Annotated in this window: 75 protein-coding genes, 2 tRNA genes, 1 other RNA gene and 1 pseudogene (1 of these 79 running past the window's edge); 50 read left to right on the top strand and 29 right to left on the bottom strand. The window is 68.5% G+C overall.

The annotated features are described in order from the left end of the window. From AC3E6M_RS07860 to AC3E6M_RS07795, 14 genes are all read right to left on the bottom strand, one after another. A protein-coding gene (locus AC3E6M_RS07860; protein ID WP_490529553.1) for a hypothetical protein crosses the window boundary here: on the bottom strand, nucleotides 1–26 show its 5' portion. The gene continues 361 nt to the left of window position 1, outside the view; only the first 26 of its 387 coding nucleotides appear in the window; the start codon lies at nucleotides 24–26; its stop codon lies off the left edge, out of view. After that, entirely contained in the window at nucleotides 23–706 is a 684-nt protein-coding gene (locus AC3E6M_RS07855) for a hypothetical protein (RefSeq protein WP_490529551.1), read from the bottom strand. The genes AC3E6M_RS07860 and AC3E6M_RS07855 overlap by 4 nt, the downstream gene beginning before the upstream one ends. 25 nt (nucleotides 707–731) lie before the next feature. Continuing rightward, a complete protein-coding gene (locus AC3E6M_RS07850) occupies nucleotides 732–974 on the bottom strand; it encodes a hypothetical protein (RefSeq protein WP_490529549.1) in 243 nt (80 codons plus the stop codon). Next, entirely contained in the window at nucleotides 971–1,363 is a 393-nt protein-coding gene (locus AC3E6M_RS07845; protein ID WP_490529548.1) for a hypothetical protein, read from the bottom strand. Before AC3E6M_RS07845 ends, AC3E6M_RS07850 begins: the two co-directional genes overlap by 4 nt. Further along, the gene (locus tag AC3E6M_RS07840) at nucleotides 1,360–1,599 is read right to left on the bottom strand and encodes a hypothetical protein (protein WP_490529547.1); all 240 of its coding nucleotides are present in this window, start codon (nucleotides 1,597–1,599) and stop codon (nucleotides 1,360–1,362) included. Before AC3E6M_RS07840 ends, AC3E6M_RS07845 begins: the two co-directional genes overlap by 4 nt. A 253-nt stretch (nucleotides 1,600–1,852) precedes the next feature. Next, entirely contained in the window at nucleotides 1,853–2,266 is a 414-nt protein-coding gene (locus AC3E6M_RS07835) for a hypothetical protein (protein ID WP_490529546.1), read from the bottom strand. Beyond that, the gene (locus AC3E6M_RS07830) at nucleotides 2,263–2,652 is read right to left on the bottom strand and encodes a hypothetical protein (protein WP_490529545.1); all 390 of its coding nucleotides are present in this window, start codon (nucleotides 2,650–2,652) and stop codon (nucleotides 2,263–2,265) included. Before AC3E6M_RS07830 ends, AC3E6M_RS07835 begins: the two co-directional genes overlap by 4 nt. Further along, complete coding sequence (locus AC3E6M_RS07825) at nucleotides 2,649–3,449, bottom strand: hypothetical protein (protein WP_490529544.1); 801 nt, start codon at nucleotides 3,447–3,449, stop codon at nucleotides 2,649–2,651. Before AC3E6M_RS07825 ends, AC3E6M_RS07830 begins: the two co-directional genes overlap by 4 nt. Then, a complete protein-coding gene (locus tag AC3E6M_RS07820) occupies nucleotides 3,446–3,691 on the bottom strand; it encodes a hypothetical protein (RefSeq protein WP_490529543.1) in 246 nt (81 codons plus the stop codon). Before AC3E6M_RS07820 ends, AC3E6M_RS07825 begins: the two co-directional genes overlap by 4 nt. A 415-nt stretch (nucleotides 3,692–4,106) precedes the next feature. Next, a complete protein-coding gene (locus AC3E6M_RS07815) occupies nucleotides 4,107–4,241 on the bottom strand; it encodes a hypothetical protein (protein WP_269454554.1) in 135 nt (44 codons plus the stop codon). A gap of 332 nt (nucleotides 4,242–4,573) precedes the next feature. After that, nucleotides 4,574–4,975, bottom strand: a complete 402-nt coding sequence (locus AC3E6M_RS07810) for a hypothetical protein (protein ID WP_490529542.1) — start codon at nucleotides 4,973–4,975, stop codon at nucleotides 4,574–4,576. 302 nt (nucleotides 4,976–5,277) lie between these two features. Further along, nucleotides 5,278–5,490, bottom strand: a complete 213-nt coding sequence (locus tag AC3E6M_RS07805; protein WP_490529541.1) for a hypothetical protein — start codon at nucleotides 5,488–5,490, stop codon at nucleotides 5,278–5,280. A 5-nt stretch (nucleotides 5,491–5,495) separates the two neighbouring features. Beyond that, nucleotides 5,496–5,939, bottom strand: a complete 444-nt coding sequence (locus AC3E6M_RS07800; RefSeq protein WP_490529540.1) for a hypothetical protein — start codon at nucleotides 5,937–5,939, stop codon at nucleotides 5,496–5,498. A gap of 271 nt (nucleotides 5,940–6,210) precedes the next feature. After that, nucleotides 6,211–6,450: a helix-turn-helix domain-containing protein gene (locus tag AC3E6M_RS07795; protein ID WP_490529539.1), complete on the bottom strand. Its 240-nt coding sequence runs from the start codon at nucleotides 6,448–6,450 to the stop codon at nucleotides 6,211–6,213. A gap of 219 nt (nucleotides 6,451–6,669) precedes the next feature. On the opposite strand from AC3E6M_RS07795, the gene AC3E6M_RS07790 reads away from it, so the two are divergent. The 24 genes from AC3E6M_RS07790 (at nucleotide 6,670) to AC3E6M_RS07675 (ending at nucleotide 16,327) form a co-directional block, all read left to right on the top strand. Further along, on the top strand, nucleotides 6,670–6,927 hold the full coding sequence (locus tag AC3E6M_RS07790; protein WP_490529538.1) for a DUF2510 domain-containing protein: 258 nt from the start codon (nucleotides 6,670–6,672) through the stop codon (nucleotides 6,925–6,927). A gap of 643 nt (nucleotides 6,928–7,570) precedes the next feature. Beyond that, nucleotides 7,571–7,777 carry an HNH endonuclease gene (locus AC3E6M_RS07785; protein WP_490529537.1) on the top strand — a complete coding sequence of 69 codons (207 nt, stop codon included), beginning with the start codon at nucleotides 7,571–7,573 and terminating at the stop codon, nucleotides 7,775–7,777. 125 nt (nucleotides 7,778–7,902) lie between these two features. Then, complete coding sequence (locus AC3E6M_RS07780) at nucleotides 7,903–8,085, top strand: hypothetical protein (protein ID WP_490529536.1); 183 nt, start codon at nucleotides 7,903–7,905, stop codon at nucleotides 8,083–8,085. After that, nucleotides 8,082–8,996: a DUF2637 domain-containing protein gene (locus AC3E6M_RS07775; protein WP_490529535.1), complete on the top strand. Its 915-nt coding sequence runs from the start codon at nucleotides 8,082–8,084 to the stop codon at nucleotides 8,994–8,996. The genes AC3E6M_RS07780 and AC3E6M_RS07775 overlap by 4 nt, the downstream gene beginning before the upstream one ends. Then, nucleotides 8,993–9,283, top strand: coding sequence for a hypothetical protein (locus AC3E6M_RS07770; protein WP_490529534.1), 291 nt, complete (start codon nucleotides 8,993–8,995; stop codon nucleotides 9,281–9,283). Before AC3E6M_RS07775 ends, AC3E6M_RS07770 begins: the two co-directional genes overlap by 4 nt. Next, nucleotides 9,280–9,519, top strand: a complete 240-nt coding sequence (locus tag AC3E6M_RS07765) for a hypothetical protein (RefSeq protein ID WP_490529533.1) — start codon at nucleotides 9,280–9,282, stop codon at nucleotides 9,517–9,519. The genes AC3E6M_RS07770 and AC3E6M_RS07765 overlap by 4 nt, the downstream gene beginning before the upstream one ends. A gap of 11 nt (nucleotides 9,520–9,530) precedes the next feature. After that, nucleotides 9,531–9,962, top strand: a complete 432-nt coding sequence (locus AC3E6M_RS07760) for a beta-sandwich lipoprotein (protein ID WP_490529532.1) — start codon at nucleotides 9,531–9,533, stop codon at nucleotides 9,960–9,962. Further along, nucleotides 9,959–10,582 (top strand): hypothetical protein, encoded by a 624-nt coding sequence (locus tag AC3E6M_RS07755; RefSeq protein WP_490529530.1) that lies wholly within the window; start codon nucleotides 9,959–9,961, stop codon nucleotides 10,580–10,582. The genes AC3E6M_RS07760 and AC3E6M_RS07755 overlap by 4 nt, the downstream gene beginning before the upstream one ends. Further along, nucleotides 10,579–11,133 (top strand): 5' nucleotidase, NT5C type, encoded by a 555-nt coding sequence (locus tag AC3E6M_RS07750; protein WP_490529529.1) that lies wholly within the window; start codon nucleotides 10,579–10,581, stop codon nucleotides 11,131–11,133. Before AC3E6M_RS07755 ends, AC3E6M_RS07750 begins: the two co-directional genes overlap by 4 nt. After that, nucleotides 11,130–11,465 (top strand): hypothetical protein, encoded by a 336-nt coding sequence (locus tag AC3E6M_RS07745; RefSeq protein ID WP_490529528.1) that lies wholly within the window; start codon nucleotides 11,130–11,132, stop codon nucleotides 11,463–11,465. Before AC3E6M_RS07750 ends, AC3E6M_RS07745 begins: the two co-directional genes overlap by 4 nt. Then, the gene (locus AC3E6M_RS07740) at nucleotides 11,462–12,094 is read left to right on the top strand and encodes a deoxynucleotide monophosphate kinase family protein (RefSeq protein ID WP_490529527.1); all 633 of its coding nucleotides are present in this window, start codon (nucleotides 11,462–11,464) and stop codon (nucleotides 12,092–12,094) included. The genes AC3E6M_RS07745 and AC3E6M_RS07740 overlap by 4 nt, the downstream gene beginning before the upstream one ends. After that, a complete protein-coding gene (locus AC3E6M_RS07735; RefSeq protein WP_490529526.1) occupies nucleotides 12,091–12,225 on the top strand; it encodes a hypothetical protein in 135 nt (44 codons plus the stop codon). The genes AC3E6M_RS07740 and AC3E6M_RS07735 overlap by 4 nt, the downstream gene beginning before the upstream one ends. After that, the gene (locus AC3E6M_RS07730) at nucleotides 12,222–12,473 is read left to right on the top strand and encodes a hypothetical protein (RefSeq protein WP_490529525.1); all 252 of its coding nucleotides are present in this window, start codon (nucleotides 12,222–12,224) and stop codon (nucleotides 12,471–12,473) included. The genes AC3E6M_RS07735 and AC3E6M_RS07730 overlap by 4 nt, the downstream gene beginning before the upstream one ends. Beyond that, nucleotides 12,470–12,835, top strand: a complete 366-nt coding sequence (locus tag AC3E6M_RS07725; RefSeq protein WP_490529523.1) for a hypothetical protein — start codon at nucleotides 12,470–12,472, stop codon at nucleotides 12,833–12,835. The genes AC3E6M_RS07730 and AC3E6M_RS07725 overlap by 4 nt, the downstream gene beginning before the upstream one ends. Then, the gene (locus AC3E6M_RS07720; protein WP_490529522.1) at nucleotides 12,832–13,158 is read left to right on the top strand and encodes a hypothetical protein; all 327 of its coding nucleotides are present in this window, start codon (nucleotides 12,832–12,834) and stop codon (nucleotides 13,156–13,158) included. The genes AC3E6M_RS07725 and AC3E6M_RS07720 overlap by 4 nt, the downstream gene beginning before the upstream one ends. Beyond that, a complete protein-coding gene (locus AC3E6M_RS07715; protein ID WP_490529520.1) occupies nucleotides 13,155–13,424 on the top strand; it encodes a hypothetical protein in 270 nt (89 codons plus the stop codon). The genes AC3E6M_RS07720 and AC3E6M_RS07715 overlap by 4 nt, the downstream gene beginning before the upstream one ends. Next, entirely contained in the window at nucleotides 13,421–13,942 is a 522-nt protein-coding gene (locus AC3E6M_RS07710; protein WP_490529519.1) for a nucleoside triphosphate pyrophosphohydrolase family protein, read from the top strand. Before AC3E6M_RS07715 ends, AC3E6M_RS07710 begins: the two co-directional genes overlap by 4 nt. A 2-nt stretch (nucleotides 13,943–13,944) precedes the next feature. Further along, nucleotides 13,945–14,235, top strand: a complete 291-nt coding sequence (locus tag AC3E6M_RS07705; protein WP_490529518.1) for a hypothetical protein — start codon at nucleotides 13,945–13,947, stop codon at nucleotides 14,233–14,235. After that, nucleotides 14,232–14,456, top strand: a complete 225-nt coding sequence (locus AC3E6M_RS07700) for a hypothetical protein (RefSeq protein ID WP_490529517.1) — start codon at nucleotides 14,232–14,234, stop codon at nucleotides 14,454–14,456. Before AC3E6M_RS07705 ends, AC3E6M_RS07700 begins: the two co-directional genes overlap by 4 nt. A 3-nt stretch (nucleotides 14,457–14,459) precedes the next feature. Beyond that, nucleotides 14,460–15,197, top strand: coding sequence for a 3'-5' exonuclease family protein (locus AC3E6M_RS07695; protein WP_490529516.1), 738 nt, complete (start codon nucleotides 14,460–14,462; stop codon nucleotides 15,195–15,197). Next, the gene (locus tag AC3E6M_RS07690) at nucleotides 15,194–15,451 is read left to right on the top strand and encodes a hypothetical protein (RefSeq protein ID WP_490529515.1); all 258 of its coding nucleotides are present in this window, start codon (nucleotides 15,194–15,196) and stop codon (nucleotides 15,449–15,451) included. Before AC3E6M_RS07695 ends, AC3E6M_RS07690 begins: the two co-directional genes overlap by 4 nt. A gap of 23 nt (nucleotides 15,452–15,474) precedes the next feature. After that, nucleotides 15,475–15,831 (top strand): hypothetical protein, encoded by a 357-nt coding sequence (locus AC3E6M_RS07685; protein ID WP_490529514.1) that lies wholly within the window; start codon nucleotides 15,475–15,477, stop codon nucleotides 15,829–15,831. Further along, complete coding sequence (locus AC3E6M_RS07680) at nucleotides 15,828–16,031, top strand: hypothetical protein (protein ID WP_490529511.1); 204 nt, start codon at nucleotides 15,828–15,830, stop codon at nucleotides 16,029–16,031. The genes AC3E6M_RS07685 and AC3E6M_RS07680 overlap by 4 nt, the downstream gene beginning before the upstream one ends. Continuing rightward, nucleotides 16,028–16,327, top strand: coding sequence for a hypothetical protein (locus AC3E6M_RS07675; protein WP_490529509.1), 300 nt, complete (start codon nucleotides 16,028–16,030; stop codon nucleotides 16,325–16,327). Before AC3E6M_RS07680 ends, AC3E6M_RS07675 begins: the two co-directional genes overlap by 4 nt. A 93-nt stretch (nucleotides 16,328–16,420) precedes the next feature. Here AC3E6M_RS07675 and AC3E6M_RS07670 read toward each other — a convergent pair whose 3' ends face one another. Next, on the bottom strand, nucleotides 16,421–16,675 hold the full coding sequence (locus AC3E6M_RS07670; protein WP_490529508.1) for a hypothetical protein: 255 nt from the start codon (nucleotides 16,673–16,675) through the stop codon (nucleotides 16,421–16,423). 159 nt (nucleotides 16,676–16,834) lie between these two features. Here AC3E6M_RS07670 and AC3E6M_RS07665 point away from each other — a divergent pair, with 159 nt between their 5' ends. The 11 genes from AC3E6M_RS07665 to AC3E6M_RS07615 all read left to right on the top strand — a co-directional run bounded on the left by AC3E6M_RS07665 (nucleotide 16,835) and on the right by AC3E6M_RS07615 (nucleotide 27,644). Next, a complete protein-coding gene (locus tag AC3E6M_RS07665; RefSeq protein WP_490529507.1) occupies nucleotides 16,835–18,247 on the top strand; it encodes a DNA sulfur modification protein DndB in 1,413 nt (470 codons plus the stop codon). A gap of 83 nt (nucleotides 18,248–18,330) precedes the next feature. Beyond that, nucleotides 18,331–18,837, top strand: coding sequence for a hypothetical protein (locus AC3E6M_RS07660; protein WP_490529506.1), 507 nt, complete (start codon nucleotides 18,331–18,333; stop codon nucleotides 18,835–18,837). Beyond that, entirely contained in the window at nucleotides 18,834–20,558 is a 1,725-nt protein-coding gene (locus AC3E6M_RS07655; RefSeq protein ID WP_490529504.1) for a hypothetical protein, read from the top strand. Before AC3E6M_RS07660 ends, AC3E6M_RS07655 begins: the two co-directional genes overlap by 4 nt. A gap of 39 nt (nucleotides 20,559–20,597) precedes the next feature. Continuing rightward, the gene (locus AC3E6M_RS07650; RefSeq protein ID WP_490529502.1) at nucleotides 20,598–22,124 is read left to right on the top strand and encodes a hypothetical protein; all 1,527 of its coding nucleotides are present in this window, start codon (nucleotides 20,598–20,600) and stop codon (nucleotides 22,122–22,124) included. A 56-nt stretch (nucleotides 22,125–22,180) separates the two neighbouring features. Then, the gene (locus AC3E6M_RS07645; protein WP_490529501.1) at nucleotides 22,181–23,383 is read left to right on the top strand and encodes a hypothetical protein; all 1,203 of its coding nucleotides are present in this window, start codon (nucleotides 22,181–22,183) and stop codon (nucleotides 23,381–23,383) included. A 2-nt stretch (nucleotides 23,384–23,385) separates the two neighbouring features. Then, nucleotides 23,386–23,853: a hypothetical protein gene (locus AC3E6M_RS07640; protein WP_490529499.1), complete on the top strand. Its 468-nt coding sequence runs from the start codon at nucleotides 23,386–23,388 to the stop codon at nucleotides 23,851–23,853. Between the two features lie 2 nt (nucleotides 23,854–23,855). Next, nucleotides 23,856–25,004: a phage major capsid protein gene (locus AC3E6M_RS07635; protein ID WP_490529497.1), complete on the top strand. Its 1,149-nt coding sequence runs from the start codon at nucleotides 23,856–23,858 to the stop codon at nucleotides 25,002–25,004. After that, nucleotides 25,001–25,228, top strand: coding sequence for a head fiber protein (locus AC3E6M_RS07630; protein WP_490529496.1), 228 nt, complete (start codon nucleotides 25,001–25,003; stop codon nucleotides 25,226–25,228). Before AC3E6M_RS07635 ends, AC3E6M_RS07630 begins: the two co-directional genes overlap by 4 nt. Nucleotides 25,229–25,318: 90 nt before the next feature. Then, entirely contained in the window at nucleotides 25,319–25,717 is a 399-nt protein-coding gene (locus tag AC3E6M_RS07625) for a hypothetical protein (RefSeq protein ID WP_490529494.1), read from the top strand. After that, nucleotides 25,714–27,474 carry a pyocin knob domain-containing protein gene (locus AC3E6M_RS07620; RefSeq protein WP_490529493.1) on the top strand — a complete coding sequence of 587 codons (1,761 nt, stop codon included), beginning with the start codon at nucleotides 25,714–25,716 and terminating at the stop codon, nucleotides 27,472–27,474. Before AC3E6M_RS07625 ends, AC3E6M_RS07620 begins: the two co-directional genes overlap by 4 nt. Beyond that, nucleotides 27,471–27,644: a hypothetical protein gene (locus AC3E6M_RS07615; protein ID WP_490529492.1), complete on the top strand. Its 174-nt coding sequence runs from the start codon at nucleotides 27,471–27,473 to the stop codon at nucleotides 27,642–27,644. The genes AC3E6M_RS07620 and AC3E6M_RS07615 overlap by 4 nt, the downstream gene beginning before the upstream one ends. Here the strand turns inward: AC3E6M_RS07615 and AC3E6M_RS07610 are convergent. Beyond that, nucleotides 27,641–27,853 (bottom strand): hypothetical protein, encoded by a 213-nt coding sequence (locus AC3E6M_RS07610; RefSeq protein ID WP_490529491.1) that lies wholly within the window; start codon nucleotides 27,851–27,853, stop codon nucleotides 27,641–27,643. The two genes, AC3E6M_RS07615 and AC3E6M_RS07610, sit on opposite strands and share 4 nt — an antisense overlap. A 219-nt stretch (nucleotides 27,854–28,072) precedes the next feature. On the opposite strand from AC3E6M_RS07610, the gene AC3E6M_RS07605 reads away from it, so the two are divergent. The 4 genes from AC3E6M_RS07605 to AC3E6M_RS07590 are packed head-to-tail and all read left to right on the top strand — an operon-like array spanning nucleotide 28,073 to nucleotide 31,044. Then, nucleotides 28,073–28,282 carry a hypothetical protein gene (locus AC3E6M_RS07605; protein WP_490529490.1) on the top strand — a complete coding sequence of 70 codons (210 nt, stop codon included), beginning with the start codon at nucleotides 28,073–28,075 and terminating at the stop codon, nucleotides 28,280–28,282. Beyond that, nucleotides 28,279–28,926, top strand: a complete 648-nt coding sequence (locus AC3E6M_RS07600; protein ID WP_490529489.1) for a hypothetical protein — start codon at nucleotides 28,279–28,281, stop codon at nucleotides 28,924–28,926. The genes AC3E6M_RS07605 and AC3E6M_RS07600 overlap by 4 nt, the downstream gene beginning before the upstream one ends. Nucleotides 28,927–28,930: 4 nt before the next feature. Then, a complete protein-coding gene (locus AC3E6M_RS07595) occupies nucleotides 28,931–29,497 on the top strand; it encodes a hypothetical protein (protein WP_490529488.1) in 567 nt (188 codons plus the stop codon). Continuing rightward, entirely contained in the window at nucleotides 29,494–31,044 is a 1,551-nt protein-coding gene (locus AC3E6M_RS07590; protein WP_490529487.1) for a putative Ig domain-containing protein, read from the top strand. Before AC3E6M_RS07595 ends, AC3E6M_RS07590 begins: the two co-directional genes overlap by 4 nt. A gap of 135 nt (nucleotides 31,045–31,179) precedes the next feature. Here AC3E6M_RS07590 and AC3E6M_RS07585 read toward each other — a convergent pair. Next, nucleotides 31,180–31,255: transfer RNA gene (locus tag AC3E6M_RS07585), tRNA-Lys, on the bottom strand. A 102-nt stretch (nucleotides 31,256–31,357) separates the two neighbouring features. Between AC3E6M_RS07585 and AC3E6M_RS07580 the strand changes: the two genes are divergently transcribed. Both AC3E6M_RS07580 and AC3E6M_RS07575 read left to right on the top strand, forming a co-directional pair. Beyond that, a complete protein-coding gene (locus tag AC3E6M_RS07580; RefSeq protein ID WP_394529562.1) occupies nucleotides 31,358–32,182 on the top strand; it encodes an inositol monophosphatase family protein in 825 nt (274 codons plus the stop codon). Further along, nucleotides 32,179–32,760, top strand: a complete 582-nt coding sequence (locus AC3E6M_RS07575; protein WP_138175093.1) for a hypothetical protein — start codon at nucleotides 32,179–32,181, stop codon at nucleotides 32,758–32,760. The genes AC3E6M_RS07580 and AC3E6M_RS07575 overlap by 4 nt, the downstream gene beginning before the upstream one ends. On the opposite strand, the gene AC3E6M_RS07570 is transcribed toward AC3E6M_RS07575, so the two are convergent. After that, nucleotides 32,751–33,008: a hypothetical protein gene (locus tag AC3E6M_RS07570; protein ID WP_138175095.1), complete on the bottom strand. Its 258-nt coding sequence runs from the start codon at nucleotides 33,006–33,008 to the stop codon at nucleotides 32,751–32,753. The two genes, AC3E6M_RS07575 and AC3E6M_RS07570, sit on opposite strands and share 10 nt — an antisense overlap. Nucleotides 33,009–33,068: 60 nt before the next feature. Between AC3E6M_RS07570 and AC3E6M_RS07565 the strand changes: the two genes are divergently transcribed. Next, nucleotides 33,069–33,608, top strand: a complete 540-nt coding sequence (locus AC3E6M_RS07565; protein ID WP_138175097.1) for a YaeQ family protein — start codon at nucleotides 33,069–33,071, stop codon at nucleotides 33,606–33,608. Nucleotides 33,609–33,666: 58 nt separating this feature from the next. Here AC3E6M_RS07565 and ssrA read toward each other — a convergent pair. Further along, nucleotides 33,667–34,036, bottom strand: a transfer-messenger RNA (tmRNA) gene (ssrA, locus tag AC3E6M_RS07560). 131 nt (nucleotides 34,037–34,167) lie between these two features. Between ssrA and AC3E6M_RS07555 the strand changes: the two genes are divergently transcribed. After that, on the top strand, nucleotides 34,168–34,821 hold the full coding sequence (locus tag AC3E6M_RS07555; RefSeq protein ID WP_138175099.1) for an SIMPL domain-containing protein: 654 nt from the start codon (nucleotides 34,168–34,170) through the stop codon (nucleotides 34,819–34,821). Nucleotides 34,822–34,866: 45 nt separating this feature from the next. On the opposite strand, the gene smpB is transcribed toward AC3E6M_RS07555, so the two are convergent. The 4 genes from smpB to prfB form a co-directional block, all read right to left on the bottom strand. Beyond that, the gene (gene smpB, locus AC3E6M_RS07550) at nucleotides 34,867–35,343 is read right to left on the bottom strand and encodes an SsrA-binding protein SmpB (RefSeq protein WP_138175101.1); all 477 of its coding nucleotides are present in this window, start codon (nucleotides 35,341–35,343) and stop codon (nucleotides 34,867–34,869) included. Between the two features lie 51 nt (nucleotides 35,344–35,394). Next, entirely contained in the window at nucleotides 35,395–36,312 is a 918-nt protein-coding gene (ftsX, locus tag AC3E6M_RS07545) for a permease-like cell division protein FtsX (protein ID WP_138175103.1), read from the bottom strand. After that, a complete protein-coding gene (gene ftsE / locus AC3E6M_RS07540) occupies nucleotides 36,309–37,310 on the bottom strand; it encodes a cell division ATP-binding protein FtsE (protein WP_138175105.1) in 1,002 nt (333 codons plus the stop codon). Before ftsE ends, ftsX begins: the two co-directional genes overlap by 4 nt. 102 nt (nucleotides 37,311–37,412) lie before the next feature. Next, nucleotides 37,413–38,525, bottom strand: coding sequence for a peptide chain release factor 2 (prfB, locus tag AC3E6M_RS07535; RefSeq protein ID WP_138175107.1), 1,113 nt, complete (start codon nucleotides 38,523–38,525; stop codon nucleotides 37,413–37,415). Nucleotides 38,526–38,596: 71 nt separating this feature from the next. Between prfB and AC3E6M_RS07530 the strand changes: the two genes are divergently transcribed. Both AC3E6M_RS07530 and AC3E6M_RS07525 read left to right on the top strand, forming a co-directional pair. Then, complete coding sequence (locus AC3E6M_RS07530) at nucleotides 38,597–39,817, top strand: MFS transporter (RefSeq protein ID WP_171024282.1); 1,221 nt, start codon at nucleotides 38,597–38,599, stop codon at nucleotides 39,815–39,817. A gap of 117 nt (nucleotides 39,818–39,934) precedes the next feature. Next, a complete protein-coding gene (locus AC3E6M_RS07525; protein WP_138175109.1) occupies nucleotides 39,935–40,600 on the top strand; it encodes a YoaK family protein in 666 nt (221 codons plus the stop codon). A 58-nt stretch (nucleotides 40,601–40,658) separates the two neighbouring features. Here the strand turns inward: AC3E6M_RS07525 and AC3E6M_RS07520 are convergent, their stop codons facing one another. After that, on the bottom strand, nucleotides 40,659–41,672 hold the full coding sequence (locus AC3E6M_RS07520) for an NADPH:quinone reductase (RefSeq protein WP_138175111.1): 1,014 nt from the start codon (nucleotides 41,670–41,672) through the stop codon (nucleotides 40,659–40,661). Between AC3E6M_RS07520 and AC3E6M_RS07515 the strand changes: the two are divergent. The 4 genes and pseudogenes from AC3E6M_RS07515 to AC3E6M_RS07500 all read left to right on the top strand — a co-directional run. Continuing rightward, nucleotides 41,572–42,087: pseudogene (locus AC3E6M_RS07515) on the top strand (amidohydrolase family protein); the annotation flags it as partial. The gene AC3E6M_RS07520 and the pseudogene AC3E6M_RS07515 sit on opposite strands and share 101 nt — an antisense overlap. Continuing rightward, entirely contained in the window at nucleotides 41,988–42,353 is a 366-nt protein-coding gene (locus tag AC3E6M_RS07510; RefSeq protein ID WP_490529643.1) for an amidohydrolase family protein, read from the top strand. The pseudogene AC3E6M_RS07515 and the gene AC3E6M_RS07510, both read left to right, overlap by 100 nt. A gap of 51 nt (nucleotides 42,354–42,404) precedes the next feature. Continuing rightward, nucleotides 42,405–42,486: transfer RNA gene (locus AC3E6M_RS07505), tRNA-Leu, on the top strand. 49 nt (nucleotides 42,487–42,535) lie between these two features. Beyond that, on the top strand, nucleotides 42,536–43,294 hold the full coding sequence (locus AC3E6M_RS07500; RefSeq protein ID WP_138175141.1) for a DedA family protein: 759 nt from the start codon (nucleotides 42,536–42,538) through the stop codon (nucleotides 43,292–43,294). A gap of 9 nt (nucleotides 43,295–43,303) precedes the next feature. On the opposite strand, the gene ku is transcribed toward AC3E6M_RS07500, so the two are convergent. Beyond that, the gene (gene ku, locus AC3E6M_RS07495) at nucleotides 43,304–44,167 is read right to left on the bottom strand and encodes a non-homologous end joining protein Ku (RefSeq protein ID WP_138175115.1); all 864 of its coding nucleotides are present in this window, start codon (nucleotides 44,165–44,167) and stop codon (nucleotides 43,304–43,306) included. 161 nt (nucleotides 44,168–44,328) lie between these two features. Between ku and AC3E6M_RS07490 the strand changes: the two genes are divergently transcribed. Further along, nucleotides 44,329–46,755, top strand: coding sequence for an ATP-dependent DNA ligase (locus AC3E6M_RS07490; protein ID WP_490529484.1), 2,427 nt, complete (start codon nucleotides 44,329–44,331; stop codon nucleotides 46,753–46,755). A gap of 3 nt (nucleotides 46,756–46,758) precedes the next feature. Here AC3E6M_RS07490 and AC3E6M_RS07485 read toward each other — a convergent pair whose 3' ends face one another. From AC3E6M_RS07485 to rph, 4 genes are all read right to left on the bottom strand, one after another. Further along, nucleotides 46,759–47,676, bottom strand: coding sequence for a cation diffusion facilitator family transporter (locus tag AC3E6M_RS07485; RefSeq protein WP_138175119.1), 918 nt, complete (start codon nucleotides 47,674–47,676; stop codon nucleotides 46,759–46,761). An 85-nt stretch (nucleotides 47,677–47,761) separates the two neighbouring features. Next, complete coding sequence (locus tag AC3E6M_RS07480) at nucleotides 47,762–48,571, bottom strand: glycosyltransferase family 2 protein (protein ID WP_252370967.1); 810 nt, start codon at nucleotides 48,569–48,571, stop codon at nucleotides 47,762–47,764. Between the two features lie 26 nt (nucleotides 48,572–48,597). Further along, the gene (gene rdgB / locus AC3E6M_RS07475; RefSeq protein WP_490529483.1) at nucleotides 48,598–49,194 is read right to left on the bottom strand and encodes an RdgB/HAM1 family non-canonical purine NTP pyrophosphatase; all 597 of its coding nucleotides are present in this window, start codon (nucleotides 49,192–49,194) and stop codon (nucleotides 48,598–48,600) included. 1 nt (nucleotide 49,195) lies between these two features. Then, complete coding sequence (rph, locus tag AC3E6M_RS07470; RefSeq protein WP_138175125.1) at nucleotides 49,196–49,927, bottom strand: ribonuclease PH; 732 nt, start codon at nucleotides 49,925–49,927, stop codon at nucleotides 49,196–49,198. Between the last annotated feature and the right edge of the window lie 29 nt (nucleotides 49,928–49,956).

Here is a 49,956-nt window from a genome sequence, read left to right as displayed (position 1 = left end):
TGCTCCCAGGGAGCGGGCGCGGTCACAGCGCGACCCCCTCGGGGAGAGCGCCGAACGTGCGGAGGTTGGATGCCAGGGCGGCGCGGTAGGCCGCGGTCGCCCGGTCGAGAATGTCGGCGAGGGCTTCCGCGCCCGCGGGGCCGTCGAAGGCCTCGCGGATCACCGGAACGGGGTTGTGCCCGCCGTGGTCGTTGTCGAGCCGGTACAGGTTGGGTGCGTTGTCGATCGTGCGGCGCGCGGCGTCCCTCCCGGCGCTGTCGCTCACGATGAACGCGGCGATGCGCTCGCGCACCTCCTCGGCGGTCAGCGGCGGGAGGTGGAAGGAGAACGCGAACGGGTCGCCCGCCTCGCGTTCGAGGGTGGCGCGCTGCGCGTCGGTGAGGGGCGCGGCGTAGTTGCGGGTGGTGGCGTGCGCCCCGAACACGCGCGGGCCGTAGGAGTCGGTCGCGCGGTCGTACGCACCCGAACGCATCCCGAGCGTGATCGTGACGCCGACGCGCTCGGCGCGCCCGATCTTCACCGGCTCGTCGTACGGCCACGGTGTCGCTCCCTCGGCGGGGTTCGTGGCGTCGGGGCCGGGTCGCCACGGGCGGAGTTCGGCGCGGTCCTCGAAGGGGCTTCCGGCCTTCTCGACGGTGCGCGTGTCGGTCACCCGCCAGAGGACGCCGGGAACGCTGGGGAGGGTGAGAAAGTCGCCGTAGGTCAAGGTTTGCATGCTAATGGGGTTCCTTTCAGGCCAGACGTTCGCCCGACAGAGCGAAGTCCTCGAAGTGTTCGAGCAGGCCGCTACGGTGCGCGGCGAGGATGCCGAGCGCGCCCGCGTTGCGCGGGGCGTCGGGGAGCGCGGGGACAGGCTCCCCCGGCGCGTAGAACGTGGAGCGGGCGCGGCGCGGGACGCTGCGGAACAGGTGGCGCGGGATGACGCGAACGCGGCGGCGACGGCGCGGATTGGGGGTGGCGGCGGCGATGTTCACGCGCCGCTCCCGGCCTCGCGGGCGGTTCGCAGCACCTCAGCGGCGAACGCGCGTAGACCTTCCTCGTAGGTGACTTCACCGCCGAGCATCCATGCCAGATCCTCGACCGCGTCGCCGTCGCCGTTCGCCTCGACGCCGTAGCGAGTGAGCACCCGACCGGCGGCGAGCTGCGCCACGTCCTCAGCGATGGCGGGCTGTCCCGTGGGGTTCACGGCCCACTCCCCCACGCGCCGGGCGCTGTAGATGCCGACCGGCTGAGGGGTGACGGTGCTCCCGGACTCGTCGCCCTCGCGCAGTGTGTCAGCCACGGCCCGCAGCACCTCGGCTACGTGGTGATCGTTCTCGATGTGGTCGCCGTCGATCAGGACGGACAGCGTGAACGTGTTCACCGCTTCCCGCCCTTCGGGGCGCGGCGGGTGTACGCCATGCCGAGCGGCGACAGGCGCGCGCGGTGCGGGAGCCGGTCGGCGTCGGCTACGACGAGGCCGAGCGCGTCGAGCTTCGAGAACATCGAGTCGGTGAGGACGCTCCCCCGGTGGATGGGGACGCCGGGCCGGTTGTCGGCGGCGACGACGTCGAGCGCCCGGCGCCCGGCGCTGGGGAACGGTGAGCTTGATTGCCGCAATCGCGGCGTTGTGCTCCATCGTGCGGGCGGCGAAGACCTCGCGGGCGTCGGGGGCGTAACGCGCACTCGCGGCGGCGTAGCTCGCGGGACGGCGGACGCGGGCGGGCTTGCCGACGTGGGCGATGGTGGCGGCGGTGGGGGCGACGGGCTGGGGGTTCATGGTGACTTCCAATCTCGGCGGGTGCCGTATACGTGTATCTAGTTTGGGGTGTTCTGATACGCCGCGCAAGGGGCGGCGGGGAAAAATTGTGTGCTAACGGCGTTCTGAGTTTTCGGCTCGGTACGCGTTGACACAGTCGCGGTCCCCGCACGTCTTCGCGCGGGGGTTGGGGCGCTCGTCCGAGCAGATCGGGCAACACAGGCGGTCGGCGCAATCCCCACACATGCCGTCTTGCCCTTCGCCGTCGTCGTTCAACTCGTCGCACACGCGGCAGAGTTCGCCGTTGTCGTCGTAGTCGATGCCGTGGGCGTCCGCGACGTCGCGCCAGAATTTGAGCGTGGGGCCGCCCTGGTCGCCAACAGGGACGCCGAGCCGGCGGGCCGCTTCCTCCGCTATCGCTTCCAAATGGTCGGCGTCCCATTCCAGCGCCGCCCCGAGGATCGCGGCGGCGGCGCGTCCGAAGTCGGCATATTCGGCCGCGGTGGGGCGGTGGATTGCGGCGCTCAACGCTCGCTCTCCTTTCGGAGCATGGCGGCGGCGTAATCGACCGCTTCGGCGTGCGTCTCGAAGTGCGCCCATAGGTAGTCCCCGTCTTCGTCGGGGCGGTTCCCGAAGACACCCCAGGGTGACCACTCCGGGCCGACCTGCATATCTTCGCGCGAGATTGTGAGCCGAAGCGGGGGCGCGGGGGCGTCGGTAAGGCGGTCGTACTCGACGTAGACCGGGGCCGCGTCGTCACCCTCGCGAACGGTGACGCCCAGGGCGTCGGGGATGCCCACGACCGTAGCCGGGCGCACGCCGTGAGCGTAGACGCGCGAACCGGGGAGACGGTGGGACACCGGGAGTTCGGGAAGGGTGGGGATGCGTTGCCACAGGGGGAGAACGTTGCTCACGCGGCCACCTCCGCGGGGGTCGGCGCGGTCCCGTCGATCATGGCGGGCAGGTCCGGCGCGCCGTACTCGAAACCGGCGGCGGTCTCGCGGGCGTAGGTCTCTCCGTAGTGACCCCAGCATTCCATCTGGACATCCCAGGTGTCCCCGTCCTCCGTGACGTCCCCCAGGCCCACGGGGGTTTCGTTCGTGGTGCGGGCGGGCATCGTGGCATACCCCACGCCGAACACGTCACCTTCCATGTACGCAGCCCAGGTCTCGCGGTCTCCGTCGAGATAAGCGGCATCCAGCACGGGATCGGTTCCCAATGCGGGCGTGCCCATGTCAGCGCGATAGCCGGGGGTGTCGAAGATCAGCACGCGCCCATCCACGCCGTAGGACGCGCCGCGCCGGTCAATCTCGACAACCTGCGCGCCGTGAAAGATCCTCAGCCAACGGGCCAGGATGTCGGTCTGTTGCACGCGGCGGGCGTCGTACTCATAGCGCGGGACCATGAAATCGGGCGTTCGGTCGCTGGGCGTGTGCGTCACGCGGTACGCGAACCTTTCCAGCGCCTCGGCGTAGCGCTCCGCGATGGTCTGCGCGTCGTCGTCCTGCCAGGTCTGGCCCGCGGGGCTCACGCTGTAGGCGTTGCGGTACTCGATCCAAAACGCCGGCGCGTAGGCGTCGCCGTCCGGGGCCTGTGCGTCGTCGTCGCGCTGAATCACGGCGAGGATGCGCGGGTCTGAGGTCTCGGCGTACTGCGTCGAATATTCGTCGTTGTCGTACTGCCAGGGGCCGACGATCGCGGGGGCGGTCACAGGGTCACCGCCGTCAGCTCGTCCGCGAACGCGTCGAACTCGCGCCCGTCGAGTGCTCGGAGCCGGTACATGGGGCCGACTTCCTCGTCGAGGTTGTCGGCAGGGTTGTTCGGGTCGAGGGGACGAATGACCGTCACCGTCTGCCCGTCGAACTCGGCGGCGTACTCATCGGTTCCGCGAAGCGTGAACGTGACGGCGTCGCTGGGATTCATCGTCTGCGGGGGCGTGTGCGTCGTGGTCATGGGTGACCTTTCTGTGAGGGTGACGCGGGCGTGTGTGGGGTGCTGCGGGGTGGGGAGATAGTTAGGCGGGGGCCGTCGACGTAGTGCGGTGTGCTCGCGCGTATTTGGCGCGGGGGGTGCGGAAACGGTGTCTCGTGGGGTGATTCGTCCCGGAATGTTGGATGTTTGGTGCGTATGTTTGGTGCAGAATTCTGGGACGTATTGGGGGTTGGTACTGGGTTTTTGAGGGTGCCTCGCCAAATACGTATTCGGAGAGGCGGAATCATGCGGGAAAAGAGAGAATCTGAGAATGAGTAAGACTATGAATGTATATATGTACTATTCGTCTAGTGCATGTATCCACGGTCTGGTGAGGAGTGTGCGAGGGGGTCGCTTCCTATGGGGCCGAACTAGTTAGGTTCGGGGCGGTGTCGGATCAGGCGAACCGGGGCCGACCGGACGCGGTGACCGGCTGGGAGTGCTTGAGTCCGCGCGCACGGCGACGGGTGAGGGTGGCCTGTCGGGCCGTGCGGGTGCGCGTGTTGTCGCGGGAGTTGTTGGGCGTGCTCACGGTGTGTTCTCCTGTCTGGGATTGCGTGCTATCGGTGGCGGATGCCGTGCCCTAGTCCGGTCGTGAGCCGGTGTCGCCGGTGCGAGCTAGGGCGGTGGGTTAGGCGCGTTCGGTGGGGGTCCTGACCTCGACGCCGCGAACGATTGCCCACCGGGGGCCGCTGAGGTGATTGGAGGGGCCGCACCCGCACACCTCGACCCGCCCGTCGGGATGGTCGATTCTGTGTGTGCCGCTAACGCGCCAGCGGGCCGCGTCGGCGGTGCTGAGACTGGCGGGGGCCGGGGTGATGGTGAGTCCAGCGAATGCGAGGGCGCGGTAGGCGGTGGGGGTGCTCACGCGGTCCTCTCCCAACCGGCGACGTAGATCAAGCCGTCGTCGCCGCGGTAGGCCTCGACGGGTCCGAGCTTGCGCGCGGCGTCGGACAGGCGTTCACCGATTGCGCCGTGTCCGCGGTCCCAGAATCCCGCGCCGTGGCCGTTCGCGGTGAGGATGAGGTCATGGCCCGCTTGCGCGGCGGTGATACCCGCGGCGGTGAGGTCGAGCACGGTTTCATTCACGAATGCGGTGACGTACTCGCGTAGGCGGGCGGTGATGCCGGGGGCGGGGGTGGGGTTTTCGAGGCCGTCGAGGAATTCGGGGCCGTCGTCCTCGCCCGCGGGGGTGGACCACAGCAGGCATGCCCATGCGGCGCCTACGGCGGCGTTTTGGTCGGTGAGGGTGTCGAGGTGGGTCATGGTCGGTTCCGTTCGTTTGCGTGCTACTGGGGGTGTCGGGTGGAGATGATCCGGCCGGATGGTCGGTCGATTACGCGGGTGCGCCAGGCGGCGGATACGCGTTGCCAGCGTTTCGCGTCGAGGTAGGTGTCTGTCTGGGCGAGTAGTTCCCACTGGACGCCGAACCATATTTCGACGTCGTAGGGGCCGGTGTGCTCAGCCATGGAACAGCCAGGCGAGCGGGAGCACGCTGAGTAGCGCCGTGACGCTGAGGCATGTGAGCCAGTCCCCGACGGTGCGGGGGATGATGGGGGCGCGGGGGGTCATGCGCGGGGGGTGAGGTGGCCGTGCACGCTGCCCATGGGGGCGGGGCCGGTGTACCGGTAGCCCGCGGTGGCGTTGCGCCGGTAGTAGTGCGTGATGTACCGGACGCGGTAGCCGTCACGCATGGTCTGGACGTTGAAAATCCGGTTGTCGCGGACGGGCAGATCGTCTGTGTTCGCGCGGCGGTTGCGGCGAGGCGTGGTGCTGGTCATGGCGATCACCGGGCATCCACGGCGGGGATGACGACGCGGGCGAGCATGGCGGGGCTGAGGGTGTCGAAGTGCCATGACACGGTTTCGCGCTCTGCGGTGGCGTAGTCGATGATCTGCGACCCGTCGGGGTCGGTTGCCCAATCGGCTCCCGTGGCCTGGAATGTCACTCCGTCGCGGCGGACTGCGGCGACTAGTTCGGCCATGGTGTCGAACCGGAGTGTTTCGTCTTCGACGCGGTGGGGGGTGGCGTCGACGTTGAATGTTTCGTCGTCGCATACCTCGGCGGGTCCGCCGTCCGCGTCCGCGTACTCGTAGAGGAGGGTGACGATACGGCGGGCGGCGTAGGTGCGAGGCGGCATGAGTGCCGGTGCGCCGGACTCGACGCACACGCTGCCCATGAGGGCGCATTCGAAGTGTGTGCAGGGGGCGGGGGTGCGGTGCTGAGCCATGTCCTATGTCCCTAGATCGGGGGCAGGTTCAGCCCTGCCCGATACGTATAGCCTAGCACCAATTGCACCAAAATAGGGTGCTATTTGAGACACCGTAGGGATGAGATTGCACGCAAACGACAGCACAGGGGCGCGCTGCAGGACGCATAGAATCGAACACCTATGCGGGCGCGAGGCCAGGTACACAGGAAACCACTCGAATTCTCGTTCGAACAAGGGGGCGTAGGGACCCTCGTGCTGCACCCGCACACAAGCCCCCCCTCCCCCGGATTCAGCCCCCTGTGGCCCCGCTCCTGCGAGCCTTCTCGTCGCGCACCCACTGCCTTACCGCCTGGATGCTCGCACCGAGGGCCTCACTCACCTCTCGCGGGGTCATGCCCTCGTCGAGAACCATCGCGGCTCCGCGCAGCCGATCCTCCAGGGTCGACTGACGGGACTTCGCTGGCCGCTCGTTCACCCAGGACTGCAGCGTCGCCGCGGGCATGCCGAACTCGCGCGCGACTGGCCTCACGAAGCCCGCCCTCCCGGGATAACCCTGGGATCCACCCACCGCCTCCAGCTCGCGCACACGCGCCACCGCCGCGGCCCTGAATTCCGCCGAATACCGCGTCCTACCCATACGCCTATCAGACCACGCCCCGAAACCCCTCACCAGACACCGACACCCCACCCCCGTTCCACCGCCAGAAGATTTTCCTCCCCAGAAACCCGCACCCACTACCCTGTGCCCATGAGCTCGAGCACCCCCGCCGGCTGGTACCCAGACCCGAAGCACCCCACCCAGCCGTGGACCAACAAGGCCCTCATCCCCCAGCGCTACTTCGACGGCACCGACTGGACCGACCACGTCCAACTCCCCCGCCCCGTCGCACCCACCGACCCCGGCCAATACACCGGCAGCGCCTCCAAGGCGATCGGGATCCTCGCAGGCATCGCCGCCGTCCCCATCGTCATCGCCCTCATCGCGATCCTGGCCACACCCCGCTGAGACCCGCGCGACACCCACCCACACGCCACCCTCAGCCCAGCCACCGCGAACACGTATACCCCCACACCCCGCCCTAGACTCCGCCCCACGGCCCCCGGCACGCTGCTCCTCTCCAGTGCGCCGGGGGTCGACCACGTTCAGACGCCAACGCCCCATGCGGCCCACGAGAACCCCAGACGCACCTAGGCGCGTCCCAGCCGACCGAGGTCGCTCCCTCCCAGCCCTACCGCGCCGCCAGGCCCCTCCCCCGCGTACCAAAAACCCCTCAAATTGGTGCAGAACCGGGGTGAAAAGCTCTCGATTAGTACGCAAAACACCGCTAGTGTTAAACGTGTAAGGCCGGTAGCACACAAAACAGCCGGACAGTCACTCGGAGCCAACAAGGCCGGAAGTGGCTCGGAACGCCCGGCGGGCGTGGACATCGCACTAATCGAGAGGAGCGGCGAGCTTGAGGACTTGCTCTCTCGACTGGTGTGACCGGCGCCACTACGCGCACGGGTACTGCAAGCTCCACTACGACCGCGACCGACGTGGCTATCCGCTCGACGCGCCGCACTGGGCGCAGCATTGCGGCGAGTGGGGACCTTGGTACCTGACGAACCGAGGCTACGTCTCGCGTTCGCTTACCCACAATGGCAAGCGGATGGCTCAACTCCAGCACCGTTTCGTCATGGAGCAGCACCTCGGCCGCCCCTTGCTTCGATCCGAAGAGGTCCACCACAAGAACGGCGTCCGCCACGACAATCGGCTCGAGAACCTTGAGCTGTGGTCGAAGTCACAGCCGGCCGGACAGCGCGTAGAGGACAAGCTCGCTTGGGCCCGCGAGATCATCGCGCTCTACGGGAACTGATTCCCGCCGGGCTCCGGCCTACCCCGAACGACTCCCCCGCAGCGCCCCGCGCTGCCCGCAGAGAGGAGCACCATGCTCGAGTTCAGACCTTTCCCGAAGATCGCCCGGCTCAAGAAGGCCGCCGCATGATCCTCTACCTCTTCGTCGCCCTCTGCTGGTCCATCGCGATCGGCGCGGTCGCCTGGGCCCAGAAGGACCGGACCGCCGCGATCCTCGCCCTGCTCGGCATCGTTTGGCCGCTCGTGATCCTCGCCGCCCTCTTGATCGGCGCGTTCCACGTCGCGCGACTGGCGGTGTTCGACCGATGAGCCTCCCCGTCATCCCGCAGCTCGACCCCCGCGACACCACGCCCACCGGCTACACCGGCACCACCCCGCCGGTCGTCGGCTCAGGCGAGCGCGGCTGGCACGAGATCGCGAGCCTCGCCGCCCTCGGCGCAGCATCCGTCGAGTCGACGCCGGCCGTCATCCCGAATCCCGCGCCCGACGACAGCGCAGGCCGCGTCATCGGGACGTCGACGCCCGACGACCCCGCGAGCCGCATCCTGCAGGAGTTCGCTGCCTCGATCCCGCCCGAGAAGCCCCGAGCGCCGCGCAAGCGCACGACCAAGCCCGCCGCCGAACCGGCTGCGCCGGTACAGGAAGCCCCGACCCACCGCCGTGCGAAGACCGGCGCCGGCGCGCGCTTCAACGGGGACGCTCCGTGGCTCTACCACGCCGTCAACATCGGCGTCGCCGTCGTCGCCATGGCGATGATCGCTGTGTCGTGGCAGGGCCTCACCGCGGTCGGCGCGTGGCTGCTGCTCCCGCCGCTGTTGACCTTCCTCGTGCCGATGTCGATCGACGTCGCCCTGATCGTCCTCACCCTCGCCCGCTTCCCCCGGAAGACCCGCGGCGAGTCGACGTGGATCCTCACCGTCTCCGCCGTCGGGCTGGCGTGCATCTCCGCGGCCGCGAACTTCTTCCACGTCTGGGAAGACACCCCCGACGCCGCACCCGCGCTGCAGAGATACACCGGAGCTTCGCTCGCCGCACTCATGCCGTTCCTCGCGCTGCTGATGACCGAGGTGCTCGGCATGCTCTCCACCAAGCCCACCCGCCTCGAGCGGGCCCAGGCCCGCCTCGCCGCCCAGAAGGCCGAGGCCGCGCTCAAGAAGCCCGCGCCGCGCAAGAAGCGGCCGACCAAGGCCACCCCCACCCCGAAGGAGACCACCCCGTGAGCACCAGAATCACCATCGACGGCATCACCGAGACCGTCAACGAAGCCCAGCCGATCGAGGTCCTGACCCTCCTTCGCGACAGCACCCTCGCTCGCCTCAAGCGCAAGACCGCCGAGAAGGAGCGCTACGAGAACGCCGCGATCGCCGCCGGGTCCGACGTCGAGGCGCTGGCGGACACCCTGCACCGCTACAACGCGACCCTCCTGGCGATCGAAGCGACCAGCGCGCCGGCCCCCGTGGCGACCTTCGAGGAGCAGGCCCCCGGAATCGAGGCGGCCGCAGCATGACCGCTCTCGAACGCGGCGCCCTCGTCGAGCTGACCGGCAACGGCTGGAACGCCTTCGGCGTCGTCGGCCTCCAGGCCGGCACCCGCCACAAGATCACCGACTTCTGGTACGACGACACCCCCGTCATCCAGGACACCAGCGGCGAGGAGTGGGCCGTACATCTCCACTCCCCCGAAGAACCCGCCCCCTTCTGGGGCGCCACGCTCGTCCCCGCCCCCACCGAGACCACCGACTGAAAGGACCCACCATGAACACCACGAAGAGAAGGACCATCCGCGGCATCGCCGCGGCCGCCGCCGTCGTCGCCGGCCTGACCATCGGGCTCACCGCCTGCACGACGGACGCCGACACCGCCTCCCGCAACATCTCCACCGCCGCCGAGCAGTTCGAGATCGAGCGCCGCATCACCGTCACCACCGGCTTCGGCGCCGAGGTGGCCCTGCAGGTCGAAGGGCGCTGCTCGCTGGAGTCCGCAGACTCCTTCCTCGCCGGCGCCCTCGAGGTGACCTGCAAGATCGGCCCCGACCAGTACACCAAGCACTTCGTCGTGAAGGGCGACAACGACATCGTCACCGTGCAGCAGCTCGGCACCATCGACGTCAGCGTCTACCACCACCGCGTGCTCATCAAGCCTGAGAACCTCCTCCCCGAGTTCGACTACGAGGGGGGCGAGCAGTGACCTCTAAGCGCCAAATCTGGGCCGATCTCCAGCGGGCCCAGGCCGAAATCAACGCCCTCACCCACGCCATCCTCCGCCACGTCGACGAGGCCGAGGGTCTCGGCCACGAAGCGCCGTCGCCGATTTCGTGGCCCTGGCAATCGCTCGCCGACCGCGCCCTGGCGAGCCTCGAACTCCTCCGCCTCGCCAACGTCAACGCACTCCAGGCCGACAACGCCGAATTGCGTGCAAAGCTGGCCGCCGCGCGGGCGGCCGCGGAGGAGCGCGTGGTGATCGGCGTGGACTACGCGACGCCCGCGCGCAGTGAGGCGGAAATCCGCCGCGAGACGCTCGAGAAGGTCATCGAGGCGCTCGAGCTCGATGAGTACCGCGGGCGGCAGGAGGGACCCTTCGCGCACCTCTTCCTCCTGCAGGGCGGTCGACCGAAGCCGGCTGCCGACCGGTTCTGGGCCGACATCACCACCGCACTCCGCGTCCGCGCGGAAGACGCCGAAGCCGAGGCCGACGAGGCCGCCGAAGCGCGCATCGCCGCGATCACCCGCCCGGCACCCGCCGCCGACGAGGTCTACTCGGCCGGCGAGACGATCCTCAGCGGCGACGAGAACGGCATCGACCCGTGAGCGTCGTCACACCCGGCTCGGTCGTCCTCGTCGACATGGACGGCGTGCTCGCTGACTGGCACGAGGGGATCGCCGAGGCGTACGTGGACGCCGGCGGGGACGCATCCGAGTTGGATCACAACCAGTGGGACCCCAGCACCTCGCCTGCGTCGCGCCGGATGATCCGCTCCATCCAGGCCACGCCGGGCTTCTACGCCGGGCTCAACCCGATCGACGGCGCTGTGGAGGGCATGTACCTCCTCCGCGACCTCGGCGCCACGGTGAAGCTCTGCTCCACCCCGGATGCCACGAACCCGACGTGCGCCTCCGACAAGGTCGACTGGGTCGCCAACCACCTCGGCACCGCGTGGGTGAAGGACCTGATCCTCACCCACGACAAGACCCTCGTGCGGGGCGCCCTCCTCATCGACGACAAGCCGGAGATCACCGGCACCCTCGTCCCCGAGTGGGAGCACGTCGTCTTCGACCAGCCCTACAACCGCCACGTCACCGGTAAGCGGGTCCTCGCCGGCTGGGGCGCCCTCGACACCCTCAAGGAGAGGACCGCGTGACCGACAAGACCCAGCCGCTCGCCGCTCCGCCCGGAACGAAGTGGGTCGTCTCCAAGTCCAGCGGCACGGATCGCCACCAGAGCGAGGATCGCTACCAGATCGGTCTATTCCCCGAGGGTGCCGAGGTCGATGTGTGGGGCTCCTACCTCAAGGAGTTCGGGCCAGCCCCACACTTCCCCAACGGTGGCTCCTTTCCTGGATACGCGCTGGCGCGAGAGACGTTCGCTTCGGGGTCCCAGATCCGAGGGGCCTCCCGTCGCGTCCTGCGCACGTACGCGCGTCAGCGCAGTGAACACGACCTTTTCGCTCGACTCAGGAAGGCATTCTCATGACCGTCATCGGACTCGGCGGCAAGCTCCGCGCCGGCAAGGACGCGGTGGCCGACTACCTCGTTCAGAGGCACGGCTACGTCAAGATCGGCATGAGCGACGCACTCCACGAGGCGATGCTCGCGCTGGACCCGATCGTGATCGTGGACGAGTTTGTCCAGTACCCCGAGGGCGCGCCCGGTTACGGCTGGAACACGCCGCGAAAGCAGATGCGATACGCGGAGCTATGCGAGGCCGTGGGCTACACCGAGGCCAAGAAGAAACCCGAGGTCCGCCGCCTCCTGCAGGCACTCGGAACCGAGGTCGGCCGCAAGATGATCGGCGAAGACACCTGGACAAACATCGTCCGCCGACGCATCGACGAGTTCGAAAAGAGGGGCATCCCGGTCGTCCTGACTGGCCTGCGTTATCCGAACGAGCTGCAGCTCATCACGGGCAAGTACAGCCCGACCGCCTGGTTTCTCTGGGTCGAGCGACCCGGAGCGGAAGCGCCGTCGACCGCGACAGCGGCGCACTCGAGCGAGAACAGCGTCGGCGCGGACGATTTCACGTTCGTCCTCCACAACGACGGCACGCTCGAGGAGCTCTACGCCAAGGTCGACAAGCTCGCACGATTGGCGGCGAGCCTGTGACTGCCCTCCGGCCTGGCGACGGCCCGCGGATGCCGTTCGGCGGCACCGCCGCCCGCGTCGCCCTCTTCCTCGCGCTGACGTTCGGCGCGATGTGGACGATCGCGGCGATTTACAAGGTGGCCCTCCCGTGAGCGTCACCCCGATCGCCGTCGGCGCCACCGTCGCACTCATTGGCTCCGGCTGGGCACGCATACCCCGCCCAAGCCTGACCGACACGATGCTCGGCCTCGAAGTAATCGCGGTAGACCTTCCCGCCGGCATCGGCGGCGGATTCGTCGCCTTCGAGGTCGACGGCGAGCCGTTCATCGCCCCCACCCGCCCCGGTTCGACCTTCCAGGTCGAGCTTCTCCCCACCACCGACCGAGAGGAAACACCATGAGCACCAAGATCCGCAAGGCCCGCAAGAAGACCCAGCGCGCGCTCCGCCAGGCGACCGAGCTGACCGGCAACCCGACGTACGCCGAGACCGCCCGCGGCCTCTACTCGAAGAAGCCGAAGGAGCCGACGCCGGTCATCCTCCGCGCGTTCGTCCAGGAGCCGGTCATCCGCTCCAAGGGTGACCTGTTCCCCCAGGACTCCGTCAGCCGCGGACCCCTCGCCCGGGTCTACGGCTTCTCCAGCGCCCGGTCCGCGAACCGCATCGCGAGGTTCATCGCGAGGTTCATCGCGAGGTTCATCGCGAGGTTCATCGCCAACCGCGGCACGAAGCGCGGCAACCTCCCCAAGGAGGTCCAGCAGTGAGCCGCCCCACCCTTCCCGCGACCATCGCGATCCGCGTCCGCGAGGGCGTGCCGAACGAGCTGGCAGCCTTCGACCTCCGCTACGAGCCGTCTCTCACGCAGGCCGCAACCTCGGACGCCGCCGACGGCGCGAAGTTCACCCACGAAGTCGTCAGATCCGACATCCTGCGGGGGCTGGCCATCGCCTACCGGGACCTCGCGCGGCAGGAGTGTGCGGGCAAGGGTGACCCCGAGACGGTCGAGTACCTGGCCTACCTCGACGACTGGGTGGAGTCGCACGTCTTCCCCGACAAGAACTCGCCCGAGGCGGTGCCGACGCGATGAGTCGCCACATCACCGTCGACCGTACGGTCGCCCTCTCCGAGGGCACCACCGCGGCCACGATCGCACTGGAGCTCTCGAGCGCGGTCACGTCCCTCGAGAACAAGGTCATCGACCACGACCGCGTCGCGATCTGGGACACCCTCCAGGTCGAGACCCACACGGACAAGATTGAGCACACCAGCTTCGCGTCCGACCGCGAGCTCATCGAGCACCGCACCATCACCATCTCCGTCCTCACCATCAGCCGCCAGGAGGCATCCGCATGACGCTCACCATGGGCACCATCGACACCATCCGCGCCCTGCAGAAGCAGATCGGCGCCGCCAACGCCGAGAAGGGTTTCCACCAGGACGGTTTCGACATCCGCTCCCTCCCGGCGTTCATCAGCGGCGTCCATGACGAGCCGCGCACCTTCCTGCGTCGCCTGGTCGACCGGATCGCTCGCATGATCCCCGCCCTCGAGCGCCACTACTGGATGGCACGGGCGTCGCTCATCACCACGGAGGTCGCCGAGTTGCTCGAAGAGCTGCGCAAGGGTCGGGGCGTCGCGGAGACCTATTACCCGAGCTGGCAGGACGAGGTGGATGCCAGCGGTCAGCCCTGGAACAAGACTCCGTTCGAGCGCGGCAAGTACAAGCCCGAGGGCGTCCCGTCCGAGCTCGCCGACGTCGTCATCCGCGCGCTGGACTATGCGGAGGAGGCGAACATCGACCTCGCCGACATCATCGACGAGAAGCTGTCTTACAACGCGACGCGCGCTCGTCTCCACGGGAAGAAGCTCTGACCATGACCGACGACATCGACGCCCTCGAAGCGTCACTCACGCAACGCTTCATCGAGCTGAGCATCACGGTCGACGGCACGACGTACCGCGAGTTCGTGCCGATCAAGGACGGCTTCCCCACTCGCTACGTTGACGAGGATGAGGCCGTGATGATCCTGGCATCCCAGGTGGGAGGCATCGCCCTGCAGGTCATCGCGCAGCACTTCGCCCCCGGTCTGCTCGAGTCCGTCTCCGCCGAGTTCACGAGACATCTCGACGAGATCCGCGACGGCGGGGCCGGCGGCGAGGAGTGAGCCCGGTCACCAGCGACCACAGTCTCGTCGAGGCGCTGGGCGCGCCGCCCCGCCCCCACACCCCCGACGAGGTCGCCGCGGTACAGGATCTTCTGGATCAGGGCACCGGGAAGCGTTGGTCGCTGAACGAGCGTGGTGAGATGGAATCCATGCTGTTCGACGACACCACGGTCGCCGTCGCCCCCGCCGCCGCTGCCTGGCATCCGAAGCACGAAGGGTAACCCGTGAACATCGAGCCTCTTTGCTTCGACCTGGAATCCACCGGCCGTGATCCTCTGTCCGCGCGCATCGTGACCGCCTACCTCGGGGTTTTGCGTGCAAACGGCGAGATCGCGTACGGCATGGACTGGGTTGTCGACCCCGGGGTGGAGATCCCGGCCGAAGCGGCGTCGATCCACGGCTTCACCAGCGAGCGCGCCCGCTCGGAGGCCACCAGCACTCCGGTCGAGATGATCGCCCAGCTCCACGCGATCATCGAGGCCGAGTGCATGGCATCCGGGCGGCCGCTCGCCGGCTACAACCTGCAGTACGACCTCACGCTCCTCGAAGCCGAACGCCGTCGCACGGCGCCGTGGCTGAGATCGTTGACTTTTTGCACACAAACGGAACCGGCGGGCGTCGCCGTCCTCGATGGCTACGTCATCGACAAGGCGATCGACCCGTACCGGAAAGGTTCGCGCAAGCTCCAGTTCACCTCGGCGCACTACGGCGTCCAGCTCACGGACGAGGAGGCGCACGGGGCTCAGGCGGACGCGGTGGCCGCAGGCCGCATCGTGCAGGCCCAATTCCGCAAGAAGCGCCTGCAGGGTATGAGCCCGCGCGACGTCCACATCGAGTCGATCGCCTGGAAGGCCGGGCAGTCCGCCTCCCTGCAGAAGTGGCTTCGCTCCAAGGGCGGCGAGCCGAACGCGGTCGTCAACCCCCACTGGCCCCGACAACAGAGAAGCGAGGAAGCAGCATGATGCTGACAGCACCCCGGGAACGCACCACCGCTCGAGCACAGGCGCTCCTGCAGAAGTGGGGCATCGACCCGGCCGAGGTTTCCGTCGACAACCTCAACCACGAGGGTTACTGGCGGCTCGCGCGCAACACCGTCCACTCCTCCCTCCTCCCGAGTCGCCTCGCGAACAGCCGCTACGAGCGCATCTGGACGCGCTGGCCCGACGACTTCCCCGCCGACGAGTTCCTCAGCCTCATTCCCGCAAGCCACCGATGACCACCCACCATAAGGAGAACACCATGAACGAGAACACCGCCAACCAGGACCCCGACGAGACCGCGGCCACTCCCGCAGCCACTCCCGCGGCCCCGACCCCTGCGGTCGTCCCTACCGCTGACACCCGGATCGAGGCTGAGTCCCTCAGCGTCCTGGACGCCGAGCTCGAGGAGCTCATCGCCAAAGAGGCCACGGTCAATGCAGCCGTCGACATCCTCCTGAACGCGATCGAGCACGAACGCGGCGTCGAACGAAAAGACATCGCGGAGGTCACCCTCCACGCCAACGGCGCCGTGCGCCTGCTTACGCGCGGCCGGGTTCGCCGCAGCCTCCGGGTCGACCCCTTCGCGCCCGCCGAAGCCACCGGAGACAGCGAGTGAGCGTCGTCGCCTCTGGCAGCGGCGAGGTCACCCTGGCCTTCACCGACGGCGAAGAGGGCCAGGTTCACGTCGCTGCCCGCACGCAACGCGGTGCCCAGGACATCCTCGTGCGGGGCTGGTTCGATCGCGACGCGCTCGAGGACGCCCTGACCGGGTCCAGGAACAAGGACCGTGCGCTCATGATGGAGCCGGCCGCGTGACCGCCGCCGTGGAGACCCCGCTTCGCTTCCGCCTGGTCGTACAGAAGCGCGGGGCGACGTGGGGCCGCTCTGCCCTGACCGGAAAGCGCGAACTCGTCCGCGACCAGGAGCGTTACAAGGCGCTCCCCGACACCCCGCCGGGCTTCGTCGAGCGCGAAGGCACCTACGGGGAGATCTCCCACCTCGCCGAGCGCGCCAACAAGGGTCAGCTCGAGAACTGGGACGGTCACGGCGAACGCCTCGACTACCTGTTCTCTCCGGACCTCGTGCCGGAGGAGGCGGGCGAACCCGCATGACCGAGGCGTTCGCCGCAGGCGAGCGCGTGATGGTCGAGTCAGTCGTCCCGGTCGTGGTCCAGGAGGATCACGCCGGGGCGACTGTCCTCGTGCTCACACGCGCAGGCCGTCCGGTGCGGGTGGAGCGAGATCGACTACGTCGGTCGGAGTGACCACGCCGTCCCCCAACAGCTCGCCGATCGAAATCACGACGTCGAGCCCCAGCTCCTTCCGAAGAGCATGCTCGAGCAACGCTCGATCGAACTCCAGGCAGAAGCCCTTCCCCGAGATGAATACACTGCCGTCCCTCGAAGTGGCGTCGAGCTGGATTTCCCTGGCTCCGTCGACGTCACGCACACGCGTGGTCATAACCGCGCGACCCTTCCTGTTCATTTTCGGGTGAACGGGGGCCCGCCGGCGGTTTCGGGTCGCCGACTTCCCCCCAATTTGCGACTTTAGACTATGCTTCCGACATAGCGAAACGTCTCCCGGACCGGCGGGAGCGACGCATTGTATGGAGAGGACACGATGGACATCCAGGTCCAGCCGTCGACGTTCACGCCGTCGGCCTATCAGACAGATCAGCAGTTCTTTGCCACCAAGTATCAGCAGGGAACGCGCACGGTCTACGGCCTCGCCGCCACACCTGGCGAGCTTGTGGGCCTCGTGCCGCGCCCCGATCCGGCTGTTCCCACCGAGGGAAACCGTCGCATCAACGCGTCGCACGCCGAGGCGTTTGCGCGCTACTTCATCGAGAACGAGAGCTGGGTCATCCCCGGCATCATCCTGCGCGCAGTCAACATGTTCCACTTCGAGTCGGTGCAGGAGATCCCCTCGGCGGCGTTCGGCGTGATGTCCTACCCGAAGCGGCGCCAGGGTGACATCCACATCCTCGACGGGCAGCACCGCATCCTCGGGTTCTTCATGGCGCTGGACAAGCTCGACGCAGAGATCGAAAAGGCCCGCTCGTACAAGGCGACCGTGCGGCGCACCATGCCGGACGACAAGCGGGCCGAGATGGACGCACAGAAGGAGATCGACCGCCTCGAGGGGGCGCGCGATCGCTTCTACAAGCAGCGGGTGGCCGTGGAGATCCAGGTCACCGACGACATCGACGAAGCCAAGCAGATGTTCTTCGACATCGCCGAGAACGCTCTGGGCATCACCGCGTCGACTCGCGCACGCTTCGACAGTCGCAAGATCGTCAACCGTGCCCTCCCGATGGTGCTCGAGCACCCGCTCCTGCTCAACCGGGTGGATCTGGACAAGGACCGCGTTCAAAAAAACAGCCCGTTCTGGATCCCGGCCTCCAAGGTTGTCGAGATCATCCGCACCATGCGGAAGGGCTTCGAGGGGCGGGTGTCCCGCAAGGACAACGAGGCGTGGAAGGGCGAGGAGGCCGCGATCGCTCGCGAGACCAACGAGTTCTTCGACCTGCTGGTGAAGACGATGCCCCCGGTGAACGCCCTGCTACACAGTCAGATCACCGCCGGCCAGATGCGAGACACGATGCTCCTGGGTGGGCAGACGTTCATCCGCATCCTCGCGGGCGTCTACTACGAACTCCGCAAGGATCGGAAGTGGTCCGCGAAGCAGGTCGAGGAGTTCTTCACTGCGCTCGGACCGCACGCGGCTGGCCGCGCCCACGCCAACTCCATTTGGAAGCAGCACGCGCCCGAGCACCTGTTCAACCTCAACGGCGTCGGACCGTCCGGTCGCCGCGCCGACTCCGTCGAGCTGATGAACCTCATCACGGATTGGGCGATCGCACGGGCACCTTTCGTCTACGCCGCCCCGGTGCCGGCGCCCGCGGTCGACGCCGATCCCGACGAGGGAATCGACTTCGCCCCGTCGCACTCCACGAAGCAGCTCGAGCTGGAACTCGAACTCGAGAACGCCGAGATCGCGCAGGAGTCGAAGGCGCGCGCCGCGGGGAATTAGTTCCCGACCACAACGAACCCCCTTCGCGAGCCAACCGGCGGCGAGGGGGGTTCGTCTCGTGCGCGCCCGTAGACTGCGCCGCCATGAACCAGATCCCCATGGCCCGCGGCAAGTCCGTGGATGACCAGCTCATCGAGCTGGCGGCGATGGAGATCAGCGCAGAGGAGATCTCCCGCCGTCTCGGCGGAGCCATCACGCCTCCTCGCGTGCGGCAGCGCGTCAGTGACCTCCTCACCGCAGGCGACTGGCTCACCGATGTCCAGAAGGAGCGGGCACTCATCCGCATCCTCCACATGAACCTGATGGCGATGCGCGGCGACGAGCTGAACGTCGACAACGCCAAGCTGCAGCTCCAGTACGCCAACGTCCTCCTCGACCGGCTCGATAAGCGCCAGGCGGTCACCAGCGAGCAGCTCGAGACTTATAACTCGAACGTCGGTCGCACCCTCGGCGAGGTCGTGATCCATGCGCTCGCATACATGAAGGGAGCGCTCTCGGGCGAGATTGACTCCCAGCGGTGGGACATCCTCGTCGAGGAAGCCATGCTCAGCGCCCGCCAGGCGATCGCCGCGAAGCAGGTCGATTCGTGACCATGTTCCTCGACGGCGCCGTCTTCGATGCCGCGATGGACGAGATTCGCGAGCGCTCCCGGAAAGCCATCTACCAGCGCGACTACCTCGCCTGGTCCAACGACATCCTCGGTCGGCGGTACTACGAAAAGATGGCCGAGATCATGGTCGAGTGCGCCACGCCGACCACCGGCCGCATCCGCAACGCGATCAAGTCCGCCAACGGTTGCGGCAAGTCGCTCACCGTCGCCGACCTCATCGTCTGGTGGGTCACCGCGTGGCCGCCGGAGGAGTCGCTCGCTCTGGCGTCCGCGAACGGGCGGCTGCAGATCCAGACGGTCATCTTCAAGTACCTCAAGGACTCCTGGGGCTTCATGGCCTCCCGCGCGAAGGCCGGCCACGGCCCGAAGCCGCTGGGGTGGATCTCCGAGACGCTCGAATGGAACTACCAGAAGCCCGACGGCTCGGGTAAGGAAGCCGTCGTCATCGGCAAGCGCCCCGCCGACCAGGACATCGTCTCATCCTTCCAGGGAACCCGAAAGCGACGCACGCTCGTCGGCCTGGACGAGATGGGTGGCCTCCCGGACGACCTCCTTACCGCCGCCGAAGCTGTCGTCACCGGTGAGGAGTCGCGCATCGTCGGCATCGGAAACCCCGACCGTCGCGGCACGATGTTCTTCAACATCTTCAACACCGACCTCGGTGCCGACTGGAACAAGCACACCATCTCGGCGTACGACCTGCCGACCATGACCGGAGAGCTCGTCTACCCCGACGAGCCCGAGAAGCAGGCCGCGATGATGCGCGGCCTCACCTCGCGCCACTGGATCGCCCACAAGGAGCGCTCCTGGATGACCGGCGGCGACATCGTTCCCGACGATCTCCACCCCGACGACGATCAGTACAACCGCCGCATCGGCGGCACGCCCAACGGCCGATTCCGCGCGAAGGTCATGGGCGAGTTCCCCGGTGACGCCGACAACACCTTCTTCGCCGAGGAGGAGATCCAGCGCGCTCTCGAGACCGAGATCGAGCTCAACGACTCCATCCGCCCCGTGCTCGGCTGCGACATCGCCACCACCGGTGAGGATGAGTCGGTCGTCTACGTCAACCACGGCGGCCGCGTTCGCCTGTTCGACAAGACGATCTCCTACATGGATGGGGACGAGCAGCGTGAGACCACGGGGGTCTGGACGAAGGAGGACACGCTCACCGCCGCCCGCCGCATCAACGCGATCGCCCGGTACACCAATGCGCGCGAAGTCCGCGTCGACGGCACCGCGGTCGGCGAAGGCGTCACCACCGATCTCATGCGCCTGCCCGAGTTCGCCGAGGATCGCAAGCACTACAGCGTCGTCAGCGTGAAGGGCGCTCGTCGATCGAGCGACAAGACTCGCTGGAAGAAGTGGCGCGACGAAGTTCACGACCACCTGAACACGTTGATGAAGGACGGCAGGATCGACCTCGATCCGGCCGACACGCAACTCCGCGACGAGCTCATGCTCATCACATACAAGCTGCTCGATGGCGCGATCAAGATCGACCCTAAGGCCGACATGAAGACGCTCCTCGGCGGCTCCCCCGACCGCGCCGACGCGTGCATGTACGCCACCCTCGAGGTCGTCAACCCGCCGGACGACGACCCCCTCAGCCAGCTCGAACCCGGTCAGGCGGTCCTCATCGACCCGAACGACTTCATCGCCGAGCGGTACCAGCGCGACAGCGACACCTACCCGCTGTGAACGCGTTTGCGTGCTAAGCGCGCCGTAGACTCCGCCGCCATGTCAGCCCAGAACGCCGTCCTCGTTGAGATCTCCGAGGCGATCGCCGAGGCATCCGCCCTCGGGACAGAGGAGGGCGCTCGCGCCGTCGCTGTGCTGGCCGAGTCGTACGATCGGATGCGCACCATCCTCGCCCGCGAGGACAAGGGCTGGGTCCGCCTCTACGACCGCGGCGCCGACTCCCAGTTCGGTCTCCGCCTGCAGGACCTCAAGGACTGGGGCCGCAAGCTCGAAGAGTCCGTGCCCGGAGCGCCCTGGATCGGCCGCGGCTTCCGGGTGCGCGCGAACTTCATCCTCAAGGACGGCATCCAGCACGGCAAAATCCCCGCCGGCGGAAGCCAGGGCGTCCCGGACGTCCAGAAGTTCATCGACGACCCCGACAACCAGGAGAACTACTTCGGCCCCGCCGCGCGCCGCAAGCGTGAGCACAACCTCTACACGCAGGGCATCGCGTTCTGGATCCTCGACGAGCGCACCAAGAAGATCGAGGCCATTCCCCTCCGCCAGATCACCGGCGAGCTCATGCACCCAGACGGCATCGGCGTCGTCTGGGCGTACCTGCGCGAGTGGACGCACGTCAACCTCGAGACCGGCAAGTCGTACCAGATGAAGATGTGGTATTTCACCGACCTCGCCAAGAGCAAGCGATCGCTCAACATCACGTCGCCGCACAACCGCGAACGCGTCCCGGTCTCGCAGACCTCCATCATCTTCGCCCAGCACGCCAACCCCGTCGGCGGCCTGGCATACGGCACGCCCGACGCCCTCGCCGCGTGGATCTGGAACGGCATCGCCCGCGACGCCTACATGGACGGTCGCTCCGTCACCGAGGCCCTCACGCGGTTCGCCCTCAAGGCGACCGCGAAGAACAAGCCGGCCGCCGACAACGTCGCCATGCAGTACGCCTCCGCGCACACCGCCGGCGGCATGGCCGTCGTCGGTGGAGCGAATGACATCCAGGTTCTCCAGGGTGCTCAGAAGGGTTACGACTTCAACACCCTGCGGCCGCTGCTCGCCGTCATCGCCACCGCGCTCGATATCCCGACCACCGTCCTCACGAGCGACACCGGCGACGACAGCTACGCCTCGATCTCCTCCCTCGACCTGCCTACCCGCCTCGCGATGCAGGCGCGCCGCGACGAGCACGTCGCCTTCGAGAAGCGGGTGCTGAGGCAACTCGGCGCCGCAAACGCCTCCGTCAGCTTCGTCCCCTACGACGCCGAGGACGAGGTGTACCGCAAGGTCCAGGCCGCGATCCTCGACTACCAGCAGGACACGATCACCCGCCAGGCTCTCGCCAACCGCATCGCCGACATCTACGGCCGCCCGCACGAGGACGTCCCCGCCGAAGACGAGCGCCCCTCCGTTCTCCTCGCGAAGGCGATGGCCAAGGCCGTGCCGAAGCCCGCTCCGGCGGGCGGAGACTCGTCCGGCAACACCTCGGTCGCCTCCCCCGCGCAGGGCCGCTCGAACGGCACCGGCGGCCAGCAGGGCGGCAACGCGAGCAACGACATCCGACGGGACTGAAACAGATTCCCGCTCGAAGTGATGTTCCCCCGGCCGCGTCCTTAGACTCCGCGCCCGTGAAGAACGAAGCCCAGGCCGCCGCGAACGGCGTCGTCGTCCGCGAGAGCGCGTACCGCCAGGGCACTCGCGCGGTCACTCCTGAGAGCCAGGGCCAGAAGTTCCGAGTCCGCCTGATGGGCTGGGCTCCCGGCGCGACGGTCGTCGAGGGCTCCTCTGCGGACTACCCCGTCCCCGCCATCGTCCGCGACTTCGCCGAAGCGTTCCCCGCCGGAACCCGCATGCGCGCCAACCACGACACGATGTGCGAGGCCGGCGGCGACGTCCGCCGCATCTTCGCCAAGACCGTCTCCGAACCCGTCGAAGAAGAAGACGGCATGTACGCCGACGCCGTCGCCGCCGAGGGCGAAGCGAGCAACTTCATCCGACAGTTCGCAGACGTCATCGGCACCTCGATCACGGCCTCCGTCGAATACGAGCGGGAGTACCTCACCGACGACAACGGCCAGCTCAAGTTCGACGAGGACGGCAACCCGGTAATGGCGATCCGGAAGGGCCCGCGCGGCCTCCCCATCGTCGAGCGCTTCCTGTCGATGAACGAAGCCCCGTACAACTCGGTCGACTTCGTGGAGGTCCCCGGCGCGGACGGCGCAGTCGTCTCACTCGCCCTGGAAAGCGCCAAGCGCATCGTCGACCAGACGATCCTCCGCGAAGCCGCGGGCTTCGCTATCGGTCTCGCCGGCAAGCGCGAGAAGTCTTCCCTCGGCGTCGCCGAGGGTGCCCAGCCTGGCTCCACCCCGGCGCCCGGATCCACCCACCAGAAGGACATCAGCATGGACGAGAAGGCCATCAAGGCCATCACGGAGGCGCTCGGCGCCAACGTGGTCGCCGCCCTCAAGCCGCTGACCGACTTCGTTCAGGAGCAGAAGACGGCCGCCGAGGCTGCCGCCGCCGGGGCCAAGCCGGCCGACGCTCCGAACGCCGTCGAGTCGGCCATCACCGCGCTCGAGTCGATCAACAAGATCGACGGCATCGAGCTCGTTCCCACCCTCAAGGAGGCGCTCATCACCGACCTCAAGGCCGGCAAGGACGTCACCGAGGGCATCAAGCTCGCCACGTCCGTCGCGGCCGAGGCGAAGGCCGCCAAGGGCGCACAGACGCCCACCGCAACCACGACCCCCGGCTCGTACGTCGCCGCCGAGGCCGCCACGGGCGGATCCCCCGTGAAGAGCTGGTCCGTCGCCGGACTCGGAGGTAAGTGATCATGGCCAAGGCAACCATCGAGGTCTTCGCGCACAGCGACGAGGCCACCGAGATCTGGTACTTCGACGCCCCCACCCCGCAGTACACCCTGGCCGTCCAGAACGGCGTGGCCGCGATCGTCCTCACCGACACCGAGGGCGTCGCGGGCACCTCCATCGTCTACGGCCCCCACACCGTCAGCGGCATCGTCCGACCCGGCGTGTCGAACCGTGACGCGACCGTAGGCGGCGCCGGCAAGTACGCCGCCGGCGTCACGCTCGACGGTACCTGGGGGTTCGAAGACGTCGTCAGCACGGGCACGACCCCCGCTCCGACCACCACGACCCAGGGCACCAAGGTCTACGTCACCGCCGGTGGCGCGCTGACCCTGGAGGCCTCCTCCAACACCCTCGTCGGTCGCGTGAACTACACGGCCGACTACACCAAGGCCGCAGGCCGCCTCCCCGTCAAGCTGATCGGAGCACGCTGACCATGAGCACCCTGCTCGAGAACTACCAGAACCCCATCACGCTCGATGGCAAGCTGGAAGTCCACCCCCTCGTCACCGAGGCAAAGCTGGCGCGCGCCAAGGAGCTGTTCGAGAAGGCTCTGGCCGGCGACCGCATCGCCGACGCCACCCTCGCCGAGCTGTTCACCAGCTCGTCCATCGGGTTCTCGCTGACCCACCTCATCAACATGCAGGTGATCCCCCAGCTCCCCGAGGACGAGAAGCAGGTCATCGACGGCCTCGTGACCACGCGCACCGTGCGCGACTTCAACCCGGTCACCCTGCTCGACCTGATCGGCCTCGGCAAGCTGAACGGCCCCGGCATCAACTCCCGCGGCGCCCTCGCCGTCGTGCCGGAGGGTACCCGCTACCCGATCGTCACCGTCAAGGGCAACCAGGACTCGATGTACGAGAAGCTCGGTAAGCGCGGTGCGCGGTTCGAGTTCACCTGGGAGTCGAAGATCAACGACTCCCTCACCGGCCTGCTCGAGCAGATCCCGGACGCCCTGCGCGACACCCAGCGCGACACCACGTACGAGGAGATCTTCGACGCCCTCGACGAGGCCGCGCTCCCCGCCTCGGCCGTGACCCTGCCCGACGGCACGATCGTTCCCCCGAACGCTCCCCTGTCGCCGGAAGCGATCATCGCGGCCTCAATGTTCCACGAGCTCGTGAAGATCAACAACCGCAAGATCGGCATCATCTCGGCCTACAACCTCTTCCTGCCCACCGGCGGCAAGAAGAAGTGGGACTGGATGGTCGAGCGGTTCAACTCCGTCATCGAGGAGCAGGAGGGCTCGCTGCGCCTGCGCCCGGCGCCGCTCGGCAAGCTCATGCCGAACCTGACGGTCGTGGAGTCCGACCGCATCCCCACCGGCACCTGGAAGCTCGTCCCGAAGCCGGGCACGACCAAGGGCCGTCCGGTCTGGGAGCTGCTCAAGCTCCGCGGCTACGAGGACATCGAGCTGCGCATGAAGTCGGACGCCGGCTTCTACCCCGGCGGCGGCACGGTCGACGCGTTCGAGGGCTCCTACGAGGCCGACACGATCTCGATGCGCGCGCGCCTCGTGCGCGGCTCCGTCCTCTGGGACGACCGCTGGATCGTGGCGTCGAACGGTTCGGGCCAGGCGTGAGCAAGCCCAAGCCGATCTCTCTGAGCCGGGGCAGTGCCCCGGCTCCGGGGGAGAACACGCCTCAGCCCTTCGCCGTCGTGGGCGACCTGCCCGTGGCAACCCCGACGATCACCGGCGGCGTGAAGAAGGGTGTCGCCGTGGCCAACGCCACGGATGCCGCCTCCACCCAGGCCCGCCTGAACGACCTGCTCGCCTCCCTCCGCACTGCTGGCGTCATCTCCTGACGCCCGCCGACGTGGCCCCTGCCTTCGGGTGGGGGCCTTCGTCGTTGGCGAAGCGAATAGCGTGCAATCTCAGCCGTAGACTCCGCCGCCATGACCGCAGGAGCCTTCCCCATCGACCCGACTACACCCGTCGGGCAGCTCCGCTACCTGCTCGGCGACACCACTGCGACAGCGTCGCCGCAGGCGCCCGCCGGAACCAAGCTCTTCGCCGTCTGGTCCGACGCGGAGCTCATCGCGGCGATCGCCAACGCCGGAGGAAACGTCCTGCGCGCCGGCGGGCTTCTGGTCACCCAGCTCGCCCTGTTCTACGCCCAGCAGGGCCAGATGAGTATCAAGGCCGACGACCTCGGCCTCACCATCGGCGCCAAGGGCAGCGATCTCAACACCATCGCACGCACCCTCTTCCAGGAGGCCTCCGACCGCGACGCAGCGGAAGCGGACTCCTTCTTCGTCGCCGCACCTCTGCGCTCGGCAGGAGCCTGCCTGTGACCCTCGTACGCCTCCGCGGCCGCGTCCCCGGCTTCGGCCAGCTCGAAAACCTCGCCTCCGGAATCATCGCGCTCGAGCGCTGGAACGGGGAGGGCCCCGTGTCCCTCGTCGCGGGCCAGGACTACATCCCCGACACGATCCTGCGCACGAAGATCATCGACGGCCAGCCCGTCGACCTGCTCGACATCCTCCCCACCGACGGGACGTTCTGCATCCGCTGGACGATCGCCGCCACTGGGGCCGACCACTCCGGGACCCCGCTGGTCCGCTTCACCACGATCCCGACCTCCGACGAGGTGAACTTCGCCGACCTCCCCGACGTCGACCCGTCGACCTTCTCCCCGCTCGTCCCACTCCCTCCGTCCGCACAGCAGATCTTCGATGCAGCCTCCGAAGCGGTCCAGGAGGCTGCAGGCGAGGCGACCGACGCCCGCACAGCCCGCGTAGGTGCCGAAACGGCGCGCACGGGAGCGGAGACCGCTCGCGCCAACGCGGAGACCGCCAGTACGGCCGCCACCGGCGCGCGCGACACTGCTGCCCAGGCGAATACCGACGCGCAGGCCGCGCGCACCGGAGCCGAGACGGCGAGAGCGGGCGCGGAGACTGCCCGGACTGGAGCGGAGACCGCGAAGACCGCGGCCGAGACCGCGCGCGACCTTGCCCTCGCCGGACAGTTCGCCGGCACCGACCTCCTCACGACCGACCTCAACACGGTCTACCTGCCCGGCGTCTACCGGCAGCCCAACACTGCATCCGCACAGATCGCCCGGAACTATCCCGTAGAAGGCGTGTCGGGCATGCTCGTCGTGCTCAGTCGCAACAGCCTCGGCGCCACGGGCGGCCGCGCCGTCCAACAGTTCTACCCGCAGATCGGCGCCAACCTCACCGACGCCCGGCTGCACTACGAGCGCGCCTCCAACTCCGGCGGATGGACACCTTGGCGCGTCTTCCACAGCACTCGTGTCGACTCCCCCACGGGGCAGCCTGGCGCCGCGGCATACCTCTGGAACGACGTGAATAACGTCGAGCTCCAACTCGCCCCAACGATGATTAACCTCGGCACCACCGACCTCAACACGGTCACGTACCCCGGCACCTACCTGCAGCCGTCCACTTCGCAGAGCACCTTCGCCCGCAACTATCCCATCGAGAGCGTGACCGGCGTGCTCGAGGTGGCCCCCTCCAGCTCCGTCCTCGCCGTCGTCGTCCAGCGCTTCACAGTCTCCGGCGGCAACTGGGGCGCGGTCCGCGGCGTCCACACGCGACGCCTCACCGGCGGCGTCTGGGGCGCCTGGACCTTCATCCCGCAGCAGCGCGTCGACAACACCGCCGGCCGCGCGATGTATACGTGGGACGACACGACCAACCGCGAGCAGCTCTTCTACGGCGACACGGGCTGGCGCGGGGTGACCGGCCCCCTCCTGAACGGCTGGACGATGGGCTCGTACCGCATCCGACGAGTCGGAAGCCTGGTCTCCTTCGTGATCGGATCGCTCAACGGATCCGCCGCGACATCGCCGCAATTCGAGACACTGCCCGCCGGCTTCCAGCCATACTCCACCGAGGGCTTCACCCTCTTCTTCGAAGGCAACTCCCCCACGAGCGTTTACCGCGCGTACGTGGGCTCCTCGGGTCAGATGACCACAGGCACGCCGATCCCGGCTGTCAACATAGGCGGCACGATGACGTGGCTGACCTCACAGGCTTGGCCCACCACACTGCCCGGTACCGCACTCGGAGGAGTCCCCGTCGCATGAGCCCCGTCGACGTCCACAACACCGCAGTCGGCGGCCACGAGCTCGTCGACGTCGACCCCTTCCTCCCCACAGGGATCTGCGCGATCTGCGAAGGCGTGGCGCTCGACGAGCGACCGCCGGAGGATCGCGGCCCCGACAACCCGTACGATCCCGCGCTCCCCGCCGACTAGAGCAGCCCCTCCGCGCGGTAGTGCTCCACCCGCTCGAGGAACTCCAGCCAGCGTGTCCGCTGGTACTCCGTCTGTAGCTCCGGCTCAAGGCGCACGTCACGGCCGCCGCGGTGCGGAACCTCCCACGGAGGCTCCATGCCAGCGCGGAGGTAGGTCAGCTCGCGAGTCTCGTCCACGCCGCCGAGGCGCGCATCGGATCTTGGATCCATCCGCGGATCATACCGGCTGAAACTGACGCGCGGCGGGCCCGAAACTCCCGCCGCGCGCGGGGGCCCAAGACCCCACTCGGTCCGGGGCTCAGGGAAAACCGACGGTCCTAGCGATCAGACTATGGGCCGGAGCTTTCGTTTTCGGGCCCATTTTGGGGCCACGACACCACCTCGGAGCGAACGCATATTGACCGCCGCTCGGACCTAGACTCCGCGCCCGTGAAGAGTGACCGTTACCTGGACCTGCGAACCGGCAAGACCGGCGCCTACGACGGTGGCCACGCTCGCGTTTTTCGCCAGCTCGAGAAGCTCCCCGACGACGTCACTGTCGTCCAAGGCGGCGACGCTGCGCTGTCCGAAGGAGTGGACGCCGTCTTCGCGTTCTCGACGGATGCAGACGCCGTGATCCTTCGCGGGGGCGGTGCATGACCACCGAGATCAAAGCTCGCACCTTCCAGCGCGTCGCCGCGGCCGCTGAATGGACGTCCGTCAATCCGATCCTCGGGAACGGTGAAATCGGCGTCGACGTCACGTACAACCAGTTCCGCGTCGGCGACGGAGTGAAGCGCTGGCTCCAGCTCCCACCCGTCGGCGTGACCGTCGGCCAAATCGAGGGCCTCATCGACCAGTACCTCGCGGCCAACCCGCCCGCTGGCGGTGGCGGTGGCTCCAACCTCACGGTCGCGCCGCATCCCACGATCGCAGGCGCGGCCATCATCACGGTGAGCGGGTCCAGCGGTGGCGGCGACAACTCCACCGGCCTTCCCGTCATCACTGCGCACCCCCTCCCCGCCTCTCGTCGGGACCTCCAATCTCCGTACCCGAACCCGATCAGCTACTCGGTCGATTTCACGGCCAACCCCGCTGCGACCGTGCAGTGGCAGCACTCTCCCTACCCGGACCAGCCAGAAGTCGAGTCCGGCTGGGTGAACGTTCCGGGCGCCACCGACAAGACGTACACGTTCACGATGACCCAGGACTACCAGGGCGCATTCCGGGCCGTCGTCACCAACGCGCTCGGAAGCGTCAAGAGCAACTTCGCCATCATCACCGGCGTCTACATCACGGACTGAGCCCATGACGATCATCTTCCCCACCGTGGATCCCGGAACCGCCAAGATTCCCGCCTCCCTCATTCCGAACGCCGTGCCGAACGGCGGCGGCACAGGTCAGATGCTCGTCAAGACCGGAGGTGCCGACGGCGCGCTCGGGTGGGCAACCCCCACAGGTGGAAGCGGTGGGGGTGGTGCGGGGTCGGGCCTGCAGTCGACCGTGTGGTTCTTCCCCGGCAACGTTTCCGTCCGCACGTCCGGCGCCGCACTGGTGATGCCGCCCTACGGAACCTTCGAGCTCATCGGAGCGTCCCTCCTGGTCCAGGCCGCAGGCGTGTCAGTCGCCGGGAACACGGTGGTCCGCTTCACTGCAGAAGGCTCGGTCGTCGGCTCCATCAGCCTCGGCCCAACGGAGCTGCAAACCCGCGGCTGGCACAAGGCTTCAACGGATACTGCGAAGCAGATCTTTGCAACGGCCCCCGTCCTCTCACCCGAGACTGTCATGCGGTGCGAGATCCAGCAGATCCCCTCGGGCGGCGGCACGCTCCCCCAGAACCTCAGTGCGCAACTCTGGTGGAAGTGGACCGAATGATCCTCGAGGAGAGCTCCGCTTCCTTCATCACCCGACCAATCTCCGGACCGCGCGGACTGGGCGGCCAGGAGGTTGTCCAGGCGGCCAGCACGCCCTACGCGAGCGCGTCGATTCACCTCACGACCGCACTGAATCGCATCCCGGCTAGCCTGTGGCCGCTCGAGGAGTGGACCGCCCTTCTCGGCGGCCCCAACGTCGCCGGGGCTAAGGTCATGCGGCCGCGCTACTTCGCTGGTATCCCCGCGACCAACGAGATCAAAGCGCGCCTGTTCGCTCTCAACGGCCTCAACCCCGACTACTCCAACTGGGTCGGCCTCACCGTCGGACGCGGAGCCACCCTCCTCAACGCCGCCAACTCCGACATCTGGGTTCACGAATACGGCCACTTCGTCGACTCGCAGCTCGGACGCATCCAGGACCAGTACAAGGCGACGTGGAACGCCACCAACGCCACCGCCGTCACGAGTCGGCCAGCCTGGGCGAGCGCGTGGCGCGAGGCAAACGCACTGATCAAGAGTAACGGCGACGCCAACGCCTACGGTGCGACCAACGTCAATGAGTGGTTCGCAGAGCTCTTCGCCGCACAGCTCATCAGCTCGTACGTCGGAATCGGCGCCGTTTCGTACAGCACCGTCTTCTTCGTGCTCTGCGGCCGCGACGTCGACCTGACGGGACATATCCGGGGCCTCTTCCAGCAGATCATCCCCGACCTGCCGAAGTACGGCTGGCGAGATAGCGCCGGATCGACGCGCCTGACCCCCTGCGTCAGCGGCCGCCGACTCAGCGACCTTCGCACGGGCGTCCCGTTTACCCGCACCTTCGTCTCCGAGGTCTCCGAAGCCGTCATATGGGCGGTCACCGCCGGCTCCCTCCCTGCCGGCCTCGCGATGAGCAACGGCAACATCTCGGGGTCCCCCACCACGCCCGGGGCGTTTGACTTCACGCTGACCGCATCCAACGCCAACGGCTCCACCTCGCGCCGGTTCACGGGCACCGTGTTCGACTCCACGATCAACCCACCGGTCATCACGACCCCCGAGATCCTCCCTGCCGCGCTGTCAGGCGAGCCCTGGAGCGCCACGCTGGCCGCCACCGGCGCCGGGCCGATCACCTGGACCCGAGTCGTCGGCCCAGCCACGGTCGCCGTCGCCCAGGATGGCACCATCACCGTTCCCGACTCCTCCACGTTCACTGGGGGACAGTTCACTGCGCGCGCGACCAACGCCGGCGGCGTAGTTGAGAAGACCTTCACGATCCCCTACGGCATCGCCGCGAAGTGGTTCACGACGACGGTGCCGGACCTGACCGCGGGCCAGACTCCCAGCTCCGCCCCGAAGCTCGGAGCGCAAGGCTCCTTCCCCATCTACATCAGCCTCACCGGTGGCGCAGTCCCCGCCGGCATGACGCTCGACGCTCCGCAGCCCTCCTATGACGCCTACCTCCGCGGCACGCCCACGACGCCGGGCCCGTACTCCTTCGAGCTCACAGTGACGAACGAGTTCGGCACTGCCGCCCGTACCTTCTCGGGCACGGTTCTATCGCCCTAAGTAGCGCGGGTCCGCACTAGAGCGCTTTCGCTTGGGCACGTAGGGGGCACGAGAGCAGATTTCGTGCCCAAAGATCACGCCCCGCGACCCGCCCGTGGGAGCGAAAAAGGCCCGGTTTCCCGGGCCTTTTTCTTTTGGTGCACCCCCTGGGACTTGAACCCAGAACCCACTGATTAAGAGTCAGTTGCTCTGCCGATTGAGCTAGAGGTGCGTTCTGTTGGCCCGGAAACTGCGATCCGAACCGAGGGATTACGTTACCAGGCGTGACGCGGGCGCACCAAATCGGGCCGAGGACGCCGTCTATCCTGGAGCCGTGTCTCCCATCGATGAGTCCCTCTCGTCCTCGGCATCCCCCCGTGACGACCTCGAGTTGGCGCTGCGTCTGGCCGATGCCGCCGACGCCGTCGCCATGGCACGCTTCGACGCGGCCGACCTGCGGATCGACACCAAACCCGACCGCACGCACGTCACCGAAGCCGATCTCGCGACCGAACGGGCGATCCGAGAAATCCTTGATGCCGAGCGTCCGGGTGATGCCATCCTCGGCGAGGAGTACGGAACGTCGGGAGACACCGCCCGCCGCTGGGTCATCGACCCGATCGACGGGACGCACAACTACATGCGCGGGATCCCGGTGTGGGCGACGCTCATCGCGCTCAGCGTCGACGGTGTGCCTCAGGTCGGCGTGGTGAGTCAGCCGGCGCTCGGCCGCCGGTGGTGGGCGGCGACGGACCACGGAGCCTGGACCAACGGCCGCGACGGAGAGCCGCGTCGCATCCACGTGTCCGACGTCGACGACATCGCGCACGCGAGCATCAGCTTCCAGAGCATCGAGCAGTGGGACGACGTCGATCTCGTGCCGACGCTGGAGCGCCTCACCCGCGCGGTGTGGCGCGACCGCGGCTACGGCGACGCCCTGCCCTACATGTGGCTCGCCGAGGGACGCCTCGAACTCGTCGCCGAGTTCGGGGTGAAGGAGTACGACATCGCCGCCATCGCCCCGATCGTGCGCGAGGCCGGCGGACGCTTCAGTGCCTTCGACGGCTCCGATCGCCTCGACGCCGAGTCCTCCCTCGCGACCAACGGAACGCTGCACGACGCGTTCCTCGCCTTCCTGCACGACGAGGACACCGAGTGAAGGTCACGCGCATCGCCGCGGTCGCGGCATCCCTGGTCGTCGCCGGGGCGCTGAGCGCGTGTGCGCCGAACACGGCTCCGCCCCCGGCCGCCACCGCCGCTCCGGCCAACACGGCCTCGCCGACAACCCCCGACCCCTCGCCGACCATCGACGGTGACGCCGAGGCCGCCGATCCCACGTGCGAGACGATCATCCTGCGCTCCACGGCCACCGACTTCCGCAGCCTCGGCTGGACCGCACAGTCCGAGACGTTCCGCATCGGGGCGACCGAGGTGCGTGACGGCATCCTGTGCAAGTGGAGCGACGGGTCGGCAACGGCTGATCGTGTGCAGATGTTCGGCTGGGCGCCGATCGACGAGTCCGCGGCCGAGAAGGCGCAGAACGATCTGGTCGGCTCCGGCTGGAAGCGCGAAGAGGGGTCGAACGGCGAGGTCTACGTCACCGAGAACCACGAGTGGCTCGGCGGACGCGGGGCCGACGGCTACGGCATCACCTACCTCTTCGGCGACGGCTGGGTGAAGGTCGCCGACACGAAGCAGAGTCTCGTCCTGATCGACTGGCCGCCGGCTCAGCGGTAGGGGTTCACCGCGTCGGGCTCGCCCGAGGCGGCGTGGCCCTGGTCCCACGCGTCCCCGCGCGCCTCGCGGTCGCGCCAGAGGCCGTCGACCTGCAGCACGCGCTGCGCGAACGCCACCCAGTCGCTCCACCCACCCGACACCGCACCGTCCGGCGCGCGGGAGCCGGTCGCCGTCCACGTCGGGGACTCGGCATCCGGATCCAGCTGGAAGGGGCCGACATCGATGCGCTGCGCGCGGGGATCGGGCATCCTCCGACGGTAGGTCGCCCGCGCGGTCGCGAGCAAGCGCGTGACGTAGGCTCGGTCGTCGTGGCTATCGGCGCGACCATTCACACCTTCACGGTGCAGCTCTCCGACGTGGACCGCGGCGTCTACGACGAACTTCCGCTGCGCGTCGCGCGGCATCCCTCCGAGACCGACGCGTACATGCTCACGCGCGTCCTCGCGTACTGCCTCGAATACGAAGAGGGCATCGCCTTCAGCGAGGGCGTCTCCGCGACCGACGAGCCGGCCGTGATGGTGCGCGACCTCACCGGCGCGCTCGTCGCCTGGATCGAGGTCGGAGCCCCGGATGCCGCGCGCCTCCACACCGGAAGCATGAAGGCCGAGCGCGTCGCGATCTACACCCACCGCGACCCCGAGAAGGTCGCCGCCCCCTGGGCCGGCAAGCGCATCCACCGCGGCGAGGACGTGCTGCTCCACTCTTTCGACTCGGGCTTCGTCGAGCGGATGGCCGGCGCGATCGAACGCCGCAACACCGCGACGCTCACGCGCACCGAGAACCGTGTGTACCTCGAACTCAACGACGCCTCGGGCGAGAGCGACATCCACACCCGCTCGGCATCCTGAAACGAGAAGACCCCCGCTCGCAATCGCGAACGGGGGTCTTCTCGACAGGGACGATGGTTCGTGGAGCTGGGGGGAATCGAACCCCCGTCCAACGCTGGGTCTCCGCGTTTTCTCCGGGCGCAGTCTGTGCAGACGTTCTACTCGGCCCCGACCTTTGTCACAGACACCTAAGTCGACAGGCCCAGTCCGGGAAAAGTCCCGCGTGACGTCCGGACGCCGTCACACAGCAAGACCCCTAAATGACGCCAGAATCCGTGGCGGGGTCACACACGGTCTGACGGACTATCGGGCTCGCTTACGCAGCGAGGGCGAAGTCAGTGCGCTTGGTTTCGGCACTTATAGTTTTGCAGGGAGCGTTTACGAGATAACCCCACATCCTCGGCCCGCTTCTCGCGGGTTCGCAGGCGCTGTCGAAACCGATCAGCCCCGGGAACTCCGTGAAGGAGCGACCATCGTCACACTGTTGACTTACCAATCGGATGCCGAGACACCCGAGCATCACAGTCTACAACGGATCCGTATCCTGGGCCATTCCCACGCGCTCGCGTAGGCTCCCCGCATGAGCCACGTCATCATCACTGTCCGGGGCGAGAGCGAGACTCGCGTGCGCGCGGAAGAGGCGGCGGTGAGGGTGACCGTGTCGACCGACGGCCCGTCCCGCGGACCCGTGGTCGAGCGGGCTCAGGAGCGGGCGGCATCCGTGCAGGACGGCCTCGTCGCCCACTTGCGGTCCGGTGAGGTGTCGGAGTGGTCGAGCGCCCGCGTCTCGGTCTGGTCGGACCGACCGTGGAACAACGAGGGCGCGCAACTCCCCCTCGTGCACCACGCGAGCGTCGAGCTCTCGGCCACGTTCACCGATGCCGGGGCACTGTCGTGGTGGCTCGGTGACGTGACCGAGTCCGACGACGTGCAGGTCACGGCCGTCGACTGGCGGCTGTCGCGCGCGACGCGCGTCCGCGTGGAGGGAGAGGTCGCCTCCGACGCGGTCCACGTCGCCGTCGAGCGCGCCACCGCGTACGCGGACGCGCTGGGGCTGGCATCCGTCAGCGCCGTCGAGATCGCTGACGCGGGACTGCTCGAGGTGCGCCCGGAGGCGACCGCGTTCAAGGGAGCGCGCATGATGGCCATGGCGGATGCCGGGCCCTCGTTCAGCCTGCAGCCGCCCGAGATCGTCGTGAGCGCCGTCGTCGAGGGGCGTTTCCGCGCCGAGTGAGGCTCAGGAAGCGCAACGGCTGACCTTCAACCAGTGCGTTCTGGGTCAGTCGCCCAAGCGGTTCTTCGTCCGCATCGCCCGCTCCGCCTCGCGCTTGTCTTCGCGCTCCCGGATCGTCTGGCGCTTCTCGAACTCGCGCTTGCCCTTCGCGACAGCGATCTCGACCTTGGCCCGGCCGTCGAGGAAGTACAGCCGCAGCGGCACGAGGGTGTAGCCCCCGGCAGCGACCGCGTGCGAGAGCTTGATGATCTCTTCCTTGTGCAGCAGCAGCTTGCGGGTGCGCTTGGCGGAGTGGTTGGTCCAGTGCCCCTGCGAGTACTCGGGGATGTGGACGGCATCGAGATACGCCTGCCCGCCGTCGATGTACGCGTAGCCGTCGGTGAGGTTCGCTCGCCCTTGACGCAGCGACTTCACCTCGGTGCCCGTGAGCACCAGTCCGGCTTCGTACGTCTTCTCGATGGCGTAGTCGTGGCGCGCCTTCTTGTTCGACGCGATGAGCTTCTCACCCTGCTCACGAGGCATGGTGCCACCTCCTCATGATCATGGGCACACAGAGCCCATCAGTCTACGCGATCAGGCGCGCAGCCAGCGTCGGATCGCAAAGCTCGCGCTCAACGCGGCCAGCAGCACACCGATGACGATGATCACTGGTACGACGATGGCGACGTCTCCGACGCCCACCCACGAGGTGATGAAGCTCACGCGATCGCGCAGGTACTGGTTGACACCGACGCCCACCATCGCCCACACGGCGACGCTCGCGAGGGCCGAACCGATCAACGCTGCCAACACGCCCTCGAGGACGAACGGTGTCTGGATGAACCGGTTCGACGCGCCTACCAATCGCATGATCCCCAGCTCTCGACGGCGGGCGAACGCCGACAGGCGGATCGTCGTCGCGATGAGAAGGACGGCTGCGATGAGCATGAGCCCCGCGATTCCGACGGCGACGTAGGTCGCCACCGTGAGCGTCTGGAAAAGAGGCTCCAGGTACTGCATCTGGTTGGTGACTTCTTCGACGCCCGCCTGGTTGCTGAACGCCTCGGAGATGACATCCGATTGCCGCTGGTCGACCAGGTTGATGCTGAAGGTCGCGTTGAACTGGTCGGCCGTGACGACGCCGGCGATGTCGTCCGAGAGCAGAGACTTCGCGTTCTCGAACACCTCGTCGCTCGTAGAGAAGGTGTAGTTGCGGATCAGCGGTGCCAGCGCCGGGCCGTCGAGCGTGGCGCGCACCTGATCGATCTGCTCCTGGCTCGCCGCTTGGCCGGTGGTGCAGGACGGCGTGTCCGACACGGTCGCGCACATGAACACCGCGACCTGGGCACGGTCCGCCCAGTACGACTGCATCTTGCCGATCTGCATCTGCATGAGCATCGCGGCGCCGACGAAGGTCAGAGAGACGAAAGTCACCAGGATCACCGAGATGACCATCGAGGCGTTGCGGCGAAGCCCGCTGAAGGCTTCGGAGAGGATGAGACCGAATCTCATGACGTGGGTCCCACTTCGTCGGCGCGGTCGTTCTTGTCGCCCAGTCCGAGGCGGTCGGCGAGGCCGAGAGCCTCGACGTCGGGCGTGGTCACCGGAATCGACCGCGTGTGCGTACCCGGCTCACGGGGAGCCTCGGCCGTCGCGGACGGGGCTTCGCTCTCCCTCGACTCGGCGCGCGCGATGTCGGCCGGGTTCAGCGGCTCCACCGAACCGGTGATGTGGGCCACTTCGCGCTGGACCTCGAGCACGGCGGTCAGAGCGGCGACGGCGGCCGCGCCCTTTTCGACCTCGGGCGCGAGACGCGGCAGGCCGGACGTGTCGCCGTAGCCGCCGTGGCGCTCGTCACGGACCATCTCGCCGTTCTTCAGCTCGATCACGCGACGCTGCATCTGATCGACGAAGCCGGCCTCGTGCGTGGCCATGACGACGGTGGTGCCACCGGCGTTGATGCGCGCGAGGAGCCGCATGATGTCGATGGAGGTGCCGGGGTCGAGGTTTCCGGTCGGCTCGTCGGCGAGCAGGACCTGCGGGCGGTTCACCAGCGCACGGGCGATCGCGACACGCTGCTGCTCACCGCCCGAGAGCTCGTGCGGCAGACGCTTCTCCTTGCCGTCGAGGCCGACGAGAGCGAGGACCTCGGGCACCGCCTGCTGGATGAACCCGCGCGAGGCGCCGGTGACCTGCAGAGTGAAGGCCACGTTCTGGTGCACCGTCTTGTTGGGCAGCAGACGGAAATCCTGGAAGACCGACCCGATGTGCCGCCGGAAGTACGGCACCTTCCGGTTGGACAGGGTGCGCAGGTCGCGACCGAGCACGACGACACGCCCCTCGCTGGGTGTCTCGGCCCGCAGGATCAGCTGCAGGCACGACGACTTGCCGGAGCCGGAGGCCCCGACGAGGAAGACGAACTCTCCGCGCTGCACCTCGAAATCGACGGCGCTGAGCGCCGGTCTCGTGGTGCCGCGATACCTCTTGGTGACGTTCTCGAACCGGATCATGGCTCGACGAGCCTAAGCGCGCGAGCGGTTCCGCCCGAGAGGACTCGCCGGGTCGCGAAACCGGGAGAGTCCTATGGATGCCGCGAGGTGCGGCATCCGGGATCAGTCGTCGTCGTCCTTGCGCTTGCGCCAGCGGATTCCCGCCGCGATGAGCCCGTCGAGGTCACCGTCGAAGACGACCGCGGGGTTACCGACCTCGTAGCCCGTGCGGAGGTCTTTCACGAGCTGCTGACCGTAGAGGAAGTAGGAGCGCATCTGGTCGCCCCAGCTGGCGGTGATCGTGCCCGCGAGCTCTTTCTTCTTCGCCGCTTCCTCTTCGCGCTTGAGCAGCAGCAGTCGAGTCTGGAGCACCCGCATGGCGGCGGCGCGGTTCTGGATCTGGGACTTCTCGTTCTGCATCGACACGACGAGTCCCGTGGGGAGGTGGGTGATGCGCACCGCGGAGTCCGTCGTGTTGACCGACTGCCCACCGGGGCCCGACGAACGGAAGACGTCGACGCGGATGTCGCCTTCGGGCACCTCGACCTCGACGGCCTCTTCCATCACGGGGATGACCTCGACGGCGGCGAAGCTCGTCTGACGCTTGTCGGCGCCGCCGAACGGGCTGATGCGCGCGAGGCGGTGCGTACCGGCCTCGACCGAGAGCGTGCCGTACGCGTAGGGCACGTCGATCTCGAAGGTGGCGGACTTGATGCCCGCGCCCTCGGCATACGAGGTGTCCATCACCTTGACCGGGTACTTGTGACGCTCGGCCCAGCGCAGGTACATGCGCAGGAGCATCTCGGCGAAGTCCGTGGCGTCGTCGCCACCGGCACCCGAGCGGATCGTGACGACGGCCGAGCGGGCGTCGTACTCGCCGTCGAGGAGCGTCTGCACCTCGAGCTGGCCGATGACATCGCGAAGAGACGCGAGCTCCTTGCGAGACTCCTCGGCCGAGTCCTCGTCATCCATCTCGATCGCGAGGCCCACGAGCACCTCGAGGTCGTCGAGACGCTGCTCGATCTCGGTGATCCGCTTGAGCTCGGCCTGACGGTGGCTGAGACGACTCGTGATCTTCTGAGCGTTGTCGACGTCGTCCCACAGGTCGGGAGCACCGGCCTCTTCGCTCAGGCGTTCGATGTCGGCGGTGAGTGCGTCGACGTCGACCACGGCCTGGATATCGGCGAAGGTCGAGCGCAGCGCCTGAATGTCGGCGGTCAAATCGAGTTCGAGCATTTGAGATCAAGCCTATCGTGGAGACGGTGACAGCCGACTCTCCCCGGAACGTGCTGGTGCGCTTCGCGCCCATGATCTACGGCCCCACGCTGCTGTTCGCCCTCGGCGAGGGGGCGGTGATCCCCCTCATCCCGGTGATCGCCACGCGCCTGGGCGCGGACGTCGCCGTGGCGGCGCTCATCGCCGCGGCACTCGTCGTCGGCCAGCTGTGCGGGAACATCCCCGCCGGGTGGGCGGTGGCGCGCTTCGGCGAGCGCATCACGATGGGCGTTGCGGGCATCGTCATCCTCGCCGGGCTCGTGGGGGTGGTCTTCGCCGACTCGCTCGTGATCTTCGCGGCGGCGGTGTTCCTGATCGGGTTCTGCGCGGCATCCTTCGCTCTGGCCCGTCATTCGTTCATGACGACGCGCGTGCCGCTGCACTTCCGGGCGCGGGCGCTCTCACTCCTGGGCGGGACGTTCCGGCTCGGGATGTTCGTGGGGCCGTTCATCTCGGCCGCGCTCTTGGGCATCTTCGGCGACGAGTCGGCCTCGATCGCGTTCTTCGCGGTGTGCCAGGTCGCCACGATCCTGCTCGTGTTCCTGGGACCGGATCCCGAGCGGGCCGTCGCCGCCGCGTCGCCCGTGGGGCCCGGACCGGATGCCGAGGACACCGGCGAACCCGTCACCGGTTCGATCCCCGTGGCGGAGCGGGCAGGGGTGTTCCGCACGATGTGGCGCTTCCGGGGGGTGCTCGCGCGGCTCGGGCTCGCCGCCGCGTCGCTCTCGGCGGTGCGATCCGCCCGGCAGGTCGTCCTTCCGCTGTGGGGTGTGTCGCTGGGCTTGGATGCCTCGACGATCGCGCTGGTCGTCGGTGTCTCGGGGGCGATCGATTTCGCGCTGTTCTATGCCAGCGGGCAGGTGATGGACCGCTTCGGGCGCCTGTGGGCGGCGCTGCCGGCGATGGTCCTCATGGGTGCTGGCTTCTTCGCTCTGTCGTTCACGCACGAGCTGGACAGCGCGGCGATGTGGTTCGCGATGTTCGCGGCGGTACTCGGCGTCGGCAACGGGCTCTCCAGCGGCATCCTGCTCACCCTGGGCGCCGACATCGCACCGCCGACCGAACCGGCGGCGTTCCTGGGGTCGTGGCGCACGCTCACTGATGCCGGTGGCGCGATCGCTCCCTTGATCATCTCTGCCCTGACGGCGGCGGTGTCGTTGCCGGTGGCCGTGGGAGCGATGGGGGTCGTCGCCGCGCTGGGCGCGGTGGGCTTCGTGCGGTGGGTGCCGCGCTATGTGCCGCGAACACGGTGAAACCCGGAGCGGGTGCTTCGTGACGCGGACCGGGCGGCGGCGCCGATTTGCCCGCCGAGCGGTTCACGCTCCACGATGAAGCCGAACCACCCGCGCGCGCACCGAGGAGAACACCACGTGAAGGACGTCGATCGCGGGGCCCTCGCGATCTCGGCCGCCCTCGCCGGCGTCGCCGGATACGTGGATGCCATCGGGTTCCTGGACACCGGTGGGCTGTTCGTCTCGTTCATGAGCGGCAACTCCACCCAGGCCGCCGTCGAGGTCTTCGGTCCCGGCGCCGCGGTGGCTCTCGCCTCGGCGGGGATCATCGCCGCCTTCGTCTTCGGCGTCGCCGTCGGGGGCGTGGCGGCCACGCTCCTCGCCCGTCCGCGGGCATGGATCGTCGGGGGCGCGACGGTGGCGGTCGCCCTGGTCGCCGTGCTCGCTTTCGGCGGCGAGACGACGCTCTGGCGGGTGGCCCTGCTCGCGGCGGGGATGGGCGCGCTCAACACGCTCTTCCTCGCCGACGGACGAGCCCGCGTAGCGATCACCTACTCGACCGGGACACTCGTCAGCCTCGGCCTGGCCCTCGCGGCCGCGGCCACCGGAGGATCCCGCCGCGCCTGGCGGCGACCGCTCCTGCTGTGGTCGTCGCTCGTCGGCGGTGCCGTCGTCGGGGCGGTCGCCCACCGCGGAGGCAGCCCGTTCGCCCTGTCCTTCGCCGCCGTCGTGCTGACGATCGTGACCGTGATCCTCGCCGTCCGCCCCTCTGCCACGGAGCGCGGGCCCTCGGCAGAGCGCTGACGCGACCGGACGCCGCCGCGGAGACCCGCCGACCCGACCCGGAACGCCGGGGCCCGCTTCACACCCGGATGAGCACCTTCCCGGTCACGCCCGCCTCGACGGCGTCGTGCGCGGCAGCGGTCTCGTCGAGGGCGAACCAGGTGAGCGGCAGTCCGCTCTCCTCCCCCACCGGGAGCGCGCCGTCGGCGACAGCGGCCGACACGTCCTCGGCCGCGGCGGCCAAGGCATCCTCGCCCACCGTGTACAGCAGCAATCCCTGCCACCGCGCGTTCTTCGCGAAGCTCTCGCGGACGGCAGCGGTGAAGGTGTCGCCCCCGTTGTCGGCGTAGTAGCCGATCGAGCCGTGGTTGGCGAGCACCTCCACGTCGAGACCCGCGTTGTCGGCGATCGCGACCTCGACGACGTGGTCGATGCCGTCGGGGGCGATCTCGCGGATGCGGTCGGCCAGACCCGGCTCGGTGTACCGCAGCACGTGGGGAGCGCCCGCCGCGCGCGCGAGAGCCTCCTTCTCGGCGCTGCTGACGGTGGCGATGACGGTCGCCCCCGCCCACGCCGCGAGCTGGATCGCCGCGTGGCCCACCGCGCCCGCACCTCCCTGAACGAGAACCGAGCGACCGGTCAGGGCGCCGGGCGACAGACGTGCGGGCCCGAACTCGTGCACGGTGAGCGCGCGATGCGCCGTCATGGCGGGAACACCGAGGCTCGCCCCCAGCTCGAACGACGCAGCCTCGGGCAGCGGCACGGCGCGCGAGGCCGGGATCACGGCGTACTCCGCTGCGGTCCCGGTCGGACGCTGGTGGGCGGCGAGATAGACCCACACGCGATCCCCCACGGCCAGGTCGTCCACCCCGTCGCCGACGGCATCCACCGTGCCGGCACCGTCCTGATTCGGCGTCACTTCGTCGGCGACGAGCGGCCGGCCGACCGAGGCCCGCGCCTTCCAGTCGGTCGGGTTCACGCCCGAGACGGCGATGCGCACGCGCACCTCACCCGCCGCGGGTTCGGGGACCTCCCGCTCCACGAGCGAGAGGACGGAGGAGTCACCGGGGGTGCTGTACACGATCGCCTTCATACGAAGTCCCAAGTTCCCGCGGGCGCCCCGCATTCCCGCGGCGTGTGCGCCTGGGAATCGCCACCCTGGAGGAATGTCCTCTCTCGTGATCGCCGACGGCGTCCCGTTCCTGCCCGACCTCGCGCCCGATTCCGCGCGGGACCGTGCGGCGATCGGCATCCGAGAAAGCACGATCGTCGCGATCGGCGACCTCGCTGACGTGCGAGACGCGGTCGGCCCGGGCGTCGAAGAGATCGACGCCGCGGGTGGACTCGTCACGCCCGGGTTCGTCGACGCGCACGTCCACCTCGGCGTCGGGGCGGTGGACGCCCTGCGCTGCGACCTCGCGGGCGCCGCGTCATTGGACGAGATCGACGCGCGCATCCGCCGCTTCGCGTCCGCCCATCCCGGCGACTGGGTGGTCGGCGGCGGCTGGGATCCGTCGCCGTCACGCGTCGCCCACCGGGTGAGCCGGATGCCGGACCCCTCGGCCCCGAGGAGTCGCTGCCCCTCGGGGCCGCGATCGACGCCTACACGCGCGGCTCCGCGACCCTCCTCGGAGTCGGCACCGGCCTCCTGCGCATCGGAGAGCGGGCCGACCTCGCCGTCGCCGACCGCGATCCCTTCGCCGGTCCGGCGGAGGCTCTTCACGAGACCCGCACCGCGCTCACCGTCCTGGGAGGTGCCGTCATCGCGTCTTGACGGCAGCTTCACATAGAGCCGTGACCGCGCGCCCATAGAATGAGGGCACTCGCGGGAGTGGTGAAACCGGCAGACACGCAGGATTTAGGTTCCTGTGCCTTCGGGCGTGGGGGTTCAAGTCCCCCCTTCCGCACGGCTTCTCCTCCGCACCAGCATTCTTCCGACCCGACGGGACCGATGTGATCCACCCCACTGCCCTGCTCCCGTGGCTCGACCCGGCGGCCATCATCACCAATTCCCAGCCCTGGGCGCTGCTGGTGGTCTGTTTCATCATCTTCGCCGAGACCGGCCTGCTGATCGGCTTCCTGCTGCCCGGAGACACCCTGCTGATCATGGCGGGACTGCTCTCGCACTCCACCACCGCCGCCCCGAACGGCGTCTTCGGCATCAACGCCTGGTTCGTCGCCCTGGCCATCGGAGTCGCCGCCTTCATCGGCGGCGAGGTCGGCTACTTCATCGGCCACAAGGCCGGACCATCGATCTTCGAGCGCAAAGAGTCCGGGATCTTCAGCCGCAAGAACGTCGAACGCACGAACGCGTTCTTCGAGCGGTTCGGCGGGATCACCGTCATCCTGGCCCGCTTCGTTCCCGTGGTGCGCACGTTCGCGCCCATCGCCGCCGGTGTCGGGCACATGCCGTGGCGCCGCTACACGCTCTACAACCTCATCGGCGCGATCATCTGGGGCATCGGCCTCACGATGCTCGGCTATGCCGTGGGCTACATCCCCTTCGTGCGCGACATCGTCACCGAGTACATCGACGTGATCCTGCTCGCCGCCGTCGCCGGAACGGCGATCTTCATCGGCATCCACTACTTCCGCGAGCGCGCCGCTGCCAAGCGCGACGCCGCCGCGGGTCGGGGGTCCGTGTCGCACGCCGAGGCTCAGGAACTCACGCTCGACCCGAAGACCCTCGAAGACGGCGACCAGCGCGCGCACTGATCGCGGCGGCTACGACGCTTTCGAGGCCTTCTTCTTCCCCGCCGGTTTCTTCGCCGGCTCACGCTTGTCAGCGGTGCCCGCCCGCGCGGCGCGGCTGCGCTCGACGCTGGCGCGCAGTGCCTCCATCAGATCGATGACCTCGCCGCCGTCGTCGTCGGCATCCTGCTCGCCGAACGTCGCCGCGGTGTCGATCGCGTCGCCCTGCTCGAGCTTCGCGTCGATCAACGTGCGCAGCTCGCGCTGATACTCGTCACCGAATTCCTCGGCATCGAAGTCCTTCGAGAAGCTCTCGACGAGCGAGGCCGACATCTCCAGCTCTTTCGCCGAGATGCGGACGTCGTCGTCGAGCGCGGGGAAGGCGGCCTCGCGCACTTCGTCGGCCCAGAGCAGCGTTTGGAGCACGAGCACGTCGCCGCGCGTACGCAGCGCCGCGAGCCGCGTCTTCTGCCGGAGCGAGAACCGCACGATCGCGGTGCGGTCGGTCTGCTCGAGCGTCTTGCGCAGCAGGACGTAGGCCTTCGGCGACGTCGAGTCGGGTTCGAGGTAGTACGCCTTGTCGAGTGTGAGGAGGTCGACCTGGTCGCTGGGGACGAACTCCACCACCTCGATCTCGCGGCTGCGTTCGCTGGGGAGCGACGCGAGATCGTCCTTGGTCAGGACGACCGTCTGCTCGCCGTCGTCATACGCCCGGTCGATGTCCTGATAGGGGACGACTTCGCCGTCCACCTCGCAGATCCGCTGGTAGCGGATCCGTCCCCCGTCCTTGTTGTGCACCTGGTGCAGGGGCACGTCGTGGTCCTCGGTCGCCGAGTACACCTTCACCGGCACGTTGACCAGGCCGAAGGTCAGTGCACCCTTCCAGATCGATCGCATGGTCCCAGTGAACACCGGAAGGGGCCCGGATGCCGAGAGGTTGCGCCCGAGATGCTGCACAACTCCTGCACGAAGCCGCAGGCCGGGCGGCGCCGGCACCTCCGGGCACTCCCTGCAGGAGTTGTGCGCCCCCTCGGAGCACCGCCGCTTACGCTGGGGCGATGACCGAGCAGACGGTGCGCATCGAGGGCCGCCGGCTGCGCCTGTCGAACCTCGACAAAGTGCTCTATCCCGAGACGGGGACCACCAAGGGCGAGGTCATCGACTACTACAGCCGTATCGCCCCGAGACTTCTCCCGCACGTGCGCGCCCGTCCCGTGACCCGCAAGCGCTGGCCCGACGGGGTGGGGACCGCGGCCGCTCCCGGGGAACCGTTCTTCGCGAAGGCGCTCGAACCGGGTGCTCCGGCGTGGGTGCCGCGGCATCCGATCGACCACTCCTCGGGGGCGAAGGACTACCCGCTCGTAGAGGACGTGCCGACCCTGGTCTACCTCGCGCAAGTCGCGAGCCTCGAGCTGCACGTGCCGCAGTGGCGGTTCGACGCCGCAGGGACTCGGCTGAACCCGGACCGGCTCGTCCTCGACCTCGACCCCGGTCCGGGCGTCGGGCTTCTCGAATGCGCCGAGGTCGCGCGATGGGCGCGATCGATCCTGCGCGACATGGGCCTGGACCCGATGCCCGTCACGAGCGGCAGCAAGGGCATCCACCTGTACGCCCACCTCGACGGCCGGCAGACCAGCGACACCGTGAGCGCCGTAGCGAAAGAGCTCGCCCGGTCGATCGAAGCCGACCACCCGGACCTCGTGGTCAGCCAGATGGCCAAGGCCGTGCGGCCGGGCAAGGTGTTCATCGATTGGAGCCAGAACAACGGCTCCAAGACGACGATCGCCCCGTACTCGCTCCGCGGTCGCGCCGAGCCCACCGTCGCCGCTCCGCGCACGTGGGACGAGCTCGACGATCCGGGGCTCCGCCACCTGCTCTTCCACGAGGTGCTCGAGCGCGCCGACGACCCGCTCGCCCGCATCGATCCCCTCGACGGGCCCCTGCGCGCGTACATCGCCAAGCGCACGGCGGGACGCACGCCCGAACCGGTACCGGCGGCAGCGCACCCCGCCACCGGCGACGAGGGTCTGCCACGGTTCGTCATCCAGGAGCACCACGCCTCGCGCCTGCACTGGGACCTGCGACTCGAGCGCGACGGGGTGCTCGTCAGTTGGGCCGTCCCCAAGGGCGTGCCGGCCACCTCGGAGCGGAACAGCCTGGCTGTCATGACCGAGGACCACCCGATGCAGTACCTCGATTTCGCGGGCGAGATCCCTCGAGGACAGTACGGCGCCGGCACCATGACCGTCTGGGACACCGGTCGGTACGAGCTCGAGAAGTGGCGCGACGACGAGGTCATCGCCACCCTCGAGGGCCGCCCGGACGGTCCTCTCGGGCGTGTCCGCCTGGCCCTGATCCGCACCGAGGGCGCGGGCGAGAAATCTCAGTGGCTCCTGCACCGGATGAAGACGGATGCCGACGGCCGGCCCCAGGCCGACGGTGCGGTCGTGATCCCCCGCGACGATCCGTCACCCGCTCCGCCGCGGGAGCTCGACGCGTCCGCCGCGCCCGTCGCGGCCGACCTCCGCCCGATGCTCGCGACCGCTGTGACGGACGGTCTGGCGCGGGCCGCGGCCCGTCGCTGGGGCCGGGAGTGGGTCGAGATGAAGTGGGACGGCATTCGGGGAACCGGGCTGTGGGACGGCGAACGCCTCCGGTTGCGCTCCCGCAACGGCAACGACCTCACGGACGCGTACCCCGAGTTGACCGCCGTCGACCTCGGGCTCGGACCCACCCCCGCGATCGTCGACGGCGAGATCGTCGCGGTGGACTCTGCCGGGCGACCGAGTTTTCCCCTGCTGCAGAAGCGGATGAATCTCACCCGGCCCGCCGAGATCGCCCGTGAGGCCGCTCGAACCCCCGTACACCTGTACCTCTTCGACGTCCTCGAAGCGGGCGGTCGCGACGTCACCGATCTGCCGCTCGCAGAGCGCCGCGACATCCTCGAAGACCTCGCCCGCACGGCCACGCCCGCCGTCGTCGTGCCGCCGGTGTTCGACGACATCGAAGCCGCGCTGACGACGAGCGGACGGTTCGGCCTCGAGGGCATCGTCGTCAAGGACCCCGGCTCCCCCTACCGGGGCGGCGAGCGGTCCGACCGGTGGCTGAAGATCAAGCACTCCCGCACCCAGGAGGTCGTCATCGGCGGCATCCGACCCGGGAAGGGCAACCGATCGGGAACGATCGGCTCGCTCCTGGTGGGGGTGCCCTCCCCCGACGGTCTGCGCTACGCCGGGCGCGTGGGCTCGGGATTCGGAGAGCGGACCCTCGCTGCCCTGTCCGATCTCCTCGAACCGCTCCGCACCGACACCGACCCCTTCGTGGGCGTTCCGGCCGCGGACGCGAGTGACGCGCTGTGGGTGCGCCCCGACCTCGTGGGCGAAGTGGAGTTCGCGGAGTTCACCCCCGGCGGCATCCTGCGCCAGGCGCGGTGGCGGGGTCTGCGCCCCGACAAGGACCCGGGCGACGTCGTGCGCGAAGACTGAGTCCTACGCGTGCTGCGCGTCGTGCTCGACGTGACCGGCGGGTTCGATCTGGAACGTGGAGTGCTCCACGTCGAAGTGGTCGGCGAGGCACTCCTGGAGGGACGCGAGGATGCGGGCGGCGCGACCGTCCGCGAGAGCCTGCTCCTCGACGACGACATGGGCGCTGAACACCGGGGCACCGCGGGTGAGCTGCCACACGTGCACGTCATGCACGTCCACGACGCCCTCGGCCTGACGCAGGTGCTGCCGGATCTCGGCCACCTGCACGCCCGTGGGCGCCGACTCGGTCAGGACCACCACGACCTCGCGCAGCAGACCGATCGCCCGCGGCACGATGAGCACGGCGATGAACAGCGAGGCGATGGCATCCGCTTGCACGAACCCGGTCGTCACGATCACGACCGCCGCGACGATGACAGCAGCCGATCCGATGAGGTCGCCGAGGACCTCGAGATAGGCACCCCGCACGTTGATACTGGTCTTCTGCGCACGCCCGAGCAGCCACATCGACACCGCGTTGGCCAGCAGGCCCACGACGGCGACGACGAGCATGAGCCCGCCCTGGACCTCGGCATCCGCCGGCGCGAGCAGACGCTGCACGGCTTCGAACGCGACACCCAGGCTGAGCACGATCAGCACGATCGCGTTCACGAGCGCCCCGAGCACCTCGGCGCGCTGGTAGCCGTACGTGCGCCGATCGTCGGCCGGTCGCGCGGCGATCGCCGTCGCGATGAGCGCGACGACCAGGGCCGCGGCGTCGGTGAACATGTGGGCGGCGTCCGCCAGCAGGGCAAGAGAGCCGGTGAGGATCGCGCCCACGACCTGCACGACCATGACCGTCGCCGTCAACCCGAGGGCGACGCCGAGCAGACGACGGTGGCTTGCGTCGCGGATACCGCCGGCGGGCGCGTGATCGTGCATGGATCCAGGCTACGTGCGGCCCCGCTCCGGCGCGTGTTTTCGCGGAACTCGGGAATGAGAGCGGATATCGCTCTCGCTCCCGGCCTCAGCGTCGGAGGCCCGCCAACTGGCGCTGGATGGCCCGGTGCGTGTGCAGAGCGGGATACACGCCGAGGAAGACCGCCATCGGTGCGCGAAGCCGCAGATCCCGGATGCCGTGCGAGGAATACGTGTTCTCGAACCGCTCGACGTACTTGCGGAAGTCGCGTGGTCGGTCGTCCACCCGACGCGCCGACATCCCGGCGACCACGCCGGAGTCGTAGCCGATCCGGCATCCCGCCCACGCGAGGTGGATCGCGATGTCGAGGTCTTCGTGCATCACGTCGGCCACGTCGTCGCAGAGATGCGGGCGCACCCGTCGCCAGGCTTCCGCGCGGACGGCCATGTTGCTGCCGAAGAGGAAGACGAAGTCGCCGGCGAGACGCACCTGCAACCGGCGCAAATGATCGTCGATCTGGTGCCCGACCGAACGCAGCGGCAGGTCGTAGTACTCCATCGGTCCCGACACGGCGTCGGTTGCCGGGTCGGCGAACACCCGGGTCACCTGGGCGACCCAGTCCGGCTTCAGCGTCGTATCGGCGTCGATCCGCCCCAGGACGTCGCCGATCGCGACATCCATCCCCGCGTTCCGCGTCGGGATGAGACCCTGCCGGTCGTCCTGGCGGACCAGACGGATGCCGGCACCGGGATTGTCGGCGATGATCGCCGCCACGATCTCGCGCGTGGCATCCGTCGACCTGTTGTCGACGACGATCACCTCGGCCGGCCGCACCGTCTGGGCCAGGACCGCCTCCAGGCACCGCCCGATCACCGCCTCCTCGTTGAAGGCGGGAACGATGATCGACACGGATGGCACGCGATCCACCTCCTGTGTCTAACAGATCAGAGTGTCTGCAAGAGGGGCACCAGGTTGCGGAATGCGCGCGCCCGGTGAGAATGCGCGTTCTTCTCCTCCGCCGACCACTCGCCGACGGTGCGCTCTCCCCCGACGGTCTGGCCGTCGGGGACGAAGATCGGGTCGTACCCGAAACCACCCGGGCCGGCCGGCGCGGTCGCCAGGCGTCCCGGCCAGCGTCCCTCGACGGTGGACTCGGTGCCGTCGGGACGAACGAGCGCGATCACCGAGACGAACTGCGCCGTGCGGTGCGGATCGGCGACGTCCGACAGCTGGTCCAGCAGAAGGTGCAGGTTCGCCCCGGCATCCTTCTGGTGACCGGCCCAGTACGCCGAGAACACTCCCGGCGAACCGCCCAGGACGTCGACGGCGACACCCGAGTCGTCGGCGAGGGACGGGAGCCCCGTGTGTGCGGCAGCGGCACGGGCCTTGATGAGGGCGTTCGCGGCGAAGGTCACACCGTCTTCGACGGGCTCGGGGCCGTCGTAACCGATCACCTCGAGATCCGGGCGCGTGGCCGCCACGATCGCCTGGAACTCCTCGACCTTGTGCGGGTTGTGCGTCGCGAGCACGATGCGGGCCATGTCAGCCTTCGAGCGCTGCGGTCTGCAGGTCGCGCAGCTGCGCGCAGCCGTTCACGCCGAGTTCGAGCAGCCGGTCGAGCTCGGCCTTGTCGAAGGGCGCGCCCTCGGCCGTGCCCTGCACCTCGACGAAGAGGCCGCGACCGGTGACGACGACGTTCATGTCGGTCTCGGCCCGGACGTCCTCGACGTACGCGAGGTCGAGCAGCGGCGTGCCGTCGACGATGCCGACCGAGACCGCCGACACCGAGTCGAAGAGCACCTCGGAGCGCTGCGCGATGAACTTCTTCTCGCGTCCCCACGCGATGGCATCCGCGAGGGCGACGTACGCCCCCGTGATCGCCGCGGTGCGGGTGCCACCGTCGGCCTGCAGGACGTCGCAGTCGATCACGATCGTGTTCTCGCCCAGCGCCTTGGTGTCGACGACCGCGCGCAGCGCCCGGCCGATCAGACGCGAGATCTCATGGGTGCGACCGCCGACCTTGCCCTTGATGCTCTCGCGGTCGTTGCGGCTGTTCGTGGCGCGCGGGAGCATCGCGTACTCCGCCGTGACCCAGCCCTTGCCCTTGCCGGTGAGCCAGCGGGGGACGCCGTTGGTGAACGAGGCGGTGCACAGCACCTTCGTGCCGCCGAACGTGATGAGCGCCGAACCTTCGGCGTGGGCCGACCAGCCGCGCTCGATCGTGACGGGACGCAGGTCGTCGACGGCGCGGCCGTCCTTGCGGGTGTCGGTCATGGGTCCTCCTGGGAACGGGATGGATGCCG

The organism is Microbacterium sp. SCPM-O-B-15248 (M128) (assembly GCF_058214835.1).
Note: the sequence above shows the minus strand (reverse complement) of the source record. Positions and strands in the feature narration are given on the sequence as shown.

Bases quoted from the DNA above. Each gene is read 5' to 3' on its own strand.
- AC3E6M_RS07485 (WP_138175119.1), bottom strand. From the start codon at position 47,676: ATGCACGATCACGCGCCCGCCGGCGGTATCCGCGACGCAAGCCACCGT.
- AC3E6M_RS07780 (WP_490529536.1), top strand. From the start codon at position 7,903: ATGATCCTCTACCTCTTCGTCGCCCTCTGCTGGTCCATCGCGATCGGC.
- prfB (WP_138175107.1), bottom strand. From the start codon at position 38,525: ATGCTCGAACTCGATTTGACCGCCGACATTCAGGCGCTGCGCTCGACC.
- AC3E6M_RS07685 (WP_490529514.1), top strand. From the start codon at position 15,475: ATGAACGAGAACACCGCCAACCAGGACCCCGACGAGACCGCGGCCACT.
- AC3E6M_RS07615 (WP_490529492.1), top strand. From the start codon at position 27,471: ATGAGCCCCGTCGACGTCCACAACACCGCAGTCGGCGGCCACGAGCTC.
- ftsE (WP_138175105.1), bottom strand. From the start codon at position 37,310: ATGATCCGGTTCGAGAACGTCACCAAGAGGTATCGCGGCACCACGAGA.
- AC3E6M_RS07805 (WP_490529541.1), bottom strand. From the start codon at position 5,490: ATGACCAGCACCACGCCTCGCCGCAACCGCCGCGCGAACACAGACGAT.
- AC3E6M_RS07570 (WP_138175095.1), bottom strand. From the start codon at position 33,008: ATGCCCGATCCCCGCGCGCAGCGCATCGATGTCGGCCCCTTCCAGCTG.
- ku (WP_138175115.1), bottom strand. From the start codon at position 44,167: ATGCGATCGATCTGGAAGGGTGCACTGACCTTCGGCCTGGTCAACGTG.
- AC3E6M_RS07785 (WP_490529537.1), top strand. From the start codon at position 7,571: ATGGCTCAACTCCAGCACCGTTTCGTCATGGAGCAGCACCTCGGCCGC.
- AC3E6M_RS07595 (WP_490529488.1), top strand. From the start codon at position 28,931: ATGACGATCATCTTCCCCACCGTGGATCCCGGAACCGCCAAGATTCCC.
- AC3E6M_RS07760 (WP_490529532.1), top strand. From the start codon at position 9,531: ATGAACACCACGAAGAGAAGGACCATCCGCGGCATCGCCGCGGCCGCC.
- AC3E6M_RS07640 (WP_490529499.1), top strand. From the start codon at position 23,386: ATGGCCAAGGCAACCATCGAGGTCTTCGCGCACAGCGACGAGGCCACC.
- AC3E6M_RS07775 (WP_490529535.1), top strand. From the start codon at position 8,082: ATGAGCCTCCCCGTCATCCCGCAGCTCGACCCCCGCGACACCACGCCC.
- AC3E6M_RS07765 (WP_490529533.1), top strand. From the start codon at position 9,280: ATGACCGCTCTCGAACGCGGCGCCCTCGTCGAGCTGACCGGCAACGGC.
- AC3E6M_RS07660 (WP_490529506.1), top strand. From the start codon at position 18,331: ATGAACCAGATCCCCATGGCCCGCGGCAAGTCCGTGGATGACCAGCTC.
- AC3E6M_RS07670 (WP_490529508.1), bottom strand. From the start codon at position 16,675: ATGACCACGCGTGTGCGTGACGTCGACGGAGCCAGGGAAATCCAGCTC.
- AC3E6M_RS07740 (WP_490529527.1), top strand. From the start codon at position 11,462: ATGACCGTCATCGGACTCGGCGGCAAGCTCCGCGCCGGCAAGGACGCG.
- AC3E6M_RS07705 (WP_490529518.1), top strand. From the start codon at position 13,945: ATGACCGACGACATCGACGCCCTCGAAGCGTCACTCACGCAACGCTTC.
- AC3E6M_RS07625 (WP_490529494.1), top strand. From the start codon at position 25,319: ATGACCGCAGGAGCCTTCCCCATCGACCCGACTACACCCGTCGGGCAG.
- AC3E6M_RS07610 (WP_490529491.1), bottom strand. From the start codon at position 27,853: ATGGATCCAAGATCCGATGCGCGCCTCGGCGGCGTGGACGAGACTCGC.
- smpB (WP_138175101.1), bottom strand. From the start codon at position 35,343: ATGCCTCGTGAGCAGGGTGAGAAGCTCATCGCGTCGAACAAGAAGGCG.
- AC3E6M_RS07635 (WP_490529497.1), top strand. From the start codon at position 23,856: ATGAGCACCCTGCTCGAGAACTACCAGAACCCCATCACGCTCGATGGC.
- AC3E6M_RS07690 (WP_490529515.1), top strand. From the start codon at position 15,194: ATGATGCTGACAGCACCCCGGGAACGCACCACCGCTCGAGCACAGGCG.
- rdgB (WP_490529483.1), bottom strand. From the start codon at position 49,194: ATGGCCCGCATCGTGCTCGCGACGCACAACCCGCACAAGGTCGAGGAG.
- AC3E6M_RS07725 (WP_490529523.1), top strand. From the start codon at position 12,470: ATGAGCACCAAGATCCGCAAGGCCCGCAAGAAGACCCAGCGCGCGCTC.
- AC3E6M_RS07555 (WP_138175099.1), top strand. From the start codon at position 34,168: ATGAGCCACGTCATCATCACTGTCCGGGGCGAGAGCGAGACTCGCGTG.
- AC3E6M_RS07820 (WP_490529543.1), bottom strand. From the start codon at position 3,691: ATGACCACGACGCACACGCCCCCGCAGACGATGAATCCCAGCGACGCC.
- AC3E6M_RS07520 (WP_138175111.1), bottom strand. From the start codon at position 41,672: ATGAAGGCGATCGTGTACAGCACCCCCGGTGACTCCTCCGTCCTCTCG.
- rph (WP_138175125.1), bottom strand. From the start codon at position 49,927: ATGACCGACACCCGCAAGGACGGCCGCGCCGTCGACGACCTGCGTCCC.
- AC3E6M_RS07800 (WP_490529540.1), bottom strand. From the start codon at position 5,939: ATGGCTCAGCACCGCACCCCCGCCCCCTGCACACACTTCGAATGCGCC.
- AC3E6M_RS07710 (WP_490529519.1), top strand. From the start codon at position 13,421: ATGACGCTCACCATGGGCACCATCGACACCATCCGCGCCCTGCAGAAG.
- AC3E6M_RS07530 (WP_171024282.1), top strand. From the start codon at position 38,597: ATGATCTACGGCCCCACGCTGCTGTTCGCCCTCGGCGAGGGGGCGGTG.
- AC3E6M_RS07600 (WP_490529489.1), top strand. From the start codon at position 28,279: ATGACCACCGAGATCAAAGCTCGCACCTTCCAGCGCGTCGCCGCGGCC.
- AC3E6M_RS07715 (WP_490529520.1), top strand. From the start codon at position 13,155: ATGAGTCGCCACATCACCGTCGACCGTACGGTCGCCCTCTCCGAGGGC.
- AC3E6M_RS07650 (WP_490529502.1), top strand. From the start codon at position 20,598: ATGTCAGCCCAGAACGCCGTCCTCGTTGAGATCTCCGAGGCGATCGCC.
- AC3E6M_RS07490 (WP_490529484.1), top strand. From the start codon at position 44,329: ATGACCGAGCAGACGGTGCGCATCGAGGGCCGCCGGCTGCGCCTGTCG.
- AC3E6M_RS07810 (WP_490529542.1), bottom strand. From the start codon at position 4,975: ATGACCCACCTCGACACCCTCACCGACCAAAACGCCGCCGTAGGCGCC.
- AC3E6M_RS07590 (WP_490529487.1), top strand. From the start codon at position 29,494: ATGATCCTCGAGGAGAGCTCCGCTTCCTTCATCACCCGACCAATCTCC.
- AC3E6M_RS07790 (WP_490529538.1), top strand. From the start codon at position 6,670: ATGAGCTCGAGCACCCCCGCCGGCTGGTACCCAGACCCGAAGCACCCC.
- ftsX (WP_138175103.1), bottom strand. From the start codon at position 36,312: ATGAGATTCGGTCTCATCCTCTCCGAAGCCTTCAGCGGGCTTCGCCGC.
- AC3E6M_RS07665 (WP_490529507.1), top strand. From the start codon at position 16,835: ATGGACATCCAGGTCCAGCCGTCGACGTTCACGCCGTCGGCCTATCAG.